Source organism: Sphingomonas radiodurans (assembly GCF_020866845.1).
In the GTDB taxonomy this organism is placed as follows: domain Bacteria; phylum Pseudomonadota; class Alphaproteobacteria; order Sphingomonadales; family Sphingomonadaceae; genus Sphingomonas; species Sphingomonas radiodurans.
Window position 1 is genome coordinate 3,049,435 of record NZ_CP086594.1, and the last position, 55,572, is coordinate 3,105,006.

Sequence of the window (55,572 nt, forward strand, 5' to 3'; positions counted from 1 at the left end):
AGCTTCTGCTGCAGGATCGTCAGCACGTTAGAGGTGATCCAATACACCTGCAGGCCAACTGCGAACGGCGCCATCACGAACATCAGCACCCAGGGCATTAGCGAGAAGATCTGCTTCTGCGTGTCGTCCATCGGCGCCGGGTTTAGCTTGAACTGGAAGTACATGCTGATGCCCAGCAGGATCGGAACGATGCCGATCGCGAGGAACGCCGGCGGGGTAAAGGCGAGCAGGCCGAAAAGGTTCACCGGCGTCAGCGGATCGGGCGCCGACAAATCCTTGATCCACGCGACGAACGGCTGGTGCCGCATCTCGATCGTCAACATCAGCATCTTGTACAGCGCGTAGAAGACGGGGATCTGGAGCAGCGTCGGGGCGCAGCCGGCGAGCGGATTGACCTTCTCGGTCTTATACAGCGCCATGATCTCCTGCTGCATCCGCGGCTTGTCGTCCTTGTAGCGATCCTGGATCGCCTTCATCTTGGGCTGGACGGCACGCATGTTCGCCATTGAGGCGAATTGGCGCTGCGCGATCGGGAACATGAGCAGCCGGATCGTCAGCGTCAGCAGGATGATCGCCACGCCGAAATTGCCGAGCATCCGGAACAGCCAGTCGAGATAATAGAAGATCGGCTTCTCGACGAGCCGGAACCAACCCCAGTCCATCGCATAATCGAGGCGCGGCGCGATCCCGCTGTCGGTGTATCTATCAAGTAACCGCACTTCCTTGGCGCCGGCGAAGAAGCGGCTCGTTTGCGAGGTCACTCGGCCAGGCTGCAGCAATTGTGCGTTGCTGGTGTAATCGCCTTGATACGCCTTGCTGGCGCCCGAACGAAACTGCCCGTCGAACGGCCGTGCCTGATCAGGCACCAGCGCAGTCAGCCAGTATTTGTCGACGAAACCGAGCCAGCCGCCGGTCGTCGAGAACTTCTGGGTACCCTCGTCGACCGTCTCGTAGTTGACGTCGTAATCGGCCTTGTCGTTGTGGACCGACATCGGCCCGACGTGGATCGTCCAGCTGTCCGGATCTTTCGAAATACCAGCGCGATTGACGAGGCCGTATGCAGCGACGGGCACCGCGCCGGCCCCGCCGTTCGCCACCGTCTGCTTGATCGCGAACATATAGCCGTCGTCAACCGACAGCTCGATCGCAAAGCGCTGGCCCTTGGCGTTCGCAGCGGTAAGCGTCACCGGTTTGCCGGGCGTCAGCAGCTGCGACGATGCCGTCCACACGGTATCGGCGGTCGGTGGGGAAAGCCCATCGTCACGCCAGCCGAAGCCGGCGAAATACGCCTCTGGCGCACCCGCTGGCGACAGCAACCGCACCGGCGGCGAGTCCTTGGCGATCGTCTCCTTGTAGTTCTTCAGCACCAGATCGTCGATCCGCGCGCCCTTCAGGTTGATCGAGCCGTGCATTGTCGGCGTCTCGATCTGCACCCGCGGCGTCTCGCGTAGCACCTGAGCCCGGTCGCGGTTCGCTGCCGGAGTGTCGGCGGTGGGATCGGCGGCTTTGTTCGGAACGACCGTCGTCTTGCCGTCTGCGATCTTCGTCACCGGCGGATTGGCGACCGGGAAGAACTGGTTCTGCAGCAGCGGCCAGCCGAACAGGATCAGTGCCGCCAGCACCGCGAACAGCACGAAATTCTGATTGTCTTTGTTCACGTGCGCCCAAACCCCTTACGGCCCAGCTCTTTCATGGGACCGGATCATAGCCGTGACCGCCCCACGGGCCGCAGCGTGCGATCCGCTTCGCTGCGAGCCAACTGCCCCGCGCGGCGCCATAGCGGTGAAGCGCCTCGATTGCATAGGCGGAACAGCTCGGCTGATACCGACACGACGGTGGCAAGATCAGCGACGGCCCCAATTGCCACCCGCGCGCCAGCAGGATCAGCAACCGGGCGATCACCGCGCGACCTTGCCAAGCGCCTTGCCCAGCTCACGCCGCAAGCTGTCGAAATCGCGTTCGATCCCGCCGTTGCGGCCGATCAGCACGTGATCCGCACCCGCCACGCCCTGCGTCGGCAGCAACTCGCGCGCCAGCGCCCGCAACCGCCGCTTCATGCGGTTGCGTACCACCGAGTTGCCGATCTTCTTGGTGACGGTGTAGCCGATCCGGATCGTCGCATCGCCGTCGTCACGCGGGCGCACCAGCAGCACGAAGCCCGGCATCGGCGCCCGGCGCCCGGCATTCGCCGCCAAGAAATCCCGGCGGCGCGTAATCGTCTTGATTAGGCCGACAGCTTCTTGCGGCCGCGCGCACGGCGCAGACGGATCACCGTGCGGCCGCCGACCGTCGCCATCCGTGCGCGGAAGCCGTGACGGCGCGCGCGCACCAGGTTGCTCGGCTGAAAGGTCCGCTTCATCGCTCATTCCCGAATCTGAAATACAAGAGGGCCGCCACGCAGGACGGCCCGAATGGAGCGGCGCATAGGCGAAGGCCGCTTCCAAGTCAACGCGAGCCCAAGACGCGGTCGCGCGCGCGACGCCTCAGCGCGCTACGCCGCCGCATCGCGCGATCGACCAAGCCGCCGATCCGTGGCCAGCGTCGCTTCAGTCGCGCCCAACGCACCTGCGCCCAGCGCGAATTGCGTAGGATCAACACCATACCGCCCGCGAACAGGAAGATCCCGCCCGGCCCCGGTAAAGGCCCCATCACCGCCGCACCCAGCAACAGCAGCCCGCCGAGCGCTAGTTGAAGATACCGCAAAACGGGATGGCGATCTTGCATGGCGGCCATGTGGCTCCGGTGTGTTGCAAACACAAGACGGTGAATGGAAGGTTTGCAGCGGTGGCAAAGCCGGTATGAACGGGAAGGGAACGGGGCTCTGGGGGGTGCATGGCGGCGATCGTCTCGACGGTGGCGTATCTCGGGCTGGAGGCGCGTGGCGTCGAGGTACAGGTGCAGCTCATTCCGGGGCTGCCCGCGTTCAATCTCGTCGGGCTCGGCGACAAGGCGGTTGGCGAGAGCCGCGAACGCGTGCGCGGCGCAATCGCCGCGATGGGCCTCGCGCTGCCGCCGAAGCGGATCGCGGTGAACCTGTCGCCGGCCGATTTGCCCAAGGAAGGATCGCACTTCGATCTGCCCGTCGCGCTTTGCCTGCTCGCCGCGATGGGCCTTGTGGACGCAGAGGCGCTGGCCGATTACGTTATCGTCGGCGAGCTGACGCTCGACGGCCGGATCGCACCGTCGCCCGGCGTGCTGCTCGCCGCGCTGCATGCCGCTGAAATGGGCAAAGGGCTGATCTGCCCAGCGGCCCAAGGCTCCGAAGCCGCATGGAGTGGCTCGATTGAGGTGGTCGCAGCGCCTGACCTCCTGTCGCTCATCAATCATCTGAAGGGCCACGGTCTGCTCGGCGCACCGGCTGCTGGCGAGGTGCTGCCGGCCGGGAAGGGCCCCGATCTCAAGCAGGTGCGCGGCCAAGAGACCGCCAAGCGCGCGCTCGAGATCGCCGCGTCCGGCGGCCACAATCTGCTGATGGTCGGTCCACCCGGGTCGGGCAAGTCGCTGATGGCCTCCTGCCTGCCCGGCATCCTGCCACCGCTCGACGCCAGCGAGGCGCTCGAGGTCTCGATGGTCCAGTCGGTCGCCGGTACGCTCGAAGGCGGGCGGTTGACGCGCACGCGCCCATTCCGCGCCCCGCACCACTCGGCATCGATGGCGGCGCTCACCGGCGGCGGGTTGAAGGTCAAGCCTGGCGAAGTCAGCCTCGCGCATCTCGGCGTGCTGTTCCTCGACGAGCTGCCCGAGTTCCAGCGCGCAGTGCTCGATTCGCTGCGCCAGCCGCTCGAATCCGGCAGCGTCAGCGTCGCGCGGGCCAATGCCCACGTTACCTTTCCCGCCCGCGTTCAGCTCGTTGCCGCAATGAACCCATGTCGCTGCGGCTATCTGGGCGACGCCGGACTGGCGTGCGCCCGCGCGCCCAAATGCGCCGCGGATTACCAAGCGAAGGTGTCCGGGCCGCTGCTCGACCGCATCGATCTTCACGTCGAGGTGCAGCCCGTGAGCGCCGCCGACCTGATGTTGCCGCCGCCCACGGAAGGATCGGACGAAGTTTCCGCACGCGTCGCTGCCGTGCGCGGGGTGCAGGCCGATCGCTATCGCGACCATCCGATCCGCACCAACGCGGAAGCCGAGGGGAACTTCTGGAAGCGTTCGCCACCCCCGACGACTCTGGGCGCGCGTTGCTTGCTCGGGCCGCCGAGGCGATGCGGCTCTCGGCGCGCGGCTACACCCGCATTCTGCGCGTCGCTCGAACGATCGCCGACATGGCGGGGCAAGCCGAAGTCGGCCGCATCCACATCGCCGAAGCCCTAAGCTACCGCCGCCAGCCCCCGCGGAACTGACCTTCCGATCTTTCTAAATCCTCCCCAAGCTCCGCTTGGGAAGGATTGGGTTCACCCCGCCCGCCGCTGCCCCAGATCGACAGCCCCAGCGCCTGTCGCCAGCATTCGCCGCTCTGCCAGCATCCGCCGCGTGTTCGCGCCGCTCATCGGCCGCCCGTAATGATAGCCTTGCCCCCGCGCACAACCGAGCGCGCGCAATCGCGCCTCGATCTCGGCATCCTCGATCCCTTCCGCCGTCACCGGCAGGTTCAGGCTCGCGCCCAGGCTAGCAATCGCGCTGACGATCGCCGCACTGTCGGCATGGTCGGCGATCGCCTGGACGAAGCTGCGGTCGATCTTGATCCGATCGAACGGCAGCGCGCGCAGGTGCGCGAGGCTTGAGTAGCCCGTGCCGAAATCGTCGAGCGCGATGCGGATGCCCTGGTTCTTCAGGCTGCCGACGATCGACTGCGCCAGCGACAGATTGTCGAACAGCGCGCTCTCGGTGATCTCGATTTCCAGCCGATGTGCGGGAAAGCCCGTCTCCAGCAACAGCTTGATGATCTTCTGCGGCAGCCACGCGTCGCGAAACTGCCACGGCGAGATGTTCACCGAGATCGTCAGCGCTGGATCCCAATCGCGCGCCGCCAGGAACGCCTGCCGCATCACCGCCATCGACAAATCGGCGATCAGCCCACTCTGCTCGGCGATTGGGATGAAGCGGTCGGGACCGATCGTGCCGTGAACCGGATGCTCCCACCGCGCGAGCACCTCGAAGCCGTAAAGACGGCCGCTGGCCAGATCGATCTGTTGTTCGAAGTACGGCACGATATGGCCCGCCGGGATTGCGCCCCGCAGCCCGTTCTCCAATTCGTTGCGCGCGTGAAGCGCCCGCGCCATCGCCGGATCGAACCAGGCGGAGCGGTTTCGTCCGGCTTCCTTGGCGGCGTACATTGCAATGTCCGCCGCGCGCATCAGCGCGTCGATCGAACCGCGTTCGACATCGGAGCGCGCGATCCCGACCGAGGCGGAGATGTGGATTTGCTGCCCGTCGATCTCGATCGCCTGAGCGAGCCGGCTGACGAGTTGCTCGGCGATCCGCTGTACCATTGCCGGCTCGCGCGGGTCGAAGACGAAGGCGCACGCAAATTCATCGCCGCCGAGCCGCGCGACCAGCGCCACCGGTGGCAGGATCTCCGCAATTTCCCGCCCGACTCGTGCCAGCAGCGCATCGCCGGCAGCGTGGCCGTACAGGTCGTTGACCGTCTTGAAGCGATCGAGCCCAAGCATTACGAGCGCCACCGCGCGGCCGCGCCGCGTAGCCTCGTGCAGCATTGCCGATCCTTCTTCGACGAGGCTGCGGCGGTTGAGAAACCCAGTCAGCGGATCACAGCTCGAAAGCAACCGCAGCCGCTCGCTCGCTGCTTCATGATTGCCGAGAGCCTGGACCAGCGCATTATGCCGACGCCACCCGATCAGGATCAGCGCGACATTGAGCAGCAGCGCGATCACCAGCATCGGATCGAGCGGGTCGTTCGCGCCGAGCCATCGGCGCAGCAAGATGTCGAGCGCGCTGCCGCCGAGCAGGACGAACAGCGCGATCGCGGCGGCGGTCACGATCCGGGTCGTACTCCCGAGTTCGGCGGCCGGCGCGCCGGCGGCGCGTGGCGTCAGCTCCACCATGGCTTGGTCCTATGTTGCTTAGCCGTTTTGGCAGCAGTTTCATGTAGAAGGTGTTAATTCGCTGCGACTTGCCTGTTTGGGCTGGTTCGGCTATCACGTATCCACGTTCCGTTTGTTGAACGCTGAAGACAAGCGCCCATGTGGTGCCCGCTGGCCGGCGAGGTTTCGCCCGCCGGCGCTTTTGCGTTTGGCGCGGGAATATGGAGTTATGACGCAATGTTCGACAGCCTGAGCGATCGTCTTGGCGGCGTGTTCGACCGCTTGCGCGGTCGTGGCGCGCTGACCGAAGCGGACGTGCGCCAGGCGATGCGCGAAGTGCGGGTCGCATTGCTCGAGGCCGATGTAGCGCTGCCCGTAGCGCGCAAGTTCGTTGATGACGCGACCGAAAAGGCGATCGGCCAGAACGTCCTTCGCTCGATCACGCCAGGGCAGCAGGTCGTCAAGATCGTCCATGACGCGCTGATCGAGATGCTCGGCGGCGACGATCCGCAAGCGGCTGAGCTCGATCTCGGTGTCACGCCGCCGGCGATCATCATGATGGTCGGCCTGCAGGGCTCGGGAAAGACGACCACGACCGCCAAGATCGCCAAGCGGCTGTCGGCCGGTCAGATGGGCCGGGATCGCAAGAAGGTGCTGATGGCGTCGCTCGACGTCAATCGCCCGAACGCGCAGGAACAGCTTGCCACGCTCGGCACGCAGGTCGAGGTCCAAACGTTGCCGATCATCGTCGGCCAGCAACCGGTCGATATCGCGCGGCGCGCAATGCAGGCGGCGAAGCTGCAGGGCTTCGACGTGCTGATGCTCGACACCGCCGGTCGGCTACACGTCGATCAGGCGCTGATGGACGAGATGAAGGCCGTAGCGGACATCGCCCGTCCGCAGGAAATCCTGCTCGTCGTTGACAGCCTGACCGGTCAGGACGCGGTCAACGTCGCGCAGAACTTCTCCGATCAGGTGCCGCTTACCGGCGTCGTGCTGACCCGCTTGGACGGCGACGCGCGCGGTGGCGCGGCGCTGTCGATGCGCGCCGTCACTGGCAAGCCGATCAAGTTCGCCGGTGTCGGCGAAAAGATGGACGCGCTCGAAGCGTTCCACGCCGAGCGGGTCGCCGGCCGCATCCTCGGCATGGGCGATGTAGTCAGCCTCGTCGAAAAGGCAGCGGAGTCGATCCAGCAGGAAGACGCCGAGAAGATGGCAACGAAGCTGGCAAAGGGCCAGTTCGACCTCGACGACCTGCGAAGCCAGCTGGCGCAGATGCGCCGCATGGGCGGGCTAGGCGCGCTGGCCGGCATGATGCCGGGCATGAAGAAGGCGCAACAGGCGATGGCGTCGGGCGCCGTCGACGAGCGCATCCTGCTGCGCATGGACGCGATGATCACGTCGATGACTCAGAAGGAACGCTCCAAGCCCGAGGTGATCAACGCTAAGCGCAAGATCCGCATCGCCAAGGGCAGCGGCACGACCGTGCAGGACGTGAACAAGTTGCTGAAGATGCATCAGGAAATGGCCTCGGCCATGAAAAAGATCCGCAAGATGGGCGGGATCAAGGGAATGCTGGCGATGCTCGGCAAGGGCGGGCCGGGGGGCGGCATGGGCGGCCTCGGCAACGCCTTGGGCGGCCCCGAGCTCGGCGAGATGCTGGGCAAGGCCGGCGGCGGGCTTCCCGGTCTGCCGAACGGCCTGGGCGGAATGGGCGGCGGCAGCCTCCCACCCGGTTTTCCGAAGTTCAAGAAGTAAACCTTTTCAGATACCTAGAAGGAATAGATTACAATGGCACTGAGCATTCGCCTGTCCCGTGGCGGTTCGAAGAAGCGTCCGTACTACCGTATCGTCGTTGCGGACGCGCGCAGCCCGCGTGATGGCAAGTTCATCGAGAAGATCGGCAACTACAATCCGCTGCTCGCCAAGGATGACGAGAAGCGCATCGTGCTCGACGCCGAGCGCGCCAAGCATTGGCTGAGCAATGGCGCGCAGCCGACCGATCGTGTCGCGCGCTTCCTCGATGTCGCCGGCGTTCTCGAGCGTCCGGCGCGCAACAACCCGAAGAAGGCCGAGCCGGGCGAGAAGGCCAAGGAGCGTGCCGAAGAGCGCGCCGAGAAGCTGAAGGCCGAGGAAGAGGCTAAGGCTGAGGCAGCGAACGCCGGTTCGGCGCCCGAGGCAGAGCCGGCCGAAGCGGCTGCCGAGGAAGCGACCGCCGAGTAGGCATCCGCGGAAGGCGCATCCGATCCCGTCATGGCGCGTTGCTTGATCGAAGGAGCACGCCATGACTCAGGATCCCGATCCCCGGACGGCCAACGATGACGAAGAAGCGCCCGCCAGCAACGAAGGCGTCTCCGCCCCCGAGCCCGCCGAGGGCGCCGACGACCTCCCCGACGGGGCCGACGGTTCGCCCGGCGGATGAGCCGCGCGTCGTGCTGGCGGCGGTTGCCGGCGCGCACGGCATCGGCGGCGAAGTGAAGCTGAAGCTGTTCGCCGACGATGTGGCATCCTATGCGTCGTTCAACGACGGCGCGCTGACGGTGAAATCACTGCGTGGCAACATCGCGCGGTTCGCCGAAGTCACCGATCGTACGGCGGCCGAAGCGTTGCGCGGCACTCAACTGACGGTGCCGCGTGATGCACTGCCGCCACTAGCCGATGGCGAATATTATCACGCCGACCTGATCGGTCTAGCTGCGATGTCCTCCGCGGGTGAAGCTCTCGGAACGGTCGTCGCCGTGGAAAATTTTGGTGCTGGCGACGTGATCGAGATCGAGCGCGCGACGGGCAAGCGCTTCATGGTGCCGATGAGCGAGGAAGCAGTGCCGGAGTGGAATGCCGAGCGGCTGATCGTGACGGCGGCGTTCGCGGCGGAGTAATGTGCCTAACCGTCTGACCGATCAGCGCCGCAATGGATGCCGGGTGTTGAGTTCGTTCCGAATAGTCGTTGCTGCAACCCCGGCCTGACCCATCGCATGGCTAATCTGGTCGAGTCCCTTCACCACGTCGCCCGCGGCAAAAAGTCCCGGCAGTGTCGTCCGCTGATGCTCGTCGGTGACGAGACACCCTTCGTCGGTGCCACGCGCGCCCGCCGCGAGCGCCAGTTCGGAGCGGATCGTCGATCCGAGCGCCGGATAGACGCTGTCGAACACCATCCGCCCATGCGCGGTATCAAACGCTAGACCGCCATCTTCGATCGCATAGCCCCCGCACGGTCCATCGACACGTTCCACGCCCGCGTCGTCGAGTGCCTTGGCACAACTCTCGTCGAGCATATGCTCAGCGTCGGGTGCGATCAGCGTTACGTCCTGCGTAAAGCCACGCAGGAACATCGCTTCGCGCATCCCATGGTCCCCCGTCCCAATCACGCCAACGCGCTTGTCGGTCACTTCATAACCGTCGCAGACCGGGCAATAGCGCAACGCGCCCTGCTCAAGTGCGCGATCATGCAACGCGTCGTCCATCTTCGGCCGATGGTTCACCACGCCGGTCGCGAGTAGGACCGTACGCGCCTCGGCGACCGCATCGCCCATCCGCACGATGAACGTATCACCCACCGGTTCGATCGCGGTCACCGTCGCCGTCTGGCGCGACACGCCAAACGACTTAGCTTGGGTGTACATCCGCTCGAGCAAGTCGCGCCCGTTGATCCCGCCCGGATAACCGGCATGGTTGTGCGTACACGGGATAAGCGCCGCGCGGCTCGATCCGTTGTCGATCAAGGCGATATCCAGGTGATACCGCGCGAGGTAAATGGCCGCTGTCAGCCCGGCCGGGCCGCTCCCGATGATGATGCAATCGTGCATGAGGTTTGGAGCGCTCCGTCGGCGAGGTGGTTCCAAGAAAAGAAGAGGGTGCGACAATGGGCTGGCTGATCGGAACCGTTCTGGCAATTAGCGGCGTGACGGCTCTCGCCGCATGGTTCATCGTTAGGCGGAACCCCACCGGCTCGTCGAGCAGCCAGATCATGTTCGCGGTAGCGAGCTTTCCTGTCTTAAGCGGGCTTTTTGCGGCGGTAGTGATCGCGGGGGAAATCGCGAAGCTGACACCGCAGGATCACCGTGGCAGCTTCGGTATGGCGATTTTCGCTGTGGTGGTGTTCTGGTTCTACGGCCTGGTCGCGAGCGTCATCGTCGGCGTGCCGACAGCCGTGGTGGCAGTAGGACGTTTCCGCGGCGGTTGACGCTCTCCGGCCGCGCGGTATCGCTGCCAAGAGCCGAAGGGGAACCCGTCGATGATCCGTGCCGTGACCGCTGCCCTATTGCTCGCCACGCCAACAGCCGTCCTTGCGCAAGCCGCGCCCGCTGCGCAGTCTGCACCCCCGGCAGTCGAAGCGCTCGAGCCGCAACTCACCGGCTATTTCGATTCATGGATGAAGCGCGCGAACGTGCCCGGCCTGGTCTATGGCGTGGTGAAAGACGGCAAGCTCGTGCTGGTCCGCGGGCTCGGCGTGCAGGACATCGTAGCGAAGCGCCCCGTCACTGCGGACAGCCGTTTCCGTATCGCTTCGATGTCGAAGGCGTTCACCGCGCTCGCCATCCTGAAGCTGCGCGACGAGGATCGCCTGTCGCTCGCTGCGCCGGCCGATCGCTACGTCCCCGAGATGCGCGCGTGGAAATATCCGACCACGGACAGCCCGCGCGTCCGCGTCGCCGATCTGCTTCATCACACCGCGGGCTATGTCGAGGACAATCCCTGGGGTGATCGGCAACAGCCGCTGTCGGATGCCGGCTTCACCGCGATGCTCAAGGCCGGCGTTCCGTTCGCGCAGGCGCCGGGGCTGCGGATGGAATATTCCAATTTCGGCTATGCGACGCTCGGCAGGATCGTCGGCAACGTCTCCGGCGTACGTTACCAAGACTATATCACCCGCAACATCATGGCGCCGCTCGGCATGGCGACGACCGGCTATGATGTGCTGAACGGCCCGCAGGATATTCGCGCGCTCGGCTATCGCTGGCAGGACAACGCCTGGGTGCGCGAGCCGGACATGGCCGATGGCGCGTTCGGCGCGATGGGCGGTGTGCAGACGAGCGCGAACGACTATTGGCGCTGGGTCGCCTTCCTCCTCTCCGCCTGGCCCGCGCGTGACGATGCTGAAACTGGCCCGGTGAAGCGTTCTACGGTGCGCGAAATCGTCGAGGGGTCGAACTTCCTCCAGGTTCAGGAACGCCCCGGACCTAGCGGTGCGCTTTGCCGCACGCCTGTCGCTTATGCGATGGGCTGGTCGGTGGTCGAGGATTGCGACCTCGGCCGGATCGTCACGCACAGCGGCGGCTATCCCGGCTATGGTTCGATCGTGATGATGCTGCCCGATGCCGGCGTCGGCGTGTTCGCTTTCGCCAACCGCACTTATGCCGGCCCACGCCAGCCGGTCGCGGAAGCGCTCCTGGCGCTCCGCACCGCGGGCTTGGCGCCGATCCGCGCGGTGCCCGTGTCACCCGATCTCTCCCGCGCCTACGACATCGCGCGTGCTGTCTGGAGCGCCGGCGATCCGGCCCGCGCGCCGCTCGCCAACAATGTCGTGCTCGACCGCGATCTCGCCCGACGCCGCGAGGACATCGCCGATCTCAAGCGGCAGGTCGGCACCTGTCAGACCGGCACCCCGATCAAGCCCATCTCTGCAATGGAAGGCACGTTCACCTGGTCCTGCGCCATCGGAAGCGTGAGCGGCCGCGTCCAGCGCGCGCCCACGCCGGCGCTCAGCCTTCAGGTGCTAAGCTTCGAACTCGCCAAACCGTGACGTTCGCCGCCACCGTCCTGACGCTCTACCCCGAGATGTTCCCCGGCCCGCTCGGCCATGCCATCGCGGGCCGCGCGCTCGCGGACGGGCGTTGGTCGCTCGACGCGGTCAACATCCGTGACTTCGCCACTGATCGCCACCGCACCGTCGATGATACGCCGGCAGGCGGCGGCGCGGGCATGGTGCTGCGCGCCGACATCCTGGCGTCCGCGCTCGATGCGCAAGGGCAGGGCAGGCCCGTGCTCGCGATGACCCCGCGCGGTGTGCCGCTCACCCAGGCCCGGGTCCGCGATCTCGCGACCGGCCCCGGCGCGATCATCCTGTGCGGCCGGTTCGAGGGGTTTGATGAGCGTCTGTTTGACGCGCGTGCGATCGATCAAGTAACGATTGGCGATTATGTCCTGTCGGGCGGCGAAACCGCTGCGCTGGTGCTGCTCGACGCTTGCGTTCGGCTGCTTCCCGGCGTAATGGGCGCCGCTTCAAGTGGGGATGAAGAGAGCTACGAAAGCGGCCTCCTCGAATATCCGCATTATACCCGACCTGCTGAATGGGAAGGGCGCACGATCCCCGAAGTGCTGCGATCGGGGGATCATGCGAAGATCGCCGCTTGGCGCCAGCGCCGGGCGGAGGATGATACACGGCTAAGGCGGCCGGACCTATGGGAGCGCCACGTCGGCGCTCGGGCCGGTCGCCCTCTGGCGCGCGGCGACGAACGGGAATGAAGACATGAATCTGATCCAGCAGCTCGAAGCCGAGCAGATCGCGAAGCTGACCGCGAACAAGAAGCACCCAGAATTCCGCCCCGGCGATACGCTGAAGGTTGGCGTGAAGGTCGTGGAAGGCGAGCGCACCCGCGTCCAGAACTACGAGGGCGTGTGCATCGCCCGCGCGAACCGCGGCATGGGTTCGTCGTTCACCGTGCGCAAGATTTCGTTCGGCGAGGGCGTCGAGCGCGTCTTCCCGCTGTATTCGCCGAACATCGATTCGATCGAGGTGGTCCGCAAGGGCGCCGTCCGTCGTGCGAAGCTGTATTACCTGCGCGGCCGCACCGGCAAGTCGGCACGTATCGCCGAGCGTCGTGATAATCGCCCGAAGCCAACGGCTACCGCTGCCGAGTAAGCGGCGATCGTCGATCAGAAAAGGGCGTCGGCGTACACCGCCGGCGCCCTTTTTCATGTGTGAGTCCGGCCGGTAGCTGAGGTCGCGCTGTGTGCTTGGATCCCAAGCAATCAAGTCAGTGCGTCCCCCCGCACGATTTCTACGATCCGGTCCCCCGTCTCTACGCGCTCCGCCTCGGGCTGGTCGAAGCCGATGCACACGCCGTGGCGGAACAATCGCACGCCGAGCCCGGTCGTCAGGCCACGCAAGGGGCGCCCCACGTCCGTCGGCGTGGCGTCGCGTTCGCGTAGCGCGACCCGCCCACGCACCGCCGCGAGGTCGGTGAGATAATCCGCCACGTTCGGCCCGTCGGTCGATCCCGCCAGCAACAGCCCGGCGAACCGCGCGGGGTTGATCACCACGTCCGCGCCAGCTTGCCGGGCGAGCGCCTCGTTGTCGTCGGAGCGGATCACCGCGCTGATCCGCACCCGCTCAGATAGTCGCCGCGCAGTAAGCACGATCAGGATCGTCGTATCGTCGCGCCCGGCAGACGCCATCAGCGTCGCGGCCTGGTCGATCCGCGCCGCCTGCAGGGTCACGTCGCGGGTCGCATCGCCTTCGAGGATCGTTGCGCCGCACTCCTCGGCATGTGCCAGCGCTTGCTCGTCGCGATCGACCACGACGATGCTCGCGGGATCAACGTTGCGTCGGACGAGCTCGCGCAGTGCCTCGTCGCCGCTGCTGCCATAGCCCGCGATCACGACGTGCCCGCGCAACTGTCGCTGGATCACTGCCATGCGCCACCGCTGCCACGTCCGTTTGAAAAGGAAATCATACGCCGTCCCCAAGAAGATCAGCCACACGAACAATCGGATCGGCGTAACGACGAATGTGTCGAACATCCGCGCCCCGTCGGTCACTGGGATGATATCGCCATAGCCTACCGTCGTGACGGTGATCATGGTGAAATACAGCACGTCGGTGAAACTGATGTGCCCGTCGACATTGTCGCGCAGCCCATCGCGGTCGATCCAGTGTCCGCCAAGCGCGATGCCGATCAGCCCGACCGCCAGAACGATGCGCAGCACGAGGCTGGCCCAGATGGGCAGACCGCTGCGTCGGCGAAGGTGAAGGTCCTGGAGCGAGTGCGAAGGGCGGCGCATCTTCTCCCTCTACGATGATTTGCGCGCAATGATCCAACCAAAGGGTGACTTTGCGCTTCACTGCCCATCCCGCTAACCCCGTTCGATCAATCAGCCGGGAAGAGTGGATGCGGGTATGGATGGCGTCGATCGGAGTGGGGCTTTCGCTGTTGGCGAACAGCGCCGTGGCTGAGCCCAAGGCGGCTGCTGCACCGCTGACGCTCGAGCGCGTTTTCGCCAGCCCCGATCTCGCCGGCGATCAGCCGCAAGCGCTGCGCCTATCGCCCGACGGCACGCTGCTGACCTCGGTCCGCCCGCGCGAGGACGAACGCGCTCGCTTTGACCTGTGGGCGATGGACACGCGCACCGGCATTTCGCAAATGCTGGTCGATTCGCGCAAGGTCGGCAGCGGCGAGGAACTGTCCGAAGCCGAGAAGATGCAGCGCGAGCGCGACCGCTCGAAAACCGGCAAGACCGGCATCCTCGATTATGACTGGGCGCCCGACGGCAAGTCGATCCTCGTCCCGATCGACGGCGAGCTGTTTGTCGCTGCGCTCGACGGCACTGTCCGCAAACTCGCGGGCACGAAAGGCGCACTGAACCCGGTCGTTTCCCCGCGCGGCGGCCATGTCAGCTTAGTGCGCGACCAGAACCTCTGGGTCGGCCCGGCGACGGGCGAGGCGCGCGCGATCACGTCGGACGGCGGTGGTACGGTGCATGTCGGCGAGGCGGAGTTCGTCGCGCAGGAGGAAATGGCGCGCCGCACCGGCTATTGGTGGTCCCCCGACGATAAGCGCATCGCCGTCGAGCGTTTCGACGAAGCACCGGTCCGCATTTTCACCCGCGCCTCGATCGGCGCGAGCGGCACCAGCATCTACCAGCAGCGCTATCCCGCCGCCGGCACGCCCAACGTGCTCGTCGACCTCTTCATCATGGCCCCCGACGGCTCGGGCAAGGTACAGGTTGATCTCGGGCCTAACCGCGACATCTATCTAGCGCGCGTCGACTGGCTGCCGGACGGCTCGGCTTTGCTCGTCCAGCGCCAGTCGCGTGACCAGCGCACGCTCGACATGCTCCTCGTCGATCCGGCGACCGGCAAGGCGACGGTCATGTTCACCGAACAGGCCGGCGCGAAAAGCTGGGTCAACCTCACCGATGCATACCGCGTGCTTGCCGACGGCAGCCTGATCTGGCGCTCCGAGCGCGACGGCTTCGGCCATCTGTACCGCTGGAACGCGGGCAGCTGGACACAGCTTACCAAGGGCGATTGGTCGGTCGAGTCACTGGTCGCGATCGACGAGAAGGCCGGCCGGCTGTTCTTCACCGGCAATCGCGACGGCGTGCTGGAACGCCATCTCTACGCGCTTGACCTCGCCAGGCCCGACGCAATCACGCAGCTGACCGAGCCCGGCTGGTGGCTGGCCGGCGCGTCGGCGGACGGGCAGGGGACGCGCTTCATCATCTCGCGCTCGAACCCTCGCCAGCCGAAGCAGATCTATCTCGCTGACGCTACAGGCAAGCGGATCGCCTGGGTGAACGAGAACGCCGTCGCCAGCGATCATCCCTACGCGCCGTTCCTGCCGGCGCACCGCCCGACGCAGTTCGGTACGATTAAGGCGGCGGACGGCACGCCGCTCCATTGGCAGATGATCACGCCGGTGCTTGAGAAGGGCAAACGCTACCCGGTGTTCTTCATGCACTACGGCGGCCCGCACAGCCAGGAAGTCGCGCGCGACTGGCCCGGCAACATGCCGCTGCGCCAGTTCCTCGTGCAGCAGGGCTGGATCGTCTTCCAGATCGACAATCGCGGTTCGGCCAATCGCGGCAAGGTGTTCGAGGATGCGATCTGGCACGCAATGGGCTCGGTCGAAGTCGACGATCAGCTTGCGGGCGCGGCGTACCTCAAGACGCTACCGTTCGTCGATCCGAACGCGATTGCGACCTACGGCTGGTCGTACGGCGGCTATATGACGTTGAAGATGATCGAGGCGCATCCGGGCGTGTTCGCCGCAGGCATCTCGGGCGCGCCGGTCACCGACTGGGCACTGTACGACACGCATTATACCGAGCGTTACATGGGCGATCCGACGCGCGACGCGGCGGCCTACACGGCGTCAAGCGCATTGCCCGATGCTCCCATGATCAGCGATCCGCTGCTCATCATGCACGGCATGGCGGACGACAATGTCTTCCTCGACAACACCACTGCCTTCGCCGCACGGATGCAGGCGGCGAACAAGCCGTTCGAGATGATGCTGTATCCCGGCAAGGCCCACGGCGCGGTGCGGGATATCCATGCGTGGACAACGATGCTCGACTTCCTCGATCACCACGTGAAGAAGCCCGCGCGCAAGTAAAGCTTGTTGGCGAAACGTGCAGCACCGACGTAAGGCGCGCGCGATCGAATGAAGGACGTGAGTGATGGGTTACCGGGTGGTGGTCGCAGGCGCGACGGGCAATGTCGGGCGCGAGATGGTCAACATCCTCGCCGAACGCGAATTCCCTGCCGACGAGATCGCGCTGCTGGCGTCGTCGCGTTCGGTCGGCGAGCAGGTCGCGTACGGCGATACGGACCGGAAGCTCAAGGTCCAGAACATCGAGCATTTCGATCCGACCGGCTGGGATTTTGCGCTGTTCGCGATCGGCAGCGCCGCGACCAAGGTCTATGCGCCGAAGTTCGCCGCTGCGGGCTGCATCGTGATCGACAATTCGTCGCTCTACCGCATGGACCCCGACGTGCCGCTGATCGTGCCCGAGGTGAACCCCGAGGCGATCGACGGTTATCGTGCGCGCAACATCATCGCGAACCCGAATTGCTCGACCGCGCAGATGGTCGTCGCGCTGAAGCCGCTGCACGACGTCGCACGGATCAAGCGCGTCGTCGTCGCGACGTATCAATCGGTATCGGGCGCCGGCAAGGACGGCATGGACGAGCTGTTCCAGCAGAGCCGCGCGATCTTCGTGGCCGATCCGGTCGAAGTGACGAAGTTCACCAAGCAGATCGCCTTCAACGTCATCCCGCACATCGATGAATTCCTCGATGACGGCTCGACGAAGGAAGAATGGAAGATGGTCGTCGAGACCAAGAAGATCCTCGATCCCAAGATCAAGATCAGCGCGACCTGCGTCCGAGTTCCCGTCTTCGTCGGCCACTCCGAAGCGATCAACATCGAATTCGAGGACGAGATCTCGGCCGAGCAGGCGCAGAACATCCTGCGCGAGGCGCCCGGCGTGATGCTGATCGATAAGCGCGAGGACGGTGGATACATCACCCCGATCGAATGCGTCGGCGAATTCGCCACCTTCATCAGCCGCGTACGCGAAGACCCAACGGTAGAGAACGGGCTGTCGCTCTGGTGTGTGAGCGATAACCTCCGCAAGGGTGCCGCGCTGAACGCGGTGCAGATCGCGGAACTGCTTGGGCGGCGTCATCTGCAAAAGGACGGTTGAGGCGTTGATAGCGAAATGATATCAGTTGCGGATGGGCCAGGTACTCATTCGCAACCTCGATGACGCACTCATCGCAGACTACAAGCGCGCTGCAGCCGGTCACGGTCGGTCGCTAGAAGCGGAACTGCGCGAAGCGTTGGCGGCAAATCGACCGCGCAAGCGACTATCCCCTACTGAGTTGATCGCGCTATCGCAGTCTTTACGCGAACACACACGCAATCAAGTAGGTTCGATCGAGGGTTGGAGACTCATCCGAGAGGATCGCGATCGTTGATCGTAATCGACGCAAGTTTGGCCTTCAAATGGTTCGTCGAGGAGATCGACAGCGATGCCGCCATCGCATTCGCGAGCATAAGCGATCTCGTCGCGCCATCGCTGCTGCGATCGGAGGTAGGCAACGCTTTGTGGAAAAAAGTGGTGAGCAAGGAGATTACCGCCGCCGGTGCGGAGTCGGCGCTTGCTTCCATCGATGCGTTCATCTTCGAATGGGTCGAGCTGGCCGAACTGACACCGTCCGCGTTCGCGATCGCGGTCGAACTCGGACATCCGATATACGACTGCTACTATCTCGCGCTGGCCCAGGCACGCGATTTGAATCTTGCGACGGCGGACGACCGATTTGCGGCACGTTGTACGAAGTCGCGCTTTGCCTCGCTGCTAGTGGAGTGGCGGCAAAATAGGGCGTTGTGAGCTATTCGCTGTGCACCACCTCGACCTTCCCCCTTGGCTTCTGCAACAGTAGTACCAGCGGGATCGCGGCGAACGAGATCCAGCTCATCAGATAGAAATCGTCGATATAGGCGATCATCGCCGCCTGCTTGTTCACCATTCCATCGACCATCGACATCGCTGCGTCGGACAAGGTGCCGAAGCCGCCCAGCGCGCCGAGATCGAAGCCCGGCATCACGTTGCGTGTCACATGCTGCGCCAGGTCCGCGTGGCTGGTCTGGATGTTGCGGGCGAGCAGCACTGTGACCATTGAGATGCCGGCCGATTGCCCGATCGAGCGGAACAGGTTCAGCAGGCTCGCGCCGTCAGTGCGATAGCGGCCGTCGAGCGTCGCGAAGGCGAGGGCATTGAGCGGCATGAACACCAGCCCCATGCCCAGCCCCTGGATGAAGCCGGAGGTCACCACCGGCCAAAAATCCATTTCAAGCGAGTAGCTGGCCATCTGCCGCAGTGAGATGCCGAAGATCGTTAGCCCCGCCATGATCACCAGCCGTGTATCGACCTTACCCATCAGCTGCCCCGCCAGCCACATCGTGAAGAGCACGCCGACGCCGCGCGGCGCCATCATCAGCCCGGTATCGACCACCGGATAACCGAACAGTTGCTGCAGCATCGGCGGCAGCAACGCCATCGGGGCCATGGTCGAGATGCCGACCACGAGCATGAAGAACAGCCCGGTAACGAGATTGCGATTGCGGAACAGCGCGCGATCGAACAGCGGCTTCTTCGCCGTGAGGAAGTGGATTACCGCCATCCAGGCGAAAGCCAGCGCCAGCAGCGCCTCGACGATCACTTCCCAACTCTCGAACCAATCCTCGCTCTGCCCGCGATCCAGCATCAACTGGAACGACGCGACCGCGACGCCGAGATAGACGAAACCCGCAAAATCGAACGATCGCTTTGCCTTGGGCCGGCTCGGCAGCAGGAACCACAAGATTGCAAATGTCGCGATCCCGACCGGCACGTTGACATAGAACACCCAGCGCCAATTGTAGCTTTCGGTCAGCCAGCCGCCGATCACTGGCCCCATGATCGGTCCCACCATCACGCCCATGCCCCAGACGCTCATCGCCTTCGCGGCGCGTTCGGGCGGGTTGATGTCGAGCATCGAGGTCTGCGACAGCGGGTTGATGAAGGCGGCGAACACGCCTTGGAAGACGCGGAAGACCACCATCTCCTCCAGGCTGGTCGCGATGCCGCACAGCATCGACGCAATGATGAAGCCGCCGACCGCAATCAGAAACAGGTTGCGGCTGCCGAACCGATCGGAAAGCCAGCCGGTCGCCGGCAGCGCGATGGCGGTCGCGACGATGTAGCTCGTCAGCACCCAGGTGACCGTATCGGTCGTGGCGCTAAGGCTCGTCTGCATGTGCGGCAGCGCGACATTGGCGATCGTGGTGTCGAGGATCTGCATGATCATCGCACCCATGATGCCGACCGTCAGCAGCGCGCGATTGTTGGTGGCGAGTAACGGCTTGCCCGCCAGTTCCGCGGCAGGTGCCCCTGGGATCGGCCGCGGTGTAGCGGCGCGCGACGCCATCTCAGCGCGCGCCCGTGTCGATCTTCACGTCGGTCGATAGCCCCGCGATCATCGCGCGCGGTGGATTGCCCTCGATGGCGATGCGCACCGGCACGCGCTGCGTCACCTTCACCCAATTTCCGTTGGCATTCTGCGCCGGCAGCACCGAGAATTCGCTGCCCGTGCCTGCGCCGATCGATTGCACGCGCCCGCGCACGATCATGTCGGGATATGCGTCGAACGACAGTTCGGCGGGCTGGCCGACACGCATGTGGTTGAGATCGGTCTCCTTGAAGTTCGCCTCGACCCACGTCTCGTTGCTGACGACGAGGCTAAGTGCCGGAACGCCCGATGGCGTGATATTGCCGATCTGCAATCGGCTCGTCTGGCTGATGATGCCGTCCTTCGGCGCACGCACCGTCGCGCGGGCAAGGTCGAATGCTGCCCGCTCGCGCTTGGCAAGCGCAACCTGGATCGCGGCGGGCTGGCCAGAGCCGCCGCCCGAGCCGAGCTGCTGTCGCGCACGCGCCGCCGCGGCCTGTGCGGTTGCGATCTTGGCGCGCGCGGCGGCGACGTCCTGAACTGCGGCATCAAAGCTGGCGCGCGTGGTGAAGCCGCGCTGCATCAGCGCATTCTGCCGCTCATAAGTTGCCTGCGCGAGCGTCAGGTCGGCCCGCGCGCTCTGAATGTCGGCGGCTGCGCTGCCGGTGTCCGTCGCCATCGTCGCGACCTGAACGCGTGCGGTGGCGAGATCAGCATCCGCCTGCGCCAATGCGATTCGGTAAGGCTCCGGGTCGATCCGGAACAGCACGTCACCGGCCTTCACCCGCTGGTTCTCGCGCACGTTGACTGCCACGATCCGCCCCGACACATCCGGGCTAACTGAAATCACGTCCTGCTGGACATACGCGTTGTCGGTCGAGATGTAGCGGCCCGAGGTAAAATAGAAGTACGCGCCGGCCGCCGCGATCATCAGCGGCAACCCAAGCAACAGCACCAGCCGCGGCCAACGCCGCCGCGACGGCACCTCGGCCGGAGCGGCAGGCGGAATCGTTATGTCACGCTCAGCGACAGGATCACGCGCGGGATCGGCGTCAGCCATGCGCGGCCTCCCCGGATTTTGCAGGAACGGTATCGATCGGATCGAGCAAATTCTCGCGGATCCGGTTCAGCGTCTCGGTGATTTGATCGACCTGTGCAGCGGAAACATCGCGCAGCGCTTGTCCCATCAGCTCCCCCGCCGTCGAGCGCATCTCTTCGAGCACCGGGTGCGCCTTTTCGGTCAGAAACAATTGCCAGGCGCGCCGATCGCGCGGGTCACGCCGACGTTCGACCAGGCCGCTGTCCTCCATCCGGTCGATCATGCGACACAGGGTGATTGGCTCGACATCGAGCATATCCGCCAGGCCACCCTGGTTGATCCCCTCCTGCCGACTGATGTGGAGCAATGCCTTCCACTGCGCTCGCGTCGCGCCATGCTGCCGTGCCCGCTCGTCGAAGCGACGCGCCAGCAACCGCGCCGTGTCGCTCAGCAAAAATCCGAATGTGTCTGCCATGGCAGCGCATATAATAAGCTGGCTTATGAATTGAAGTCCAGCAGGTTGCGCTCTTTGCATTCAAGCATGCGGGTGCGTAACGCGCAAAGCGCACTGGATGGCTGGACGTGGTTGGCCGGACCCGGATACGACCGCAGGGCACACCGCTCCTGGTTAGGCGACGGATCAACTCCTGTGACAAACTACCCGACTGAGACGCACCGTTTTGCCAACTTCGACGGCACGAGCCTCGCTTGGCACGAACTTGGGCAGGGGCGGCCGGTCGTCCTGATCCACGGCTATTTCTCCGACGCGCAGACCAACTGGATTCGCTTTGGCCACGCCGCCGCAATCGCCGCCAAGGGCTTCCGCGTCATCATGCCGGACCTGCGTGCTCATGGGCAGAGCGACAAGCCCCACGACGCCACGGCTTACCCACCCGACGCGCTCACCAACGATGGCCACGCGCTGATCGCGCACCTCGGCCTGACCGATTATGATCTCGGTGGCTATTCGCTCGGCGCGCGCACCGTCGCGCGGATGCTGGCGACTGGCGCGACGCCGACGAAGATCGTCTTCTCCGGCATGGGCCTCGAAGGGCTTGTGGGCGCGGAACGTCGCGCCGATCACTTCCGCCACATCCTCAACAATCTGGGCCAGCACGAGCGCGGTAGCCCCGCATGGATGGCGGAGGCGTTTCTCAAGACGACAGGCGGCGATCCGATCGCGCTGCTCGGCATCATCGACACGTTCGTCTCCACCCCTCGGGAGACGGTGACAGGGTTCACGCAGCCGGCCGTGGTGGTGAACGGTGTCGAGGATTTCGACAACGGTTCGGCCGCCGATCTGGCCGAACTGCTGCCGAACGGACGCCTGGCGGAGGTGCCGGGCGGCCACATGAGCTCAGTGACGAAGCCTGAACTCGGCCAGGCGATCGCAGACTTCCTGGCGGGTTGACCCATCCTGCCCGCGGTTCCAGTGAGTCGCCATAACGATACACCGAGGACGTTCCATGAACCGCCAGATCATCTCGCTCGCCGCACTTGCGGCGGCGCTCGCCGCGCATCCCGCCGCGGCGCAACAGGCACCCGCCGCGACCGCGCCCGTCACCGCGGCTCAGGCCGACGCGTTTGTCGCCGCGGCCGACAAGGAATTCGCCGCCACCAGCGTCGAGCTGGCGCAGATCAGCTGGGTCAACGCGACCTACATCACCGATGATACCGACGCGCTCGCCGCCAAGGCCGGCGGCCGCTTCACCGAGCGGCAGGTGGCGCTTGCGACCGAAGCCGCGAAGTACCGCTCGCTTCCCGGTCTCTCGCCCGACACGCAGCGCAAGCTGATGATCCTGGCGAGCGGCATCACCTTGCCCGCGCCCAGCCGCCCCGGCGCGGCGGAGGAGCTCTCGACGCTCACCACGCAGATGTCCTCGGCCTATGGCAAGGGCCGCGGCACGCTCGACGGCAAGCCGATCAACGGCTCGGACATCGAGGCCGCGATGGGCGATTCGCGTGATCCGGCGAAGCTCAAGGAGATGTGGGTCAGTTGGCACGACAATGTCGGCGCGCCGATGCGCGCCGATTACGCCAAGATGACGAAGCTCGCCAACGAAGGCGCGGTCGGCCTCGGCTACAAGGATACCGGGGCGCTGTGGCGTTCGGGCTACGACATGAAGCCCGATGAGTTCGCCGCGCTCACCGACAAGCTCTGGGGCGAGGTCGAACCGCTCTACAAGGCGCTCCACACCTATGTCCGCGCCAAGCTCAACGAGAAGTACGGCGACGCGGTACAGGCCAAGACCGGCCCGATCCGCGCCGATCTGCTCGGCAACATGTGGGCGCAGGAATGGGGCAACATCTACGACGTCGTCGCGCCCGCCGGCGCCGGCGATCTCGGCTACGACATCGGCGATCTGCTCAAGGCCAAGCAGTACGATCCGGTGAAGATGGTGAAGACGGGTGAGGGCTTCTATTCCTCGCTCGGCTTTGCGCCGCTCCCCGAAACCTTCTGGCAGCGCTCGCAGATCGTGAAGCCGGCGGACCGCGAAGTGATCTGCCACGCCAGCGCGTGGGACGTCGACAATGTCGACGATATCCGCATCAAGATGTGCACCAAGGTGAACGCCGACGATTTCGTCACCATTCATCACGAACTCGGCCACAATTACTACCAACGCGCGTACAATCAGCAGCCGTATCTCTACAAGAACGGCGCGAACGACGGCTTCCACGAAGCGATCGGCGATTTTGTCGCGCTGTCGATCACGCCCGACTATCTGGTGAAGATCAATCTGCTCGATCCGGCCAAGGTGCCGTCGGCCGACAAGGATATTGGGCTGCTTCTGCGCCAGGCAATGGACAAGGTTGCGTTCCTGCCGTTCGGGCTGCTGGTCGACAAATGGCGCTGGCAAGTGTTCTCGGGCGAGGTGCCGGAAGGCCAGATGCAGGCCGGTTGGGACAAGCTTCGCCTGCAATATCAGGGCATCACGCCGCCGGTCGCGCGTAACGAGACCAAGTTCGATCCCGGCGCGAAGTATCACGTCCCCGCCTCGACGCCGTACACGCGCTACTTCCTTGCGCGCCTGCTGCAGTTCCAGTTCTACGAGGCGGCGTGCAAGCAGGCCGGCTGGAAGGGCCCACTCCATCGCTGCTCGTTCTATGGCGACAAGGCGGTCGGCGCGAAGCTCGATGCCATGCTGAAGATGGGCCAGTCTAAGCCTTGGCCCGACGCGCTGCAGGCGTTCACCGGCACGCGCGAGATGTCGGGCAAGGCGATGGTTGCCTATTTTGCGCCGCTCAAGACTTGGCTCGACCAGCAGAACAAGGGCAAGCCCAGCGGCTGGTGACGCCACACGGCGTCTGGTGTGATCGTCATCCCCGCAGCGGTGGGGATGACGGCCATTTCATCATTCCGGGATCGTGTTCTCGTCCGCAATCCCTGCCCTGAACGACTTCGACGCGTCAGTGCCATCCGGCATATGGGCAGCGCCATCTTCAGGCTCGACCGATGCGACCGGCTCGACAGCAGGTGCATCCTTCTTCGGTGTCGATCCACGCAGCGTAAGCAGCGCTGCTGTGGCCGCGGCGCCTACAGCTGCCAGCCCGCCCGCGATCGCCGCCGCGTTGCGCCAGCCGCCGTCTTTCTTCGCGGGTGCCGCCTCGGCTTTCGGCTTCGCGGGGCGGTTGGTGGGCGGCGTGGCGCGCTTGGACGACCGTGGCTTGGGCGGAACCGACGCTTTCGCGACGGCGGGCTTGGCAGGTGCTTCGCTCGCAGCGACCGGCTTGCGGCGCGTCTTGCTCGCGGCCGGCTTCTCAGTAATCGCAGCAGTCACTGGCTTCGGCGACGCAGCCTTGCGCGGTGCGCGGCGAGCCGGTGGCTTTGGCGATGGTGGGGCGGCTTTCGTGTCGTCGTTATCGGCCATGATGGGCTGCCTTCTGTCACTGATCGCGGACTAACGTCCTGAGTGGCGCAATCGTTTCCTGGACGCAACGGTGTCAGCGGAATGGCGGCTCGTTGAACGCACGCAGCTTGCGGCTGTGCAGCTTCTGACCCTCGCGGCGCAGCTCCTCGCAGGTCTCGATGCCGATCCGCATATGCTCGGAAATCGCCCGCTCGTAGAAGCGATTGGCCTGCCCCGGCAGCTTCAGCTCGCCATGCAGCGGCTTGTCCGACACGCACAGCAGCGTCCCGTAGGGCACACGGAAGCGGAAACCCTGGCCGGCGATCGTCGCCGACTCCATGTCGATCGCGACCGCCCGGCTCAGCGAGAAGCGCAGCGCAGAGCGGCTGTAGCGCAGCTCCCAGTTGCGATCGTCGGTGGTCACGATCGTGCCTGTCCGCAGGCGGCGCTTGAGTTCGTCGCCGCTTTGCCCGGTCACCGTCTCCGCCGCGCGCGCGAGCGCCTGCTGCACCTCGGCGATCGCCGGAACCGGGATTTCCGGCGGCAGCATGTCGTCAAGCACATGGTCGTCACGCAGATAGGCATGGGCGAGCACGTAATCGCCGATCCGCTGCGACGGACGAAGCCCGCCGCAGTGCCCGATCATCATCCACGCATCGGGCCGCGTGACCGCGAGGTGGTCGGTGATCGTCTTCGCGTTCGACGGCCCCACGCCGATGTTGACCAGCGTGATCCCCGTGCGATCGGGCGCCATCAGGTGGTAAGCCGGCATCTGCAACCGTCGCCACGCGCTGTCATCGAGAGCCACCGGATCGTCACCGCGCTGGAAGAGTACGCCGCCCGGACCCGACAGTGAAGTGTAGCGGCTGTCCCCGCCCACCTGCGCGGCCGCCCAGCGCACGAACTCGTCAACGTAGCGGTGATAATTGGTGAACAATACGAACCGCTGCACATGCTCGGGCGGGGTGCCGGTATAATGCCTCAGCCGCGCCAGGCTGAAATCGGTGCGCAATCCATCAAACAGCGCCAGCGGCCGCGTCCCGTCGATTGATGCCCACAGCCCGTCAGCAATTTCGTCGCCGATATGCGCGAGTTCGGTGGCCGGGAAGTGCCGCGCCAACTCGGACGCAGAGACTTCGTCGAGGCTCAGCGCATGGCCAGCGTCGAGCACATAAGGGAAGGGGATCTCGGTCGCGCCAGCCACCGCGGCCACAGTTACGTCGTAATCCTCGATCAGCAGCGTCAGCTGCTCGATCAGATAGTCCGCGAATAACGCCGGCTTGGTAACCGAAATGCGGTATTCGCCCTGCGTCACCAAGCGTCCGTAGGAACGCAGCGGCGCTGGTCGATCCTCGCCGCCGTGAAAACTCAGGCGTATCTCGGGGTAAGCGAAGGATCCGTCGCGCCGCGTTTCAAGCGATGGAGCGACCCCAGTCCTTAGATACGTATCAAGCGCGGTCTGAAGGCGCGAAACGGCGCCGGTGTACAACCGGTCAAGCTCGGCGACGATGTCATGTGCAGTCATCGCGGACTGTTAAGTCGCAAGGATGACGCTGGCAAGACGAGCTCCAGATCGACATGCCGGGCATGCCCGGCATGTCGATGGAATTTACTGCGCCGACTTCGGCTTGCTCGATGGCTTGCCGTCGTCTGCGCCGAGCTTGGACGCAGCATAAGCTGCGCCGCCGACAGCGGCGGCAACCCCGGCGACGATCCCAGCGGCCGCAATGGGATGCTCCTTCGCCGCTTCAACGGTCGACGATGCAGCAGCGCTCACTTTCTCGCTCGCGCCCGCCGCAACTTCGCGTGCGCGCTCGGCAATCGAGGCGCTGTCCTTCTGGTCGTTCTGTGTCGCGTTGGCCATGGCAAATCTCCTTACGGAACCGCTACGACCAACGCACACATGAGTTAGAGGTTTCCGAGCAGATGGTCGGCCGAGCTCACCTTGAACTCGCCCGGTGCCTCGACGTTGAGCTGCTCAACCACGCCGTCGTTGACGACCATCGAATAACGCTGGCTGCGCGTGCCAAGCCCGAACTTCGAGCCGTCCATCGTCAGCCCGAGCCCTTCGGCGAAGTCGCCGTTGCCGTCGGCCAGCATCGTGATCGCGCCGGCATTGGTCGATTTGGACCATGCGCCCAGCACGAACGGGTCGTTGACCGAGGTGCAGACCACCTCGTCGATTCCCTTCGCCTTCAGCTCGTCACCCTTCTCGATGAAGCCGGGCAGGTGCTTGGCCGAGCACGTCGGCGTGAAGGCGCCCGGCACCGCGAACAGCGCGACCCGACGGCCCTTGAAATACTCCTCCGAATCGACCGCCTCCGGCCCGTTCTCGGTCGCCTTGACGAGGGTCGTTTTGGGCAGTTTGTCGCCGACGTTGATCGTCATATCGAATATCTCCTCACGCACGCGGACGGTGCGCCGCGCTGCTACGTTGCAAGCACGGGCGGCGTTTTCAAGCGTGGCGATGCGGCGCGCGGCGGACTAGAAGATGAAGCCATGGAAACCGCGACCTTTCTCACCGGCCAGTTCCTCCTCGCCATGCCCGGCATTTCGGACCCGCGTTTTGCCCAGGCCGTGATCGCGGTTTGCGCGCATGACGAGAAGGGCGCGGTCGGCATCGGGATCGGCGCGCGGATCGCCGGATTGGGGCTTCACGACGTGCTCAAGCAGGTCGAGATCGATCCCGGTGACGCGCCCGATGCGCCGATCCACTTTGGCGGCCCGGTCGAAACGCGGCGTGGATTCGTGCTCCATTCGCGCGACTGGGGCGGGCAGGATACGATCGACGTCGCGGGCAAATGGGCCCTTTCGGGCACGCTCGATGCCTTGCGTGCGATCGCCAGCGGCAAAGGGCCGTCGCGCTGGCTGGTCGCGTTGGGTTATGCGGGCTGGAGCGCGGGGCAGTTGGATGGCGAGATGACGCGCCACGGCTGGCTGAACGTCACCGACGACGATGCGATGCTGTTCGAGACTGACGCCGCCGACCGCTGGGCGCGCGGCTTCGCCGCAGCCGGGATTGATCCGCGACTGCTCGGCACCGAAAGCGGCCACGCCTGAGACTCTAGCGTTATCCGCGCGCAGGCTTCGGCTTGCCCTCGAAGATCGCGTCCTTAGCCTTGCCGATCCCGTGCAGCACCAGCCACCCCGTGGCATAGGTGAGCAACATCGGCGTCAGCGCGCGGATCGCGAACCCCGCGACGGCGCCGCCAAGCGCGCCGTCCAGCGTCGAATCGTCGCCGTCCGCACCGTCGATTGCACTGCCGATCGCCGCACCGATTATCGCGCTCAAAGCCATTTTTGTTTCCCCGAATTGCCGGCGTGAAAATCTCCACGCCGGACATAAGTTCCCTTCGGCGTGCCACGGATCAACTCGACTGAAGCATGGCCCGCTCACATATAAAGATATCTTTATATTTGTATTCGGCGCCTCATGCGGCTATGCGCTCGCTTATGCCGGCCGGTGATTGCGCCTTGGTCGGCGTCACAATTCTGGAGACCCGTTGTGGCCACCGTCCTCGATCGCCCCACCGCCAACGACTATGTCGTCGCTGACATCAGCCTCGCCGATTTCGGCCGCGCCGAGATCAACATTGCCGAAACCGAGATGCCGGGCCTGATGGCATTGCGCACCGAATTCGGTCCGTCGCAGCCGCTCAAGGGCGCGCGCATCACCGGCTCGCTCCACATGACGATCCAGACCGCGGTGCTGATCGAGACGCTGACTGCGCTCGGCGCCGATGTTCGCTGGGCGACCTGCAACATCTTCTCGACGCAGGACCACGCCGCCGCAGCCATCGCTGCGACCGGCGTGCCGGTGTTCGCGATCAAGGGCGAGAGCCTCGCGGATTATTGGGATTATGTCGGCGACATTTTCAACTGGGGTGCCGACGCCAACAGCGCGACGGCCGGCCAGACCGCCAACATCATCCTCGACGACGGCGGCGACGCCACGATGTTCGCACTCTGGGGTGCCAAGCTTGAAGCCGGCCACACGCTGGGCGAGCCCGAGAATGACGAGGAAGTCGAGTTCCAGCGCGCGCTCAAGGCATTCATTGCCAAGTATCCGGGCTATCTGACCGAGACGGTCAAGAACCTGAAGGGCGTCTCGGAAGAGACCACCACCGGCGTCCACCGCCTGTACGAGATCGCCAAGAAGGGCGAGCTGCCGTTCCCCGCGATCAACGTCAACGACTCGGTCACCAAGTCGAAGTTTGACAACCTCTACGGCTGCAAGGAATCGCTGGTCGACGCGATCCGTCGCGCAACCGACGTGATGCTCGCCGGCAAGGTCGCTTGCGTCGCCGGCTTCGGCGATGTCGGCAAGGGCTCGGCACAGTCGCTGCGTAACGGCGGCGCGCGTGTGATGGTCACTGAAGTCGATCCGATCTGCGCGCTGCAGGCGGCGATGGAGGGCTTCGAGGTCGTGACGATGGAAGAGGCGGTCACCCGCGCCGACATCTTCGTCACCGCGACGGGCAACGCCGACGTGATCACCGCCGATCATATCGCGGCGATGAAGCCGATGAGCATCGTGTGCAACATCGGCCACTTCGACAGCGAGATCCAGATCGCTGCCCTCTCCAACTACGAGTGGACCGAGGTGAAGCCAGGCACCGATCTGGTGAAGTTCCCGGACGGCAAGCAGATCATCATCCTCGCCAAGGGCCGCTTGGTGAACCTCGGCTGCGCGACCGGCCATCCGTCGTTCGTGATGTCGGCTTCGTTCACCAACCAGACGCTCGCGCAGATCGAGCTTTGGACCAAGTCCGAGAACTATAAGAACGAAGTGTACGTCCTGCCCAAGCACCTCGACGAGAAGGTCGCGGCGCTTCACCTTGAGAAGCTCGGCGTGAAGCTGTCGCAGCTCACCCCGAAGCAGGCCGGCTACATCGGCGTGCCGGTCGAAGGTCCGTTCAAGCCCGACCATTACCGCTACTGATCGGTCAGCGGTTGTAGGTTTGGAAAAGGGGGCGGGCCGCAAGGCTCGCCCCCCCTTTTTTGTCATGCCGGGCTTGTCCCGGCATCCACCGTGCCGCAAATCCAACGGTCGCTGGTTACACCGCACGGTGGATGCCGGCACAAGGCCGGTATGACGGCGCTAGTGCTAGTGCCGAGGCAATTACCCCGCCGCCTGCACCATCACCCGCTGCCCCTCGGCCTCGACGATCGCATCCTTCACCGCCGCAAGATACCCAGCCACATCGCCAGCACCCGACGGCACCGCCTGGCGCAGCGTGATGAAGCCGTGAATGTTGCCCACCGCCTCGCGATACGTCACCGGCACGCCCGCCAGCACAAGCGCTGCGGCATAGGCGCGGCCCTGGTCGCGGATCGGATCGAGGCTGGCGGTGATCACCACCGCCGGCGGCAGCCCGGTCAGCGCGCCGACCATCGGCGAACCGCGGAAATGCGTAAAATCCGCGCGATAATGATCGGCGAACCAGTTCATCGTCTCACGCGTCAGCAGGAAGCCATCGGCGAAATCGTCGAACGAGGGATATTCCTTGTTCATGTCCGCCGCCGGATAGATCGGCGCCTGGACGATCACCGGCACCGCGGCCGCATCGTCGCGCAGCGCCATCGCGGTGGTGATCGTCAGCGTGCCGCCCGCGCTGTCGCCCGACAGCACGAGGCTGGTGGCGGTCCGCCCCAGCTCCGCCGGGCTCGATGCGACCCAGCGCGCCGCCGCCTCGCAATCCTCCGGCGCAGCCGGCCACGGCGCTTCGGGCGCAAGCCGGTAATCGATCGACACCACTGGCAAATCGAGCTGCCGCGCCATTTCGGCGGTGAAGCTCGCATGCGTGTCGATATTGCCGATCACGAACCCGCCGCCGTGGAAGAACACCACAACCGGGCTGGGTTCGCGCGTCTCGCGCGGGTCGAACAGCCGCGCCGGGATGTCGCCGGCCGGGCCGGGGATGACGAGATCCTTGACCGTGCCAAGCGTGCCGACCGGCGGGTCGGCGATGTCCTTCATCGCGATATACATCGCGCGCGCGGCCTCGGCGGTGCCCTCATGCGTCTTGGGGCCGGGCACGGCGTTCAGGTAATCGAGGAACCCGCGCACGTCCGGGCGCACGAACGGGGCGGGCTTGGCGGCGGTCTCGGTGTCGCGGATCAGGGTGTCGGTCATGCGGCTCTCCTCAGCTGTGCTTTTGCAACCTATGGTGGCGCAGATGATCGCTGTCGTCCATCATCCCGATTACGTCGCGGTCTCCGCTGCGAAGTCGACCTACCGCTGGGGCAAGAACGGCGCGATCCGCGATCTGCTGCAGGCGGAGGGGCAGGGGATCGCCTGGCACACTCCTGATGCTGCACCCATCGGCTGGCTCGAGGCAGTCCATGATCCCGAGTATGTGGCCGAAGTGCTCGACGCCCGCGTCCCGCACGCGAAGGAACGCCGCATCGGCTTCCCCGTCACGCCGACCGTCGCGCAGCGCGCGCAGGTTGTCCCCGGGGGCACGTATCTTGCCGCGCAGCTCGCGTTACGCCACGGCTTCGCCGCCAACACCGCTGGCGGCAGCCACCATGCGCTCGCCGACACTGGCGCTGGCTATTGCGTCTTCAACGATCTCGCGGTCGCCGCGGTGCAACTCGCCGACCAGGGCTACCGCATCCTGATCGTTGACGTCGATGTCCACCAGGGTGACGGCACCGCCGCGCTCACCGCCGGCCGCCCGAACATCGCGACTTACTCGATTCATGCCGAGAAGAACTTCCCCGTCCGCAAGGCGCGCTCGACGCTTGACGTGCCGCTCCCGGACGGCATCGACGACGACAATTATTGTGCCGAACTCGAACGCACGCTCCCGCCGTTGCTCGCGAACTTCGCCCCCGATCTCATTCTCTACCAGGGCGGCGTCGATCCCTTTGCTGGAGATCGCCTCGGCCGCCTCGCGCTCACCGATGCCGGCCTTGCGCGGCGAGACCTGCTCGTCGCCCGGCTCGCGCTCGCCGCGCGCATCCCGCTCGCGAGCACCGTCGGCGGTGGCTATGGTGACGACGTGCTGGCGATCGCCCGCCGCCACGTTAACGTCATCCTGCGCCTCGGCCGTGCCTACGAAACCGCATGGTTTGCTGGGGAACGCGAGGTCAACGAGCACGCGGACGGTCAAAACCTGGTGTCCTACGCCGGGGCAAAGCGCGTATCCTCCCCGGAATGAAGACCGCCCTGCCTGAGACAGTAAGACGCGCACCGACTCCCCCTCTCCGCTCGCGGGGAGAGGGCAGGGGAGAGGGGCAGTCAAAGCCTGCTGCACACCCGCGCGACCTCCTCAACTTCCTCAACATTCGCCCAACAAGGCCAGCCTTATGAACGACTTGCCAGCCACCAGCGACTCGCTCCTCGCGCGCTCGCCCCGGCAGCGGAACCGCGCTGCGGCCAGCGGCGTAGTGCCGCGATGACCGCGCTCGTCTGGCTCCGCCAGGATCTCCGCCTCGAAGATCAGCCCGCACTTGTAGCCGCAGCAGCAGCCGGGGCGGTGATCCCGGTTTATGTCCTCGACGACGAGGCGCCCGGCGATTGGCGCATCGGCAGCGCGCAACGCTGGTGGCTGCATCACAGCCTCGCCGCACTCGATAAGTCGCTGCGCAAACACGGCAGCCGGCTCATCCTGCGCCGTGGCCCCGTCGTCGCGGCGCTGCGCACGATCGTTGACGAGACCGGCGCCGACGCAATCCACGCCATCCGCCATTACGAACCCTGGTGGCGCGCTGCGGAGGACGAACTCGGCGACCGCCTGACGTTGCACGACGGCAATCACTTGCGGCCGATGCGCGAGATCACAACCGGCGCCGGCGCGCCCTTCAAGGTGTTCTCGTCATTTTGGAAAGCGCTGTCCGCCACGCTCCCGCCCGAAGAACCGCTTGCCGCGCCGAGGGAGATCCCAGCACCCGAGAAGTGGCCCGCGAGCGACAAGCTCGACGATTGGCACTTGCTGCCGACGAAGCCGAACTGGGCCGGCGGCTTCGACATCTGGACTCCCGGCGAGGCCGGCGTCGCCGCTGCTCTCGAAGCGTTCGCCGACGTCGGCGCCGATTACGAGCATCAGCGCAACATGCCGTCGGTGGAGGGCACCTCGCGTTTCTCCCCGCATCTCCACCACGGCGAAGTGTCGCCGCGCCAGGTCTGGCATGCGCTCAGCGAGCGCGGCGTGCGCGATGCTGCGTTTGACCGTGAACTCGCCTGGCGCGACTTTACCTCCGGTGTCGTTCTGGCGATGCCGCGCTACGCCGACGAAAATGGCCGCCCGCGCTTCGATCGCTTGCCATGGCGCCGCGCGCCGGACGACCTGGAGGCATGGCAGCGTGGCCGCACCGGCTATCCGATCGTCGATGCCGGAATGCGGCAGCTCTGGGCGACCGGCTGGATGCACAACCGCGTTCGGATGATCGCCGCAAGCTTCCTCGTAAAGCATTTGCTGATCGACTGGCGCGAAGGCGAGCGGTGGTTCTGGGATACGCTGGTCGACGCCGATTACGGCAACAACAGTGTCAACTGGCAGTGGATCTCCGGCACCGGGGTCGATTCGAACATGTTCGGCCGCATCATGGCCCCGCTCGTCCAGTCCGAGAAGTTCGCCGCCGCCGACTATATCCGCCAGTGGGTGCCCGAGCTGCGCAAGCTGTCGGACGAAGCGATCCACGATCCCGAGACGGCCGGCTGTCGCCCTGCTTCCTATCCCCCGAAGATCATTGGTCATCGCGAGGCCCGTGAGCGCGCGCTCGCCGCCGGCCGCGAGGTGCGCTGACCCTCTTTCGCCAGACGCGTCGCAAGTGCATGAGCGCGATCGATGCATGGCATGGTCGAACATCCGGCGCCGGGAGGAAGATGGGCACGCCGCGTCGCCCCGCTGTACCATCGCATCCTCGATCGGATCGATGCCGGCCTCGAAGAAGGCGCGATCGAGGCAGCAGTGCCGGACGGCACCCGCCGACTAATCGGCGGTCGTCGCGACGGGCCCTTGGCGATCGTAACAATCGTCCGCTGGCGCGCACTGCGGCGGCTGATCACCGGCGGTTCGATCGGCTGGTACGAAGCATGGGCCGCCGGCGACTGGACCAGCCCCGATCCCGTACCGATCTTCGATCTGTTCATGCGCAACCGCACGATGCTGGGCAGCATCGCCCGCGCCAAGAGCGGCGCCCGGATCGCCGCGCGCGTGCTCCACCTGCTGCGCCGCAATGACCGCAGCAACGCCCGCCGCAACATCGCCGCGCACTATGATCTCGGCAACGACTTCTTCGAAGCCTGGCTCGATCCATCCATGACCTATTCCAGCGCATTGTTTGCCGGCAATGAGTCGCTCGAGCGCGCACAGCGGCGCAAGATCGACGCGATCCTCGATCGGGTCGCGGTGCCACCCGGCGGAATCTTACTCGAGATTGGCTGCGGCTGGGGCTCGCTCGCCGAAGCCGCCGCACGCCGCGGCCTCAAAGTGCGCGCGATCACGCTCGCCACCGAGCAGCAGCGAGTTGTCGCTGAGCGGACGCGCGGGCTGCCGGTCGCGGTGTCGCTCACCGATTATCGCGACGTGACCGGGCAATATGACGCGGTCGCCTCGGTCGAGATGGTCGAGTCGGTGGGCGAGCCGTTCTGGCGCGACTACCTGGCGGCGGTGGCGCGCGCGCTGAAGCCGGGTGGCCGAGCCGCGTTGCAGTTCATCAAGATCGCCGATGATGTCTGGCCGGCCTATTCCACCAACGTCGATTTCATCCAGGCGTTCGTGTTCCCCGGCGGCATGCTGATTCACGAACCGCGCTTCCGCGCGCTCGCCGCCGAAGCCGGGCTGACATGGCAGGATCGCCACGCCTTCGGTCAGGATTATGCCCAGACGCTGCGTCTGTGGCGGGAACAGTTCGAGGCCGCCGCCGCCGCTGGACGTCTGCCGGCGCGATTTGACCGCGGCTTCGTCGAACTGTGGCGCTATTACCTGATGTATTGCGAAGGTGGGTTCCGCGGGGGCGGAATCGATGTCGTCCAGATAACGATGAAGAGGGAGGGGTTATGAAGGGGTTCTTTTTGGGGGCGGCGTCCGCCGCGCTGTTGCTGGCCGGTTGCGCCGACATGCGGGCGAGTGGTGGTGCTCCGGCCGCGAACAGCCAGTCCAAGATGGCGGGCGTAGCCCTTACCGACGCCAACCGCGACAAGCTGCAACAGGTCGGCGCTGATGTGCTCTTCTGGTCGCAGGAACAGCGCGATCGCAACTTCCCCAACATGGAAGCGCTGTTCCCCGGTCGTGTCGTAAGTGCCAGCCGCAAGCCGAGCCCATTGCCCGCCGGGCTACCGCTGCCGGTACCAGCCGCTGAGATCGATGCCTTCATCGCCGCCAACAACGTCGCTGGGCTGATCGTGGTCCAGGACGGATCGGTCCGGCTGGAGCGGTATGCCCGCGGCCTGACGCGTGAGGGGCGGTGGACGAGCTTTTCGGTCGCCAAGTCGTTTACCTCAACGCTCGTCGGGGCGGCGATCCGCGATGGCTTCATCAAGTCCGTCGACGAGCCCGTCACCAAGTACATCCCGGATCTCGCCGGCAGTGGCTATGACGGGGTCACTATCGCGCAGCTGTTGACGATGACGTCGGGCGTGAAGTGGAACGAGGATTACACCGATCCGCAATCCGACGTAGCGCGCATGTTCTCGATCCCGGTCCCGCCGGGCATGGACCCGACAGTCGCCTACATGCGCACTTTGCCCCGTGAAACCGCGCCGGGCGCAAAATGGGTCTACAAGACCGGCGAGACGAATCTCATTGGCGTACTCGTCGGCAATGCTGTGAAGAAGCCGCTCGCGACATATCTCAGCGAAACGGTGTGGCGGCGCTTCGGTATGGAGCGCGACGCCTTCTGGATGGTCGATGGCAGCGGCAGGGAAGTCGCTGGCTGCTGCCTGTCGGTGTCGCTACGTGACTACGCGCGGATGGGGCAGCTGGCGCTTCAGGGCGGCGCAGGGATCGTGCAGCCGGGCTGGTTCGCCGACGCGACCAAGCCGCATGCGCCAACCGAGCGCCCGGACTTCGGCTATGGTTATCAGTGGTGGACCTATCCCGAGAGCCGATTCGGCGGGCAGGGGATTTTCGGTCAAAGCATCACCGTCGATCCTGCATCGCGTACGGTGATCGCGATGGTCAGTGCATGGCCCAAAGCCACCGATTCCGCGCTGTCACGCGCGCGGCTCGCGTTTCTGGAGAAGCTGTTTGTGGCGGCGAAGGGACGGTGAATCTTAGACGGGGCGTCAGCGCTCGACGCGCTCAAAATGCCCCGTCTCGAAGCCGGAGATGGCCAGCGCGGTGATCCGGTCTGCTATAACCTCGGGCGGCTTCACCGAGGCAGGATCCTCGCCGGGATAGGCGCGAGCGCGCATCTTGGTGCGCGTCGCACCCGGATCTAGGATCATTGTGCGAATGGAGCTGATCTCACCCACTTCGTCGCCATAAGCCCCCAGCAACGTCTCGAAAGCCGCCTTGGAAGCCCCGTAAGCCCCCCAATAAGCCCTAGGATGCCGCCCGACCGAGGAGGTGACGCCTATGACCTTACCCGCCGCCGACCGCCGCAGCATTGGGTCGAAGGCCTGGATCAGCGCCGCTTGCGCAGACACGTTGAGCGTCAAGACGGCCGCAAGTTCCTTCGCATCGATCGCCGGAACCGCCGCCAGAGTGCCGAGCGTTCCAGCATTAAGCACTAAGATATCAAGCGCTTGCCACCGCCCGCCGATTGCGGCGCCCAAACGTGCAATGGCGTCATTCTCGGTCAGGTCGAGCGGAGCGATCGTCGCGGAGCCGCCGGCATCAAAGATCGTCTGCTCGACCTCTTCCAGCGCCTTGGCGGTGCGCGCAGTGACGATGACGTGCGCACCCTGCGATCCCAAAGCGATCGCGGTCGCGGCGCCGATCCCGCGGCTCGCGCCCGTGACGAGGGCGAGCTGATTTTCCAAAGGCTTAGTCACGATCGTCATCCTGGACATGTTGCGGCAGAAGTGGCCGCGGTTACGCTACCCGCTCTTCCAGCATGGCGAATTGATCGACCTCCGCGGAATCATCGTGATCGGTCAGCGTGGTAGGATAGTCGCCCGTAAAGCACGCGTCGCAATGACCCGGACGGATATCGGCACGCTTCGCTTGTCCAAGCGCCTTGTAGAGCCCGTCGATGCTGACGAACGACAGGCTGTCGGCATGGATGAAGTCGGTCATCGCGCCCAGATTGTGCGTCGCGGCCAGTAGCTTAGCGCGCTCGGGCGTGTCGACGCCGTAGAAGCAGCTGTGTTTGGTGGGGGGGCTGGCGATTCGCATATGAACCTCCGCCGCGCCGGCCTCGCGCATCATTTGCACGATCTTGAGGCTGGTCGTGCCGCGGACGATCGAATCGTCGACCAGGATGACGCGCTTGCCCTTGATCAGCGCGCGATTGGCGTTGTGCTTCAGCTTCACGCCGAGGTGGCGGACCTTGTCGCCGGGTTGGATAAAGGTGCGGCCGACATAGTGCGAGCGGATGATGCCTAGCTCGAACGGGATCCCGCTTTCCTGGGCATAACCGATCGCTGCGGGCACGCCCGAATCGGGCACCGGGATGACTAGATCGGCATCGACCGGCGATTCGAGTGCCAGTTGCTGGCCGATCGCCTTGCGCACCGAATAGACCGACTGATCGTCGACGATCGAATCGGGTCGAGAAAAATAGACCCATTCAAAGATACATGGCCGCGGCGCGATGGGTGTGAACGGGCGGATCGAGCGGATCTCGGTACCTTGTACGATCACCAGTTCGCCCGGTTCGACCGAGCGCTCGAACTCGGCGCCGACGACGTCGAGCGCGACGGTTTCACTGGCGAAGATCACTGCATCGCCGAGCCTGCCCATCACGAGCGGGCGGATGCCGAGCGGATCGCGGCAGGCGATCATGCCCTCCGGCGTCATCACTATCAGCGCATAGGCGCCTTCTACTTGCTTCAGCGCATCGATGAAGCGATCAAGCAACGTGCGGTAGTTCGACGTGGCGACGAGGTGGATGATCGTCTCGGTATCGCTAGTCGACTGAAAGATCGAGCCGCGGCGGATCAGCTCGCGGCGGACCTTCATGGCATTGGAAATATTGCCATTATGCGCGATCGCGAAGCCGCCGCTCGCCAGTTCGGCATACAGTGGCTGGACATTGCGCAGCGCGGTCTCGCCGGTCGTGGAATAGCGGACGTGGCCGCAGGCGACTTCGCCGGGCAGGCCGCCAATGACCGCCTCGCTATCAAAGTTGCCGGCGACGTGGCCCATCGCCTTGCGCGTGTGGAAATCATGGCCGTCAAAGCTAGTGATTCCAGCGGCTTCCTGACCGCGGTGCTGCAGCGCGTGGAGGCCGAGCGCGACGAGCGCAGCAGCCCCCTCGGAGCCGGAAACTCCGAAGATGCCGCACTCCTCGTGCAGATGATCGTCGTCGAACGGATTGGTTGTCAGCATAGCGTCGGGGCCCGCATCGTGCGCCGTCGATATAGCGGCTGTCGCTGAATTGTCATGGGGTGGTTTTGGAAAGTGGCGGCTTTGCGGGGGAAAACCGGGGATTAAATTGAACATGCGACTCTGAAAAACTACCGTGCGCGTGCGGTTCTCGGGGCGCCAAGGGGATTGTTCGCCGTACACTGCAACACGCGGCCCGACGCGAGCGTGGACGCCGCGGTCTGGTGATTGTCGGGATAGAAATAATGGTCGGCGATCATGCTGCCGGCGATGCCACCGACCAGACCGACCGCGATGATGATCCAGCCGGGGGGTGTCGCGACCAAAAGGCCAGCGCCGACCATCACCAGCCCCGCCGCGACTTCCGCGCCGATGATGCCGCCGGCGATTCCCACGGCGTGGCGTTGCGCGACCGCGCCGCGCTGATTCGCCGGCGCGCGCCAGATGTCGTGCGCGGTCACGCCGAGCCCAGCGACGGCAAGCACCCCCCCGCCGCCACGCAGGATGCGCGCACCGCGCGCGACCGATGCGTTGAAGCCGGGGTTCGAGCGAGTCGCGGAACCGATGATGTAGTTGTTGGCGGCGACGCCGGTGCGGCCGGCGCGGGCGTTGCGGGTCAACAGATTATCGTAGGTGCGGCCGCCCCAGCCGTAGACCCGCCAATCGCGCAGCTCGAGCCCGAGCCCAGTGACTGGCGTGGGGATACGCCAGATCCTCGCTGTCCGCGTGCGCTCTGCTGAACCCCAGCGCGCGAGCGTCTCCAATTGCGCGGGCGTCGCTCCGGTGCCGAGCGCCTGGCGACGCTGTAGGATCTGCCGCTCGACGCCTTCGAGGTTGCGCTTGTAGCCATTGCGTAGCGGTTCGAGGACGCTGCCATAGGCCACGCCGCCGACGGTGCCGTTGCCGATGCTGTTGAGCAGCGCATAAGCCTCCTCTCGAGTCGAGGCAGGCACGCGCATTCGGACCGGGCGGGTGCCGGGGGACAGCAGCACGTCGATCTCGACGGTCCGGATGCTTTGCGTCAGTGGCGGTGCGCTGGCCATGTCAGTCGATCCGGGGAAAATCGTCGATGTGCGCGACTGTCTCGCGAACTGCCGTGCGCGTCAATTCGGCATAGGCCGCCGGGGTGACGATCGCGACGCCATCGCGCGTGCCGCGAAAGGCGGTGGGCCGCGACATTAGCCAGAGGATCGCCTTGTCGCCGATGGGTGCGGCGAGCCGCTGATCGCGCAGAAGTACATCGAGCATCGGGCAATCGGCGCGTGCGGCGACGACCTGATCGGGGCCAGTGATCGCCCACCAGCCTTCGTCGGCAGGGCCGTACGCTTCGCCGATCCGGACGAAGTCGATCGCGCGGGCGGCGGCGAGGTCTATATCGATCGCGGCTGCGGCGGGCCGGGCAAGGCGCAGGACGCCAGCGGCGGGCGTGCTTGCCTCCGCCAGCTTCTGCGTGCCGAACAAGCCCATCGCGCGCCCCTTCCGCGGCCATTCATGCCACAGTGCGCCGCCGATTGCTTGCGCCGATCTTGCGGTTGTAGGGCTCTCGCATAAGCCCGTGTCACCCCGGCTCAAGGCCGGGGTGACGAGGTTTGTGGGATGCCGCGTGAATTATGCGATTGAGCGGGGGCTGTTGGGAGTGAGTATGACCGATCCGCGCGAAAGTGGCCTCGTCCTCGATCCCAGATATGATGCCGCGGGGCTGGTGACTGCTGTCGTCACAGATGGCGGCTCCGGCGAGGTGCTGATGGTGGCGCATATGAATGCCGAGGCGCTGGCGGCGACACGCGCGACGGGGAAGGCGACCTTCTGGTCGCGCAGCCGCGGCGCGCTTTGGGTGAAGGGCGAGACTTCGGGCAATGTGCTTCACGTCCGCGAGCTGCGGATCGACTGCGATCAGGACGCGGTGTGGGTGATCGCGACGCCGGATGGGCCAGCCTGCCACACCGGCGCGCGATCGTGTTTCTACCGCCGTATCGTCGCGGACGGGTTGGAGGCGGTGGATTGATCCTTCGCCTCGCCGCTTCACTGCTGCTGGTGCTTGGCGCTTGCGATCAAACGCCAAGCGGCGCGCCCGCGCCGGTTGCGACGGGCGCAGGCGCATCGCTGGAGCGTGCCGCGGTGGAAGCGGGGATCGTGGCGGATCCCAAGGCGATCGATCCCGTCGGTGCCTATGCCTCGGACACCGATCGCCTGTGCCTGACCGCGAATGAAGACGCCTATCGGATCGGCGCCAGCATCGATTATGGCGAAGGGCAGGGCTGCCTTGCGCGCGGTACAGCCAAAGGTCGCGAGACGCTGCGGATCGACTTCGGCGCGGACTGTCAGTTCGATGCTTCGTTCGAAGGCGAGCGGGTCACCTTTCCGGCGATTGTGCCGACAGCATGCGAGCGGCGCTGCACCGGCCGCGCGTCATTTTCGGCGCTCACCGCGCAACGGCTGAGCGGTGCGGCGGCCGAAGCGCGCGCGATGCGCGGCCCTGACGGCGAGCCGCTCTGCGGTTGACGTTCACGTAAGCGGAACCTATTTATTAGGCGATGTCGGTTGCCGCAGCCTTTGACTCGATCCCGCCGCGCGAGGATCGTTCGCACTTCACCATCACCGATCTTGCGTCCGAATTCGGCGTCACGCCGCGCGCGCTGCGCTTCTACGAGGACGAGGGGCTGATCGCACCGGGACGGCGCGGGACGAGCCGGATTTATTCGCATCGCGATCGTGCGCGGCTCGCCTGGATCCTGCGCGGCAAGCGCGTCGGCTTCAGCCTGGGCGAGATCCGCGAGATGGTCGATCTGTACGACATTGGTGACGGCCGCCACACGCAACGCGCGGTGACGGTGGCGCGCTGCCGCGCGCGGATCGACGCGCTCGAAGCGCAGAAGCGCGACATCGATGCTGCGATCGCCGAACTCGACCAATTTCTCAGCTTACTCGATCAATCCAAGGATTAATCATGCCACAATATACCCCGCCGATCCGCGACACGCGCTTCGTGCTCGAACATGTCGTCGGCCTCAGCGGCCACGCCAACGTGCCCGGCTTCGCTGCCGCAACCCCCGACACGGTGGACGCGGTGCTGGAAGAAGGCGGCCGCTTCGTTGCCGAGGTGCTGTTCCCGATCAACCAGTCGGGCGACCAGGAAGGCTGCACACGGCACGAGGACGGATCGGTGACGACGCCCAAGGGCTTCAAGGAAGCCTATAAGCAGTTCGTCGAATCCGGCTGGGGCACGCTGTCGGCGCCCGAGCAGTACGGCGGTCAGGGAATGCCGCACGTCGTGTCGACGGCGTTCCAGGAATATATGATCTCCGCCAATATGGCGTTCGCGATGTATCCGGGCCTCGCGCATGGCGCGATCGCGGCGCTGATCGCGAAGGGATCGCCCGAGCAGCAGGCGCTGTATCTGCCCAAGATGGTGTCGGGCGAGTGGGGCGGTACGATGAACCTGACCGAGCCGCAGTGCGGCACCGATCTGGGGCTGATCCGCACCCGCGCCGAGCCGCAGGCGGATGGATCGTACAAGCTCACCGGCACCAAGATCTTCATCTCGGCCGGCGAGCACGACCTGACCGACAATATCATCCACCTGGTGCTGGCCAAGACGCCGGGTGCGCCGGAAAGCTCGAAGGGGATCAGCCTGTTCGTGGTGCCCAAGGTGCTGGTGAACGCCGATGGCTCGCTGGGTGAGCGCAATGCCGTCACCTGCGGCTCGATCGAGCACAAGATGGGTATCCATGGCAATTCGACGTGCCTGCTCAACTATGACGGCGCGACCGGCTGGCTCGTCGGCGAGGAGATGAAGGGCCTCGCGGCGATGTTCATCATGATGAACGCCGCGCGGCTCGGTGTGGGCTTGCAGGGCCTAGGTGTTGCCGAGACAGCGTACCAGAATGCTGTCCAGTACGCCGAGGATCGCCGCCAGGGTCGTGCGCTGACCGGCACGGCCGAGCCGGACGAGAAGGCGGATACGCTGTTCGTCCACCCGGACGTGCGGCGGATGCTGATGAACGCCAAGGCGTGGACCGAGGGGCTGCGCGCACTGTGCCTGTGGGGCGCGTTGCAGGTCGATCTGGAGCATAATGCGCCCGACGATGCGGCGCGGCAGGAAGCGGCGGACCTGATCGGTCTGCTGACCCCGGTGATCAAGGGCGTCGGCACCGACAAGGGCTATCAGATCGCGACCGACGCGCAGCAGGTGTATGGCGGCCACGGCTACATCCAGGAATGGGGGATGGAGCAGTACGTGCGCGATGCGCGGATCGCGATGATCTACGAAGGCACCAACGGCATCCAGGCGATGGATCTCGTGGGGCGCAAGCTCGCGATGAATGGCGGGCGTGCGGTGCAGCTGTTCTTCATGGTGGTGGCGGAGGAATGTGCCGCGGCGAAGGGCGGTGCGGCGGGCGAAATCGCGACGCGGCTCGAGAAGGCGCTGGGCGAGCTTCAGGCGTCGACGATGTGGTTCATGAGCAACATCGCCAATCCGAACAACATCGGCGCTGGCGCAGTGCCGTACATGCATTTGATGGGCGTGGTTGCGGTGGGGCTGATGTGGCTGCGGATGGCGGTTGCAGCGGCGGCGTTGAAGGACGCCGGTGAGGGCGACGTGGCGTTCCTCGACGCGAAGCTGATGACGGCGCGGTTCTTTGCCGAGCGCGTGTTGCCGGAGGCGGGTTCGTATCGCCGGCAGATCGAGGGTGGCGCCGAGGCGGTGATGGCGCTGCCGGTGGAGATGTTCCGGGCGGCGTGAGGCGATCGCGTCAGCCGGGGTTCCGCTACTACCTGCATCGATGGTGGAAGAAGCGGGATCCCGGATCAAGTCCGGGATGACGGGGTAGGCGACGGAAGCCTCACTCTACGCCGGTCATGTTCCCGACCGGCGCCTCGGCCGCCTTGCGGCGGACGCCGTCGAGTTCCGCCGGCGCTTCCGCGGCGACGGGCGCGGGGGTCGCGCGGATCGCGAAGCGTTTCATGCAGGGCGTGCGCTGCTTGAATTCGGTGCAGTTCCACAAGGTCCGCTCGAGGCCGCTCTGGCGATCGCGGATGTAGCTGAATGACATGGCGTTCATCTGATCGGGGTTGAGCGGCATGGTGAAGGCCATACCGTCGGGCTCGGTCCAGCCCATGAACTTGCAGCGCTCGCGATTGGCGCAGGCGGCGAGCGCCATGCCGGCATAGGTATCGGCCTGCGCGGGGTTGAGCATCGTCAGGAAGGTGTTCTGGTCGCTGGCGAGCGGCAGCGGGGTGCGGCCGAAGAAGGGGGTCGCCTCGACGATCGCGGCATCGGCGTCGGCGAGCGCGGCGCCCATGCGGTGCGCGGGGGAGAGCATCGCGAGCTTCCCGATCGGCAATTCGCCGGGCTGCGGGATGCGGTTGAACGCGGGGGCGGTGCCCCACCAGCCGGTCCAGCGGAAGAACAAATGGGTGTTCACCTCTGCGATCTTGTCGAGGCTGGAACTCCAGTATGGCACCACCCAGTCGGTGTGGTAGTGCGTTGCCCAGCCGACCTTCTTTTCGACCTCGCCGCGCAGCGCGCGCGTGGCGACGTCGCGCGCGCGGCTCCAGGCGGCGGGGGAGGGAATGCGGGCGAGCGCGCCGTCGCAGGTGAAGGTGAACTGGCAGCCAGTGCTGCGCTCCGAGCCCTGGAAGACGACGCCGCATACCGTCTTGGGGAAGGCGGGGTGGCGCAGGCGATTGAGGACGACCTGCGCGACCGGGCGCTGGCCGACCGCATCGTCGCCGGCCTCGTAATAGACCGCGGCGGCCAGGCAGTCGGTCGCGCGGGCGAAATCCTCCGCGCCGCCGACGAAGCGGAATGGGCGTGCGGGCGGGACGGGGCCAGTGATGAACGGCACCTTGGCGTTGATCGAGCGCGCGTCGGCAGGCGCGATCGCGGCATATTCGACCGGCTCGACCGGAGGGAGTTCCTTGGCCGTCACGACACGCTTCGCGGGCAGCGTGGAGGCGATGCCGGTGGGCTGGCGCACCTGCGGCACGAGATGCGTGACGACGAGCGGTAGCGCAATCGCGACGAGCGCGATGACGGCGAGGATGAGGTGGAGTGGGCGGAGATTTGTCACGGCGGCGGCGCTTAGCGTACTTCGCGGGTCCGGCGAAGGGCGGGTCCAGTGACGGGCGTGCCGTTACTGGACCTGCGCCTTACGCCGGGAGCGGATCAGGCTTCCGGCAGGAAATCCGGGACCGAGAGATAGCGCTCGCCGGTATCGTAGTTAAAGCCGAGCACGCGGACGTTGTCGGGCAGGTCGGGCAGCTTCTGCAGGATCGCGGCGAGCGAGGCGCCCGAGGAGATGCCGACGAGCATGCCTTCCTCCGATGCGGCGCGGCGTGCCATGTCCTTGGCAACCGCGGCGTCGACCTCGATCACCCCGTCGATCGCCTGCGTGTGGAGGTTTGCCGGGATGAAGCCGGCGCCGATGCCCTGGATCGGGTGCGGGCCGGGCTGGCCGCCGCCGATGACGGGCGAGGCGGCGGGCTCGACCGCATAGACCTTGAGGTTCGGCCATTCCTTCTTCAGCGTTTCGGCGACGCCAGTGATGTGGCCGCCGGTGCCGACGCCAGTGATGATCACGTCGATCGGCGTGTCGCGGAAGTCGTTCAGGATTTCCTGCGACGTGGTGCGGACGTGGACGTCGATGTTGGCGGCATTCTCGAACTGCTGCGGCATCCACGAATTGGGCGTCGAGTCGACCAACGCCAGCGCGCGCTCGATCGCGCCCTTCATGCCCTTTTCGCGCGGCGTGAGGTCGAAAGTCGCGCCGTACGCCAGCATCAGCCGGCGGCGTTCGAGCGACATGCTTTCGGGCATGACGAGGACGAGCTTGTAGCCTTTCACCGCCGCCACCATCGCGAGGCCGATGCCGGTGTTGCCGCTGGTCGGCTCAATGATCGTGCCGCCGGGCTTGAGATCGCCCGACGCTTCCGCTGCCTCGATCATTGCGAGCGCGATGCGGTCCTTGATCGACCCGCCGGGGTTCGCCCGCTCGGACTTGATCCAAACTTCGGATCCGGGGAACAGCCGCTGCATGCGGATGTGCGGCGTGTTGCCGATGGTGTCGAGGATCGTGTTCGCCTTCATGGTCAGGCTCCTGCGTGCTGGGTTTCGGGGGGGACGACCGAGAGGGGATGCTCGGGTGGATCAAAGGTCTTGGCACGCTTCAGTTCCGGGAACAGCCGTGCCCATAGCATTGTCACCGCGATCGCGCCGACGGCGCCGACCACCACGGCGGCGACTGGTCCGACCAGCGAGGCCAGCAGGCCGCTTTCCGCTTCGCCAAGCTCGTTCGAGGCCGAGATGGTGAGCTGGCTGACCGCGCTGACGCGGCCGCGCATCTCGTCCGGCGTGTGGAGCTGGATCAGCGAGCCGCGGACGTACATCGAGACCATGTCGGCGCTGCCCGCGATGACCAGTGCGACGAGGCTGAGCGGGAAGCTCTTCGACAGGCCGAAGACGAGGATTGCAGCCCCGAAGACGATGACTGAGATTAGCATCTTGCGCCCAACATCGGTCCGCATCGGGCGGAATGACAGCAGCACGCCGGTCACCGACGCGCCGATCCCCATGCCCGCGGCGAGGAAGCCGAGGCCGGTGGGGCCGACGTGGAGGATGTCGCGCGCGTAGATCGGCAGCAGTGCGGTGGAGCCGGCGAGCAGCACCGCGAACAGATCGAGCGTGATCGCCGCCTGCACCAGCCGGTTGCGCTTCACATACGAAAAGCCCTCGATGATCCGTGCGAGCGGCCTCTTGTCCTTCTGCGCGGCGGGCTGGGGCACGCGGCCGATCGTTAGCAGCAGCACCAGCGCGACCGCGAACATCACGCTCATCCCGGCATAGGCGGCGATCGGATCGATCGCGAACAGCAGCCCGCCGACGCTCGGCCCGGCGATGAAGCCGACCTGCATCGCGATCGAGCCGAGCGCAATCGCGGTTGGCAGGCTTTCGCGCGGCACCAGATTGGGGGCGAGCGCCGAATAGGCCGGCCCGGCAAAGGCGCGCGCGATCCCGACGAACACCGCCGCGCCGAACAGCGCCGGTAGCCCGAGCCACCCCTCCCACGTCGCGAAGCCAAGCAGCGCGGTGGTGACTGCCAGCAGCGTAGTGGTTCCGCGGACGATCCATCGCCGGTCCACCGAATCCGCGATCAGCCCGACCAGCGGGGTCAGCAGGAACAGCGGTATGAATTGCGCAAGCCCGATCATGCCAAGCATGAACGCGGCGTCGCGGATGTCCATCGTCTCGCGTGCGATGCTGTACACTTGCCACCCGAGGACGATGGCGAGCGCGGATTGCGCGATCGTGCTGGCGAGCCGCGCCAGCCAGTAGCTGCGGTAATTGGCGATCCGGAGCGGATGAGTGGCGGATGACATGCAGCGCGGGACTTAGGTCGGCGCGGGGCAGCGCACAAGAATTCCGAGTTGCACGGCGGGGATTGGGGGCTTGGGGGTATGCAGAAGCGACAGCGGGCGTCGCTCCCAGTACGTTGCACGCCGCGCGCTTCCGGGCCTATAGGCGCTGCTCCCTTCCCCAGGAACCCCGAGGTCCAACCCCGTGGCAAGAACGCCCCGCGCGAAGAGCGCCGAACCAGCCGTCCCCAATCGTGAACGCCCGGCGGAGCCGCAGCCCTATGCGGCATCGAAGGACGAGCTGCTGCAATTCTACAAGGACATGCTGCTGATCCGGCGGTTCGAGGAGAAAGCCGGACAGCTTTATGGCCTGGGGCTGATTGGCGGCTTCTGCCATCTGTACATCGGGCAGGAAGCCGTCGCGGTGGGGCTGCAATCCGCGCTGTCGGACAAGGACAGCGTGATCACCGGCTATCGCGATCACGGCCATATGCTGTTGTGCGGCATTCCGCCCAAGGACGTGATGGCCGAGCTCACCGGGCGCCAGGCCGGCATCTCGAAGGGCAAGGGCGGCTCGATGCACATGTTCAGCGTCGAGCATAAATTCTACGGTGGGCATGGCATCGTCGGCGCGCAGGTGTCGCTAGGCACCGGCCTCGGCTTCTCGCACAAGTACAAGGGCGATGGCGGGGTGTGCCTCGCCTATTTCGGCGACGGCGCGGCGAACCAGGGCCAGGTGTACGAAAGCTTTAACATGGCCGAACTGTGGAAGCTGCCGGTGATCTTCGTCATCGAAAACAACCAGTACGCGATGGGCACGAGCGTCAATCGCGCCTCGGCCGAGGACCAATTGTATCGCCGCGGCGAGAGCTTCCGCATTCCCGGCATCCAGATCGACGGGATGGACGTGCTGGCGGCGCGCGGCGCGGCCGAGACGGCGCTGGAGTGGGTGCGCGCCGGTAAAGGCCCGATCATCCTCGAGATGAAGACTTATCGCTATCGCGGCCATTCAATGTCCGACCCGGCGAAATATCGCAGCCGCGAGGAAGTCCAGGCGGTGCGGGACAAGTCCGACCCGATCGAGCACGTCAAGAAGCTGCTCGAGGCCGAAGGCGTGAAGGAGGATGAGCTCAAGAAGATCGAGGTCGAGATCCGCAGGCAAGTAAGCGAGGCGGCGGACTTTGCCGAGAGCACGCCGGAGCCCGAGCCGCAGGAGCTGTATACTGACGTGCTGGTGGGGAAGTATTGAGATGGCGATCGACATCAAGATGCCGGCACTTTCGCCCACGATGGAAGAGGGCACGCTCGCCAAGTGGCTCGTCAAGGAAGGCGATGCGGTGAAGTCCGGCGACATCATGGCCGAGATCGAGACCGACAAGGCGACGATGGAATTCGAGGCGGTCGACGAGGGCGTCGTCGGCAAGATCCTGGTCGCCGAGGGGACCGATAACGTGAAGGTCGGGACGGTGATCATGCAGCTCGACGCCGAAGGCGATGCGGCGCCGGAGTCGAACGATGCGGCTCCCGCGCCCGACACCAAGGCCGACGAGACGAAGGACGACAAGGTCGAGGATTCGGCGCACCCGGCGCAGGAGAAGGTGGACACCGGTGCGCGACAAATGTTCAACGCGGCCAAGCGTGGTGCGGCGGTGAGCGATCCCGCCGTTCCGCAAGGCACCGAGATGGTGAAGCAGACGCTGCGCGAGGCGCTGCGCGATGCAATGGCGGAGGAGATGCGGACCGACGACCGCGTGTTCGTAATGGGCGAGGAAGTCGCGCAATATCAGGGTGCGTACAAGGTGACGCAGGGGCTGCTCGACGAGTTCGGCGAGCGCCGCGTGATCGATACGCCAATCACTGAATATGGCTTTGCCGGCGTCGGCACCGGCGCGGCGATGGGCGGCCTTCGCCCGATAGTCGAGTTCATGACGTTCAACTTCGCGATGCAGGCGATCGACCATATCGTGAATTCCGCCGCCAAGACGAACTACATGTCGGGCGGGCAGATGCGCTGCCCGATCGTGTTCCGCGGGCCGAACGGCGCCGCCAGCCGCGTCGGCGCGCAGCATTCGCAGAATTATGCGCCGTGGTATGCGAGCGTCCCCGGGCTGATCGTGATCGCGCCGTATGACGCCGCCGACGCCAAGGGGCTGCTGAAGGCGGCGATTCGCAGCGAGGATCCGGTCGTGTTCCTTGAGAATGAGCTGCTGTACGGCCGCTCGTTCGAAGTGCCCAAGCTGGACGACTGGGTATTGCCGATCGGCAAGGCGCGCGTGATGCGCGAGGGCAAGGACGTGACGATCGTGAGCTACTCGATCGGCGTCGGCCTCGCGCTTGAAGCGGCCGAGACGCTGGCGGGCGAGGGGATCGACGCCGAAGTGATCGACCTGCGCACGCTGCGCCCGCTGGACAAGGATGCGGTGCTCAAGAGCCTCGCCAAGACGAACCGCGTCGTGGTGGCCGAGGAAGGCTGGCCGACGTGCGGCATCGCGAGCGAGATCATCGCGATCTGCATGACCGAAGGCTTCGACGATCTCGACGCGCCGGTGCTGCGCGTGTGCAACGAGGACGTGCCGCTGCCCTATGCGGCGAATCTGGAGAAGATGGCGCTGATTTCGTCGGACCGGATCGTCGAGGCGGTGAAGAAGGTGACGTATCGGGGGTGAACGGGCGACTGCAACTGACGAAATCCGTTCGTCCTAAGCTTGTCGAAGCGCTGCCCATCCTTCGCGGTGGACCGTATCATACAGCGACGGGCTGGGCTTTGTCAGAGTCACTCCGAACGGATCGGGCTACGTTTCGGTATAACGGCTGCAGGTGTACCGCGTCGCGGCTGGCGACGGATTGTAGATCTGCGTGAACACGCGTTTGTCGCGCACGATGAACGATGCGATGTAATGAATGCGTGCGGATCCGCCCGGCAACCACGCGCTGCTGACGACCGGCTTGTATTGATAGTTAACCTCGACAAACATCACACCGGAGTTCGGCGGTGCGGTCACCTTGCTGCCCGTCGGCCCCATACCGGCCGCACCCGGAATTTCGTAGCCCGCGGTCGCGCTGGTTGCATCGGTGCCGGCGCTGTCCGTGGTCGTACCATAATGCGAGTTGAAGTCCGCGCGCTCCGCGGCAGGGGCATCGGGCTTCCCCTTGGTGCCAAGACAGCGCTGCCAGTGGATCATCTGTTTACCGCTTTTCTCCTCCAGGCTCGACACGATGATCCGTCCTCGCGCGGTGAGATCCCACGGATCGCCTTGTAGCTGAGCGGCGGTGAGCACGTCGTTCATGTCGATCTCGCGCAATTGCGAGGTGTTGTTCGACTGGATTTCGCCGACGCGGGAAGCGTTGTCGGCGAGATTCAATGCCACCTGGCTGACGCGCAGGTTCGCCAGCGCGAGGTTGGCGGTCTCGACGCCATACAGGCCGATCCCGAGCACCAGCGGCAGCGCAAAGGCGAACTCCAGCAGCGCCAGGCCACTGGTATCGCTGCGCAGCCGCTGCGCGAGCGCGGGAATGCGGCGGATCATGTGCACACCTGTTTAATCGTGGCGATCGTCTGGGTCTTGTACGGCTGGTTCTTGAGCAAGGTCGTGGCGGAAATCTGCGCCTTCGCCGACCAGCCGAACATGCGCGCAACGGGGAAGATGCGGGGATAGGTGACGGACATTGTATATTTGGTCACATCGTTGGCGCCGCCCTGGCTTGCCCGGCCCGGATCGGCGTCCCATTGCTTGTTGCCATTGACGTCGTCGTAGCATTCGCCGGCGTCGCGCGTGCCGTTGCCGTTGCCGTCGGTGAAGTTCTCCGGTTTCACGAGGGCAAACGAGCTGTAGCTGCGGCGCTGCGACGTGAACTCCGCGTTCTTCGCGATGTTCTTAACCATCGTCTCGACCTTGTCGTCGAGCGCGTCGCCGTTCGTCACGTTCAGTTCGAGCGCGGAATCGCGCCCGGCCTTTTGCATCGCGCCATCTAGGATCGATTGCAGATAGGCCTGATAGAGCAGGTCACCGAGGCCCATCAGCAGCGTCATCATCACCGGGGCCACGATCGCGAACTCGATGATCGTCGCACCCCGCTGATCACGGGCGAGGCGGCAAGACACCTGCCTCACTTCGACACTCGAAGCATCGCGACTTGCTTGGCGATCCTCTTGAAGGTGTCGGACAGCCCGGTGCCGCTGGTCGTATCTAGGGCCTGGCCGATGTTCGACGCGCAACTGGTCAGCTCAGTGGTGGTATCCATGCCGATCGCGACCGTCCACACGTCAATACCGATTGTCCTCGCCTTGTTGCACGCCTCAAGGAAGCGGGCGTTGTGATAATCGGTCAGGCTGGAGAACGTGCCGCCAGATATCCGCCGATCGAACTGCTCGAGTCCGTACAGGCCGTAGATCGTCTGGCTCGGCGCCATGGCACCGTCGGTGAGGAACACGATCACGCGGTTTGGTTGCGCTCGACCCGCCCACGGTGCGGTATCCGCGGCGAAAATGCCGTTGGGAGACAGCATCCGCACACCCCAGATCATGCCGGTATCATGATAGGTGCCGCCGACCGCCTTGAAATCTGTCGCGTCGACATAGGCGTTGACCTGTGCGGCAGTCATTTCCGAAAGGCGTTTCACCGGCTTGCCGCAGGTGATGAAGCCGTTCCTGAAGTTACTCTCCGTCGCCCAGGGAGGAGCCGCGTTAGCATCATCGCCGTTGGTGATGCCCTCTCCCGTGCCCCCGAACGAGCAGGTGCCCCACCAATTGCAGGTGCGGTTGCGGCCGTAGATGACGCTCGCCCACATCGGCTTCCAGCGAGTGGAGATATCGCTGGTCGGGATCAGGTCGGGGTCAAGATCCTTTGAGGCGGCAGTGAAGCTCGTCACACCAGCCTCGGTATCCCGCTCTTCGATGCAGCCGTCCCATTTCGTGGTCTCGCCGGTCACCTTGGTGGGATCGGTGACGGCCGCGCCGGTGATGAAGGACGACACGTCCTGTTCGTATCGGCCGTAGATCCACTGCGGGCTCAGAGTGTTGACGCGATATTGGCAGCGGTCGGTCCCCGACGTCGTCCAGCGATATTCAGTCTGCGATGCAGTGCCGTTCGACTGGTAGGTTTTTGCGGTCGTGGGGTCGCGGGTGGTCGTTAGCGCATTGCACTGGGTTTGCGTCCGCGTCGGCGAAAGGTCGGTCCACGCGCCGGTAGCAGACGTATAATCGTCCCTGACCTTGCGAGTCTGGTAGAACCACTTGTCGCCACTGCTACCGCCCACGAGATACGACGGCGATACCGAGTAGATCGCTTTTCCGGCGTTCACCGTGGATGTGTAGGTAACGAACCCATATCGAATGTGCGTGCTCGAATCCGCGTTCGCGGCCATTGTCGAGTAGAAGTCCTTCACCGCCTGCCGCAGCGCGCCGATGCGTGACCCACCCGCGCCGCTTGATTCGGTAACGGCATAGCCAGTCGAGCCCAGATAGCCGCTCACCGCATTCGTATCGCTTGTCGGACGCGTGTAGGCGGTCGACTTCCCGTTTACGTAGGAGGTGCAATCGGCATTGCTCATCTCCGGCGGACACGCCATCGATCCGGTCGTATCGAGCACGAACATCACGTCCGTATCCGCCACGTCGTAGCGCGCCTCGCACGTGACGTTCAGCGTCACGTCCGGCGTCTTGAACATCTTCATCACCGTCATCGGCACGACGACGGAGGCGGCGCCGGCGACTTGATTGTCGGCTGTCTTGGTCGGCGTGAAGCTGACCGTGTTGGTGCGCATCCAGCCGTTGGTGAAGTTGTTGTTGAAGAAAGTGGTGGCGCGAGAAACCGCTGTGGTATCAAGCGCCGATGAATTGGTATCGGTCATGAACTTGCGGCCGGCCAGCACGCCGGCGTCGCACGCCTGCTGCAGTCTCACCTTTACGACATACAGCCGCGCCATATCGACGGCTGAGCCGGCCAGGGCGGAAACCGGGATGAGGGCGATCGCCATCACCGCCAGCGTGTTGCCGCGCACGTCGCGCCGCAGCCGCCCTAGAAACGTCGTGATGATCGTAGTACCCGCCCGCATGGTTGCTCGATTTGAAGTGGTGATCCCTGCGTGGCGCTATGCCGCGTGAGCCGCTAAGCCGGCCTCAAACGACATGGTTAACGACGCGGAAACCTTCGGGATCGACCCGGCGGGCGGGCATCCGGAGCGGGTGCTGGCGCTGGGGTACGCGCCTGTCGCCGCGCGCGACGGGGTGGCCGCGGTGTTTGCGCTGGATGCGACGCTGGCGAAGCTGGCGCTCGGCACGCGCGATGCGATGGTGGCGCAGCTGCGGCTGACGTGGTGGTACGAGGCGTTGATGGGGATCGGTACGGGTGCGGCGCCGGCGCAGCCGATCCTGCGCGCGCTTGTCGCGGCGGGCGCGGACGGGCCGGCGCTGGCGGGGATGGAAGAGGGCTGGGAGCTGTTGCTCGCTGCCCCCGACGATGCGGCGCTGGGGGCGTTTGCCGAGGCGCGCGGGCTGGCGTTTCGCGAGGCGGCGCGGCTGGCTGGGGCCGCGGATGATGTGGCGGCGGCGGGGGCCGGGTGGGCGCTGGCGGATCTGGCGCCTGCCACGGCCGATGCCGGGCTGGCGGCGCGGGCGCGAGCGATGGCTGCACCCTTGCTGGAGCGCGCGGCTCGGCAGCGGTGGAGCGGTGCGGGGCGGTTTCTCGGGGCGCTGGTGCATGTTGCGCGGGCGGATCTGGCGGGAGTGCGGCCGATCGGGGCGCCGTCGCGGGTGGCGCGGCTGGCTTGGCATCGGATGACGGGGCGGTAGGATGCGGTGGGCGGTGGGAGACTTTCGGCGATGTGGCGGTATCTGGCGGGGGGTGTGGCGGCGCTACTGATGGTGGCGGCGGGGTGGATGGTGTTTTCGGGGCGGGCGCGGAGCGATCCGGTGCTGCCACCTGCGCCACAGGCAGTTGCCGCTGGCGAGGTGGCGGTGGACGATGCGCCGGTGCCGGAGGCTAGCGAGAAGACGCGCGAGGAGAAGCGCTTCGATCGGTACGACAAGGATCGCAACGGGAAAATCGCGCGGGAGGAATATCTCGCGTCTCGGCGCAAGGCGTTTGCGAAGCTCGATGCGAATGGCGACGGGCGGCTGTCGTTCGAGGAATGGGGGGCGAAGACGCTGGCAAAATTCGCCGGGGCGGACGGCGACAAATCGGGCGCGATGGATCGCACCGAATTCGCCACCACCGCGGTCAAACGCTCGGCCAGGCCCAAGTGCGTCTGTCCGGTGGTGGCGGACGGGGACAATTAGGCCGCCAGCCACTCCGCCAGCGCGGTGCGGGCGCGATCGGTGTACATCTTCTTGCGATCGGCCTTCTTGGTGCGGCCCTCGATCGGCGGGAAGAGCCCGAAGTTGACGTTCATCGGCTGATACGTCTCCGCCACCGCGGCGCCGGTGATGTGGTGGAGCAGCGCGCCGAGCGCGGTTTCGGCCGGGGGCGGAGGCATCGCCGTGCCGCTCAGTTCGGCGGCGGCGAAGCGACCGGCCAGCATCCCGATCGCGGCGCTTTCGACATAGCCCTCGCAGCCGGTGATCTGGCCGGCGAAGCGCACGTTCGGGCGCGATTTCAGCCGCAGTTCGGGATCGAGCAGCTCAGGCGAGCGCAGGAAGGTGTTCCGGTGGAGGCCGCCGAGGCGGGCGAATTCGGCGTTTTCCAGTCCGGGGATGGTGCGGAACAGGCGTACCTGCTCGGCGTGCTTGAGCTTGGTCTGGAAGCCGACGATGTTCCACAGCGTGCCCGCGGCATTGTCTTGCCGCAGCTGGACGCAGGCATAGGGCCAGCGGCCTTGCGGATGTTCGTCGGTCGCGGTGCCGGGCTGGTCGAGCCCGACGCCTTTCATCGGGCCGTAGCGCAAGGTCTCACGGCCGCGCTCGGCCATCACCTCGATCGGCATGCAGCCTTCGAAATAGGGCACGTTCTCCCATTCGCGCGGCACGCTCTTCTCGCCGGCGAGCAGGCCTTCGACGAAGGCGTCGTATTGCTCGCGGGTGAGCGGGCAGTTGATGTAATCGGTGCCGTCGCCCTTGTTGTAGCGCGACTGGAACCACGCGGTGCCCATGTCGATGCTGTCGCGATGGACGATAGGGGCGATCGCATCGAAGAAGGCGAGCGCGTCCTTGCCCGTCTCCGCGGCGATCGCTTCGGACAGCGCTGGCGCCGTCAGTGGCCCGGTGGCGATGATCGCCGGACCTTCCGGCAGCGTATCGACGCGCTCGCGAACGATCGTGATGTTCGGGTGCGCCGCCAGCGCCGCGGTGACGGCGGCGGAGAAACCGTCGCGATCGACCGCCAGCGCCGAGCCGGCGGGGACCTTGTGGATATCGCCCTGCGCCAGGATCAGCGAGCCGAGCGTGCGCATCTCCTGGTGGATCAGCCCGACCGCATTGCTCTCCGCATCGTCGGAGCGGAAGCTGTTCGAGCAGACGAGCTCGGCGAGGTGATCGGTGTGGTGCGCGGGGGTATTCTCCCCGCTGCCGCGCATTTCGGAAAGGCGAACGGTGTGGCCGGCCTCGGCGAGCTGCCAGGCCGCCTCGCTCCCGGCGAGCCCGCCGCCGATGACGTGGATGTCGTGGGTCATCGCAAGCCCGTAGCGGGGAGGGGGCGGAAAGGGAATTGCTGGCGGTTGGGGCGGGGGTGCGGCGATGCTGCGGTGCCGCGAATGTTGACAATGTTGAGGCTGTGGCGGGGTTTTCTCCAACGGGCCTCAACATTCGTGGTGGGGATGGGGGATGGCATGGGTGCGACTTTTACAGGTCGGGCGGGGTGTAGGACAGTTCGGCGATGCACCGACCTTTAAGGCCGGATGTGCAAAGCGTCGGCGGTGACATCGGGACTCATCCGCACGGCGCTTCTCTTCATCGGTGTACCGGTGACGCTCGCCTTGATGTTCGGCGCGAGCCTCTGGCCGCTGTTGGTCGCCTATGGAGCGTGGTTCGGACTGATGTTCTGGAGTGCGCGGCGCGGGGGGCGCAAGACAGGCGGCAAGCGGCTCGACCTGTCGGCCGTTGCGTTCATGCTGTTCCTCATCTTCGGGTTGCCGGTGGCGCTGGCATCGGTTGTGGCGACGAGCTGGGTGGCGATCCTGATCGCCTACGCGATTTGGTTCGGCCTGCTGGGGTTGTGGGTCGTCCAGGGGCTGCGGTCGCGCAGGGTGA

General features: G+C 65.5%; 56 protein-coding genes and 2 pseudogenes (2 of these 58 cut by a window edge). 30 read left to right on the plus strand and 28 right to left on the minus strand.

Annotated elements, in window-relative coordinates; translation table 11 throughout:
* From yidC to LLW23_RS14310, 5 genes are all read right to left on the minus strand, one after another.
* Positions 1-1,658, minus strand: partial view of a membrane protein insertase YidC gene (gene yidC / locus LLW23_RS14290; RefSeq protein ID WP_228946164.1) — the 5' portion only. The gene continues 46 nt to the left of window position 1, outside the view; 1,658 of the gene's 1,704 nt are visible here — the first part of the coding sequence; it begins with the start codon at positions 1,656-1,658; its stop codon lies off the left edge, out of view.
* A 31-nt stretch (positions 1,659-1,689) separates the two neighbouring features.
* The gene (gene yidD / locus LLW23_RS14295) at positions 1,690-1,902 is read right to left on the minus strand and encodes a membrane protein insertion efficiency factor YidD (RefSeq protein WP_228946165.1); all 213 of its coding nucleotides are present in this window, start codon (positions 1,900-1,902) and stop codon (positions 1,690-1,692) included.
* Positions 1,899-2,195, minus strand: a complete 297-nt coding sequence (gene rnpA, locus LLW23_RS14300) for a ribonuclease P protein component (RefSeq protein ID WP_228946166.1) — start codon at positions 2,193-2,195, stop codon at positions 1,899-1,901. The genes yidD and rnpA overlap by 4 nt, the downstream gene beginning before the upstream one ends.
* A 29-nt stretch (positions 2,196-2,224) precedes the next feature.
* The gene (gene rpmH, locus LLW23_RS14305) at positions 2,225-2,359 is read right to left on the minus strand and encodes a 50S ribosomal protein L34 (protein ID WP_228946167.1); all 135 of its coding nucleotides are present in this window, start codon (positions 2,357-2,359) and stop codon (positions 2,225-2,227) included.
* Between the two features lie 86 nt (positions 2,360-2,445).
* Positions 2,446-2,733, minus strand: a complete 288-nt coding sequence (locus LLW23_RS14310) for a hypothetical protein (RefSeq protein WP_228946168.1) — start codon at positions 2,731-2,733, stop codon at positions 2,446-2,448.
* Between the two features lie 99 nt (positions 2,734-2,832).
* Here LLW23_RS14310 and LLW23_RS14315 point away from each other — a divergent pair.
* A pseudogene (locus LLW23_RS14315) lies at positions 2,833-4,340 on the plus strand (YifB family Mg chelatase-like AAA ATPase).
* Between the two features lie 51 nt (positions 4,341-4,391).
* On the opposite strand, the gene LLW23_RS14320 reads toward LLW23_RS14315, so the two are convergent.
* On the minus strand, positions 4,392-6,002 hold the full coding sequence (locus LLW23_RS14320) for a putative bifunctional diguanylate cyclase/phosphodiesterase (protein ID WP_228946169.1): 1,611 nt from the start codon (positions 6,000-6,002) through the stop codon (positions 4,392-4,394).
* Between the two features lie 216 nt (positions 6,003-6,218).
* Between LLW23_RS14320 and ffh the strand changes: the two genes are divergently transcribed.
* From ffh to rimM, 4 genes are all read left to right on the plus strand, one after another.
* Positions 6,219-7,739, plus strand: a complete 1,521-nt coding sequence (gene ffh / locus LLW23_RS14325) for a signal recognition particle protein (RefSeq protein WP_228946170.1) — start codon at positions 6,219-6,221, stop codon at positions 7,737-7,739.
* 33 nt (positions 7,740-7,772) lie between these two features.
* Entirely contained in the window at positions 7,773-8,204 is a 432-nt protein-coding gene (gene rpsP, locus LLW23_RS14330; protein ID WP_228946171.1) for a 30S ribosomal protein S16, read from the plus strand.
* A 61-nt stretch (positions 8,205-8,265) separates the two neighbouring features.
* Positions 8,266-8,403: a hypothetical protein gene (locus LLW23_RS14335; RefSeq protein ID WP_228946172.1), complete on the plus strand. Its 138-nt coding sequence runs from the start codon at positions 8,266-8,268 to the stop codon at positions 8,401-8,403.
* Positions 8,404-8,413: 10 nt separating this feature from the next.
* Complete coding sequence (gene rimM, locus LLW23_RS14340; RefSeq protein ID WP_228946173.1) at positions 8,414-8,860, plus strand: ribosome maturation factor RimM; 447 nt, start codon at positions 8,414-8,416, stop codon at positions 8,858-8,860.
* A 21-nt stretch (positions 8,861-8,881) separates the two neighbouring features.
* Here rimM and LLW23_RS14345 read toward each other — a convergent pair whose 3' ends face one another.
* The gene (locus LLW23_RS14345; RefSeq protein WP_228946174.1) at positions 8,882-9,787 is read right to left on the minus strand and encodes an NAD(P)/FAD-dependent oxidoreductase; all 906 of its coding nucleotides are present in this window, start codon (positions 9,785-9,787) and stop codon (positions 8,882-8,884) included.
* Between the two features lie 56 nt (positions 9,788-9,843).
* On the opposite strand from LLW23_RS14345, the gene LLW23_RS14350 reads away from it, so the two are divergent.
* The 4 genes and pseudogenes from LLW23_RS14350 to rplS all read left to right on the plus strand — a co-directional run bounded on the left by LLW23_RS14350 (position 9,844) and on the right by rplS (position 12,843).
* The gene (locus LLW23_RS14350) at positions 9,844-10,164 is read left to right on the plus strand and encodes a hypothetical protein (RefSeq protein WP_228946175.1); all 321 of its coding nucleotides are present in this window, start codon (positions 9,844-9,846) and stop codon (positions 10,162-10,164) included.
* A gap of 51 nt (positions 10,165-10,215) precedes the next feature.
* Positions 10,216-11,724: a serine hydrolase domain-containing protein gene (locus tag LLW23_RS14355; RefSeq protein WP_228946176.1), complete on the plus strand. Its 1,509-nt coding sequence runs from the start codon at positions 10,216-10,218 to the stop codon at positions 11,722-11,724.
* Positions 11,721-12,454 (plus strand): annotated as a pseudogene (trmD, locus tag LLW23_RS14360) (tRNA (guanosine(37)-N1)-methyltransferase TrmD). Before LLW23_RS14355 ends, trmD begins: the two are co-directional and overlap by 4 nt.
* Positions 12,451-12,843, plus strand: coding sequence for a 50S ribosomal protein L19 (gene rplS / locus LLW23_RS14365; RefSeq protein ID WP_228946178.1), 393 nt, complete (start codon positions 12,451-12,453; stop codon positions 12,841-12,843). Before trmD ends, rplS begins: the two are co-directional and overlap by 4 nt.
* Before the next feature lie 110 nt (positions 12,844-12,953).
* Here the strand turns inward: rplS and LLW23_RS14370 are convergent, their stop codons facing one another.
* Positions 12,954-13,985, minus strand: a complete 1,032-nt coding sequence (locus LLW23_RS14370) for a potassium channel family protein (RefSeq protein ID WP_228946179.1) — start codon at positions 13,983-13,985, stop codon at positions 12,954-12,956.
* A 107-nt stretch (positions 13,986-14,092) separates the two neighbouring features.
* Here LLW23_RS14370 and LLW23_RS14375 point away from each other — a divergent pair, with 107 nt between their 5' ends.
* From LLW23_RS14375 to LLW23_RS14385, 4 genes are all read left to right on the plus strand, one after another.
* Positions 14,093-16,321 carry a S9 family peptidase gene (locus LLW23_RS14375; RefSeq protein ID WP_228946180.1) on the plus strand — a complete coding sequence of 743 codons (2,229 nt, stop codon included), beginning with the start codon at positions 14,093-14,095 and terminating at the stop codon, positions 16,319-16,321.
* Between the two features lie 64 nt (positions 16,322-16,385).
* The gene (locus tag LLW23_RS14380; protein WP_228946181.1) at positions 16,386-17,414 is read left to right on the plus strand and encodes an aspartate-semialdehyde dehydrogenase; all 1,029 of its coding nucleotides are present in this window, start codon (positions 16,386-16,388) and stop codon (positions 17,412-17,414) included.
* A 31-nt stretch (positions 17,415-17,445) separates the two neighbouring features.
* Entirely contained in the window at positions 17,446-17,688 is a 243-nt protein-coding gene (locus LLW23_RS17705) for a FitA-like ribbon-helix-helix domain-containing protein (RefSeq protein WP_408641972.1), read from the plus strand.
* Complete coding sequence (locus LLW23_RS14385; protein WP_228946182.1) at positions 17,685-18,104, plus strand: type II toxin-antitoxin system VapC family toxin; 420 nt, start codon at positions 17,685-17,687, stop codon at positions 18,102-18,104. The genes LLW23_RS17705 and LLW23_RS14385 overlap by 4 nt, the downstream gene beginning before the upstream one ends.
* A gap of 1 nt (position 18,105) precedes the next feature.
* Here the strand turns inward: LLW23_RS14385 and LLW23_RS14390 are convergent, their stop codons facing one another.
* From LLW23_RS14390 to LLW23_RS14400, 3 genes are read right to left on the minus strand one after another with little or no spacing between them, the layout of a single operon-like run.
* Complete coding sequence (locus tag LLW23_RS14390) at positions 18,106-19,683, minus strand: DHA2 family efflux MFS transporter permease subunit (RefSeq protein WP_228946183.1); 1,578 nt, start codon at positions 19,681-19,683, stop codon at positions 18,106-18,108.
* Position 19,684: 1 nt separating this feature from the next.
* A complete protein-coding gene (locus tag LLW23_RS14395; protein WP_228946184.1) occupies positions 19,685-20,764 on the minus strand; it encodes an HlyD family secretion protein in 1,080 nt (359 codons plus the stop codon).
* Positions 20,757-21,218 (minus strand): MarR family winged helix-turn-helix transcriptional regulator, encoded by a 462-nt coding sequence (locus LLW23_RS14400; RefSeq protein ID WP_228946185.1) that lies wholly within the window; start codon positions 21,216-21,218, stop codon positions 20,757-20,759. The genes LLW23_RS14395 and LLW23_RS14400 overlap by 8 nt, the downstream gene beginning before the upstream one ends.
* Before the next feature lie 174 nt (positions 21,219-21,392).
* Between LLW23_RS14400 and LLW23_RS14405 the strand changes: the two genes are divergently transcribed.
* Together LLW23_RS14405 and LLW23_RS14410 are read left to right on the plus strand one after the other, a co-directional pair.
* Complete coding sequence (locus LLW23_RS14405; protein WP_228946186.1) at positions 21,393-22,154, plus strand: alpha/beta fold hydrolase; 762 nt, start codon at positions 21,393-21,395, stop codon at positions 22,152-22,154.
* A gap of 55 nt (positions 22,155-22,209) precedes the next feature.
* Positions 22,210-24,039, plus strand: a complete 1,830-nt coding sequence (locus tag LLW23_RS14410; RefSeq protein ID WP_228946187.1) for a M2 family metallopeptidase — start codon at positions 22,210-22,212, stop codon at positions 24,037-24,039.
* A gap of 60 nt (positions 24,040-24,099) precedes the next feature.
* Here the strand turns inward: LLW23_RS14410 and LLW23_RS14415 are convergent, their stop codons facing one another.
* The 4 genes from LLW23_RS14415 to LLW23_RS14430 all read right to left on the minus strand — a co-directional run bounded on the left by LLW23_RS14415 (position 24,100) and on the right by LLW23_RS14430 (position 26,982).
* Positions 24,100-24,615, minus strand: a complete 516-nt coding sequence (locus LLW23_RS14415; protein ID WP_228946188.1) for a hypothetical protein — start codon at positions 24,613-24,615, stop codon at positions 24,100-24,102.
* 73 nt (positions 24,616-24,688) lie between these two features.
* Positions 24,689-26,119: an AMP nucleosidase gene (locus tag LLW23_RS14420; RefSeq protein WP_228946189.1), complete on the minus strand. Its 1,431-nt coding sequence runs from the start codon at positions 26,117-26,119 to the stop codon at positions 24,689-24,691.
* Positions 26,120-26,203: 84 nt separating this feature from the next.
* Positions 26,204-26,458 carry a hypothetical protein gene (locus LLW23_RS14425; protein WP_228946190.1) on the minus strand — a complete coding sequence of 85 codons (255 nt, stop codon included), beginning with the start codon at positions 26,456-26,458 and terminating at the stop codon, positions 26,204-26,206.
* 44 nt (positions 26,459-26,502) lie between these two features.
* On the minus strand, positions 26,503-26,982 hold the full coding sequence (locus tag LLW23_RS14430; protein WP_228946191.1) for a peroxiredoxin: 480 nt from the start codon (positions 26,980-26,982) through the stop codon (positions 26,503-26,505).
* 111 nt (positions 26,983-27,093) lie between these two features.
* On the opposite strand from LLW23_RS14430, the gene LLW23_RS14435 reads away from it, so the two are divergent.
* The gene (locus LLW23_RS14435) at positions 27,094-27,654 is read left to right on the plus strand and encodes a YqgE/AlgH family protein (RefSeq protein WP_228946192.1); all 561 of its coding nucleotides are present in this window, start codon (positions 27,094-27,096) and stop codon (positions 27,652-27,654) included.
* 10 nt (positions 27,655-27,664) lie between these two features.
* Here the strand turns inward: LLW23_RS14435 and LLW23_RS14440 are convergent, their stop codons facing one another.
* The gene (locus tag LLW23_RS14440; protein ID WP_228946193.1) at positions 27,665-27,892 is read right to left on the minus strand and encodes a hypothetical protein; all 228 of its coding nucleotides are present in this window, start codon (positions 27,890-27,892) and stop codon (positions 27,665-27,667) included.
* A gap of 207 nt (positions 27,893-28,099) precedes the next feature.
* On the opposite strand from LLW23_RS14440, the gene ahcY reads away from it, so the two are divergent.
* The gene (gene ahcY / locus LLW23_RS14445; protein ID WP_228946194.1) at positions 28,100-29,536 is read left to right on the plus strand and encodes an adenosylhomocysteinase; all 1,437 of its coding nucleotides are present in this window, start codon (positions 28,100-28,102) and stop codon (positions 29,534-29,536) included.
* A 180-nt stretch (positions 29,537-29,716) separates the two neighbouring features.
* On the opposite strand, the gene LLW23_RS14450 is transcribed toward ahcY, so the two are convergent.
* Positions 29,717-30,730, minus strand: coding sequence for an alpha/beta hydrolase (locus LLW23_RS14450; protein ID WP_228946195.1), 1,014 nt, complete (start codon positions 30,728-30,730; stop codon positions 29,717-29,719).
* 43 nt (positions 30,731-30,773) lie between these two features.
* On the opposite strand from LLW23_RS14450, the gene LLW23_RS14455 reads away from it, so the two are divergent.
* From LLW23_RS14455 to LLW23_RS14470, 4 genes are all read left to right on the plus strand, one after another.
* Positions 30,774-31,760: a histone deacetylase family protein gene (locus LLW23_RS14455; RefSeq protein WP_228946196.1), complete on the plus strand. Its 987-nt coding sequence runs from the start codon at positions 30,774-30,776 to the stop codon at positions 31,758-31,760.
* A gap of 237 nt (positions 31,761-31,997) precedes the next feature.
* A complete protein-coding gene (locus tag LLW23_RS14460) occupies positions 31,998-33,347 on the plus strand; it encodes a cryptochrome/photolyase family protein (RefSeq protein WP_228946197.1) in 1,350 nt (449 codons plus the stop codon).
* 51 nt (positions 33,348-33,398) lie between these two features.
* Complete coding sequence (locus LLW23_RS14465; RefSeq protein WP_228946198.1) at positions 33,399-34,607, plus strand: SAM-dependent methyltransferase; 1,209 nt, start codon at positions 33,399-33,401, stop codon at positions 34,605-34,607.
* Positions 34,604-35,815, plus strand: a complete 1,212-nt coding sequence (locus LLW23_RS14470) for a serine hydrolase domain-containing protein (RefSeq protein ID WP_228946199.1) — start codon at positions 34,604-34,606, stop codon at positions 35,813-35,815. Before LLW23_RS14465 ends, LLW23_RS14470 begins: the two co-directional genes overlap by 4 nt.
* Positions 35,816-35,830: 15 nt before the next feature.
* Here LLW23_RS14470 and LLW23_RS14475 read toward each other — a convergent pair whose 3' ends face one another.
* From LLW23_RS14475 to LLW23_RS14490, 4 genes are all read right to left on the minus strand, one after another.
* Positions 35,831-36,550, minus strand: a complete 720-nt coding sequence (locus LLW23_RS14475) for an SDR family NAD(P)-dependent oxidoreductase (RefSeq protein WP_228946200.1) — start codon at positions 36,548-36,550, stop codon at positions 35,831-35,833.
* Positions 36,551-36,581: 31 nt separating this feature from the next.
* Positions 36,582-38,039 carry an amidophosphoribosyltransferase gene (gene purF, locus LLW23_RS14480; protein ID WP_228946201.1) on the minus strand — a complete coding sequence of 486 codons (1,458 nt, stop codon included), beginning with the start codon at positions 38,037-38,039 and terminating at the stop codon, positions 36,582-36,584.
* A gap of 128 nt (positions 38,040-38,167) precedes the next feature.
* Entirely contained in the window at positions 38,168-39,079 is a 912-nt protein-coding gene (locus LLW23_RS14485) for a hypothetical protein (RefSeq protein ID WP_228946202.1), read from the minus strand.
* Position 39,080: 1 nt separating this feature from the next.
* On the minus strand, positions 39,081-39,503 hold the full coding sequence (locus tag LLW23_RS14490; protein ID WP_228946203.1) for a hypothetical protein: 423 nt from the start codon (positions 39,501-39,503) through the stop codon (positions 39,081-39,083).
* Positions 39,504-39,678: 175 nt separating this feature from the next.
* On the opposite strand from LLW23_RS14490, the gene hisI reads away from it, so the two are divergent.
* Genes hisI through LLW23_RS14510 form a run of 4 tightly spaced genes read left to right on the plus strand, consistent with a single transcriptional unit; the run spans position 39,679 to position 42,780 of the window.
* Positions 39,679-40,041, plus strand: coding sequence for a phosphoribosyl-AMP cyclohydrolase (gene hisI, locus LLW23_RS14495; RefSeq protein WP_228946204.1), 363 nt, complete (start codon positions 39,679-39,681; stop codon positions 40,039-40,041).
* The gene (locus tag LLW23_RS14500) at positions 40,038-40,538 is read left to right on the plus strand and encodes a hypothetical protein (RefSeq protein ID WP_228946205.1); all 501 of its coding nucleotides are present in this window, start codon (positions 40,038-40,040) and stop codon (positions 40,536-40,538) included. Before hisI ends, LLW23_RS14500 begins: the two co-directional genes overlap by 4 nt.
* 32 nt (positions 40,539-40,570) lie before the next feature.
* Positions 40,571-40,981: a MerR family transcriptional regulator gene (locus LLW23_RS14505; RefSeq protein WP_228946206.1), complete on the plus strand. Its 411-nt coding sequence runs from the start codon at positions 40,571-40,573 to the stop codon at positions 40,979-40,981.
* Positions 40,982-40,983: 2 nt separating this feature from the next.
* Complete coding sequence (locus LLW23_RS14510) at positions 40,984-42,780, plus strand: acyl-CoA dehydrogenase C-terminal domain-containing protein (RefSeq protein WP_228946207.1); 1,797 nt, start codon at positions 40,984-40,986, stop codon at positions 42,778-42,780.
* 100 nt (positions 42,781-42,880) lie between these two features.
* On the opposite strand, the gene LLW23_RS14515 is transcribed toward LLW23_RS14510, so the two are convergent.
* From LLW23_RS14515 to LLW23_RS14525, 3 genes are all read right to left on the minus strand, one after another.
* The gene (locus tag LLW23_RS14515; RefSeq protein ID WP_228946208.1) at positions 42,881-44,110 is read right to left on the minus strand and encodes a cell wall hydrolase; all 1,230 of its coding nucleotides are present in this window, start codon (positions 44,108-44,110) and stop codon (positions 42,881-42,883) included.
* A gap of 95 nt (positions 44,111-44,205) precedes the next feature.
* Complete coding sequence (gene cysK, locus LLW23_RS14520; RefSeq protein ID WP_228946209.1) at positions 44,206-45,126, minus strand: cysteine synthase A; 921 nt, start codon at positions 45,124-45,126, stop codon at positions 44,206-44,208.
* A gap of 2 nt (positions 45,127-45,128) precedes the next feature.
* A complete protein-coding gene (locus LLW23_RS14525; protein WP_228946210.1) occupies positions 45,129-46,415 on the minus strand; it encodes an MFS transporter in 1,287 nt (428 codons plus the stop codon).
* Positions 46,416-46,596: 181 nt separating this feature from the next.
* Between LLW23_RS14525 and pdhA the strand changes: the two genes are divergently transcribed.
* Together pdhA and LLW23_RS14535 are read left to right on the plus strand one after the other, a co-directional pair.
* The gene (pdhA, locus tag LLW23_RS14530; protein ID WP_228946211.1) at positions 46,597-47,640 is read left to right on the plus strand and encodes a pyruvate dehydrogenase (acetyl-transferring) E1 component subunit alpha; all 1,044 of its coding nucleotides are present in this window, start codon (positions 46,597-46,599) and stop codon (positions 47,638-47,640) included.
* 1 nt (position 47,641) lies between these two features.
* A complete protein-coding gene (locus tag LLW23_RS14535) occupies positions 47,642-49,057 on the plus strand; it encodes a pyruvate dehydrogenase complex E1 component subunit beta (RefSeq protein WP_228946212.1) in 1,416 nt (471 codons plus the stop codon).
* Positions 49,058-49,183: 126 nt separating this feature from the next.
* On the opposite strand, the gene LLW23_RS14540 is transcribed toward LLW23_RS14535, so the two are convergent.
* Genes LLW23_RS14540 through LLW23_RS14550 form a run of 3 tightly spaced genes read right to left on the minus strand, consistent with a single transcriptional unit; the run spans position 49,184 to position 52,445 of the window.
* Positions 49,184-49,918, minus strand: coding sequence for a TadE/TadG family type IV pilus assembly protein (locus LLW23_RS14540; protein WP_228946213.1), 735 nt, complete (start codon positions 49,916-49,918; stop codon positions 49,184-49,186).
* Positions 49,915-50,502 (minus strand): TadE/TadG family type IV pilus assembly protein, encoded by a 588-nt coding sequence (locus tag LLW23_RS14545; RefSeq protein WP_228946214.1) that lies wholly within the window; start codon positions 50,500-50,502, stop codon positions 49,915-49,917. The genes LLW23_RS14540 and LLW23_RS14545 overlap by 4 nt, the downstream gene beginning before the upstream one ends.
* Positions 50,499-52,445 carry a TadE/TadG family type IV pilus assembly protein gene (locus tag LLW23_RS14550; protein WP_228946215.1) on the minus strand — a complete coding sequence of 649 codons (1,947 nt, stop codon included), beginning with the start codon at positions 52,443-52,445 and terminating at the stop codon, positions 50,499-50,501. Before LLW23_RS14550 ends, LLW23_RS14545 begins: the two co-directional genes overlap by 4 nt.
* 73 nt (positions 52,446-52,518) lie before the next feature.
* Here LLW23_RS14550 and LLW23_RS14555 point away from each other — a divergent pair, with 73 nt between their 5' ends.
* Positions 52,519-53,181 carry a hypothetical protein gene (locus tag LLW23_RS14555; protein WP_228946216.1) on the plus strand — a complete coding sequence of 221 codons (663 nt, stop codon included), beginning with the start codon at positions 52,519-52,521 and terminating at the stop codon, positions 53,179-53,181.
* Positions 53,182-53,211: 30 nt separating this feature from the next.
* Positions 53,212-53,667 (plus strand): EF-hand domain-containing protein, encoded by a 456-nt coding sequence (locus LLW23_RS14560; RefSeq protein ID WP_228946217.1) that lies wholly within the window; start codon positions 53,212-53,214, stop codon positions 53,665-53,667.
* Here LLW23_RS14560 and trmFO read toward each other — a convergent pair.
* Complete coding sequence (gene trmFO / locus LLW23_RS14565; protein ID WP_228946218.1) at positions 53,664-54,995, minus strand: methylenetetrahydrofolate--tRNA-(uracil(54)-C(5))-methyltransferase (FADH(2)-oxidizing) TrmFO; 1,332 nt, start codon at positions 54,993-54,995, stop codon at positions 53,664-53,666. The two genes, LLW23_RS14560 and trmFO, sit on opposite strands and share 4 nt — an antisense overlap.
* Before the next feature lie 243 nt (positions 54,996-55,238).
* On the opposite strand from trmFO, the gene LLW23_RS14570 reads away from it, so the two are divergent.
* Positions 55,239-55,572, plus strand: partial view of a hypothetical protein gene (locus LLW23_RS14570; protein WP_228946219.1) — the 5' portion only. Its footprint extends 104 nt past the window's final position; only the first 334 of its 438 coding nucleotides appear in the window; it begins with the start codon at positions 55,239-55,241; the stop codon falls past the right edge of the window.

Coding starts and splice junctions, on each gene's coding strand:
- LLW23_RS14345 (WP_228946174.1), bottom strand. CDS start 9,787: ATGCACGATTGCATCATCATCGGGAGCGGCCCGGCCGGGCTGACAGCG.
- LLW23_RS14560 (WP_228946217.1), top strand. CDS start 53,212: ATGTGGCGGTATCTGGCGGGGGGTGTGGCGGCGCTACTGATGGTGGCG.
- LLW23_RS14425 (WP_228946190.1), bottom strand. CDS start 26,458: ATGGCCAACGCGACACAGAACGACCAGAAGGACAGCGCCTCGATTGCC.
- LLW23_RS17705 (WP_408641972.1), top strand. CDS start 17,446: ATGGGCCAGGTACTCATTCGCAACCTCGATGACGCACTCATCGCAGAC.
- LLW23_RS14350 (WP_228946175.1), top strand. CDS start 9,844: ATGGGCTGGCTGATCGGAACCGTTCTGGCAATTAGCGGCGTGACGGCT.
- LLW23_RS14525 (WP_228946210.1), bottom strand. CDS start 46,415: ATGTCATCCGCCACTCATCCGCTCCGGATCGCCAATTACCGCAGCTAC.
- LLW23_RS14550 (WP_228946215.1), bottom strand. CDS start 52,445: ATGCGGGCGGGTACTACGATCATCACGACGTTTCTAGGGCGGCTGCGG.
- LLW23_RS14370 (WP_228946179.1), bottom strand. CDS start 13,985: ATGCGCCGCCCTTCGCACTCGCTCCAGGACCTTCACCTTCGCCGACGC.
- rpsP (WP_228946171.1), top strand. CDS start 7,773: ATGGCACTGAGCATTCGCCTGTCCCGTGGCGGTTCGAAGAAGCGTCCG.
- LLW23_RS14505 (WP_228946206.1), top strand. CDS start 40,571: ATGTCGGTTGCCGCAGCCTTTGACTCGATCCCGCCGCGCGAGGATCGT.
- LLW23_RS14390 (WP_228946183.1), bottom strand. CDS start 19,683: ATGGCGTCGCGCGCCGCTACACCGCGGCCGATCCCAGGGGCACCTGCC.
- ffh (WP_228946170.1), top strand. CDS start 6,219: ATGTTCGACAGCCTGAGCGATCGTCTTGGCGGCGTGTTCGACCGCTTG.
- LLW23_RS14375 (WP_228946180.1), top strand. CDS start 14,093: ATGCGGGTATGGATGGCGTCGATCGGAGTGGGGCTTTCGCTGTTGGCG.
- LLW23_RS14355 (WP_228946176.1), top strand. CDS start 10,216: ATGATCCGTGCCGTGACCGCTGCCCTATTGCTCGCCACGCCAACAGCC.
- LLW23_RS14485 (WP_228946202.1), bottom strand. CDS start 39,079: ATGGCCAGCGCACCGCCACTGACGCAAAGCATCCGGACCGTCGAGATC.
- LLW23_RS14510 (WP_228946207.1), top strand. CDS start 40,984: ATGCCACAATATACCCCGCCGATCCGCGACACGCGCTTCGTGCTCGAA.
- hisI (WP_228946204.1), top strand. CDS start 39,679: ATGACCGATCCGCGCGAAAGTGGCCTCGTCCTCGATCCCAGATATGAT.
- LLW23_RS14430 (WP_228946191.1), bottom strand. CDS start 26,982: ATGACGATCAACGTCGGCGACAAACTGCCCAAAACGACCCTCGTCAAG.
- LLW23_RS14310 (WP_228946168.1), bottom strand. CDS start 2,733: ATGGCCGCCATGCAAGATCGCCATCCCGTTTTGCGGTATCTTCAACTA.
- cysK (WP_228946209.1), bottom strand. CDS start 45,126: ATGAAGGCGAACACGATCCTCGACACCATCGGCAACACGCCGCACATC.
- LLW23_RS14435 (WP_228946192.1), top strand. CDS start 27,094: ATGGAAACCGCGACCTTTCTCACCGGCCAGTTCCTCCTCGCCATGCCC.
- LLW23_RS14400 (WP_228946185.1), bottom strand. CDS start 21,218: ATGGCAGACACATTCGGATTTTTGCTGAGCGACACGGCGCGGTTGCTG.
- LLW23_RS14455 (WP_228946196.1), top strand. CDS start 30,774: ATGATCGCTGTCGTCCATCATCCCGATTACGTCGCGGTCTCCGCTGCG.
- LLW23_RS14415 (WP_228946188.1), bottom strand. CDS start 24,615: ATGGCCGATAACGACGACACGAAAGCCGCCCCACCATCGCCAAAGCCA.
- LLW23_RS14320 (WP_228946169.1), bottom strand. CDS start 6,002: ATGGTGGAGCTGACGCCACGCGCCGCCGGCGCGCCGGCCGCCGAACTC.
- LLW23_RS14395 (WP_228946184.1), bottom strand. CDS start 20,764: ATGGCTGACGCCGATCCCGCGCGTGATCCTGTCGCTGAGCGTGACATA.
- LLW23_RS14490 (WP_228946203.1), bottom strand. CDS start 39,503: ATGGGCTTGTTCGGCACGCAGAAGCTGGCGGAGGCAAGCACGCCCGCC.
- trmFO (WP_228946218.1), bottom strand. CDS start 54,995: ATGACCCACGACATCCACGTCATCGGCGGCGGGCTCGCCGGGAGCGAG.
- LLW23_RS14470 (WP_228946199.1), top strand. CDS start 34,604: ATGAAGGGGTTCTTTTTGGGGGCGGCGTCCGCCGCGCTGTTGCTGGCC.
- rpmH (WP_228946167.1), bottom strand. CDS start 2,359: ATGAAGCGGACCTTTCAGCCGAGCAACCTGGTGCGCGCGCGCCGTCAC.
- LLW23_RS14540 (WP_228946213.1), bottom strand. CDS start 49,918: ATGATCCGCCGCATTCCCGCGCTCGCGCAGCGGCTGCGCAGCGATACC.
- purF (WP_228946201.1), bottom strand. CDS start 38,039: ATGCTGACAACCAATCCGTTCGACGACGATCATCTGCACGAGGAGTGC.
- LLW23_RS14410 (WP_228946187.1), top strand. CDS start 22,210: ATGAACCGCCAGATCATCTCGCTCGCCGCACTTGCGGCGGCGCTCGCC.
- rplS (WP_228946178.1), top strand. CDS start 12,451: ATGAATCTGATCCAGCAGCTCGAAGCCGAGCAGATCGCGAAGCTGACC.
- LLW23_RS14380 (WP_228946181.1), top strand. CDS start 16,386: ATGGGTTACCGGGTGGTGGTCGCAGGCGCGACGGGCAATGTCGGGCGC.
- LLW23_RS14440 (WP_228946193.1), bottom strand. CDS start 27,892: ATGGCTTTGAGCGCGATAATCGGTGCGGCGATCGGCAGTGCAATCGAC.
- LLW23_RS14460 (WP_228946197.1), top strand. CDS start 31,998: ATGACCGCGCTCGTCTGGCTCCGCCAGGATCTCCGCCTCGAAGATCAG.
- LLW23_RS14450 (WP_228946195.1), bottom strand. CDS start 30,730: ATGACCGACACCCTGATCCGCGACACCGAGACCGCCGCCAAGCCCGCC.
- LLW23_RS14335 (WP_228946172.1), top strand. CDS start 8,266: ATGACTCAGGATCCCGATCCCCGGACGGCCAACGATGACGAAGAAGCG.
- LLW23_RS14475 (WP_228946200.1), bottom strand. CDS start 36,550: ATGACGATCGTGACTAAGCCTTTGGAAAATCAGCTCGCCCTCGTCACG.
- LLW23_RS14555 (WP_228946216.1), top strand. CDS start 52,519: ATGGTTAACGACGCGGAAACCTTCGGGATCGACCCGGCGGGCGGGCAT.
- LLW23_RS14420 (WP_228946189.1), bottom strand. CDS start 26,119: ATGACTGCACATGACATCGTCGCCGAGCTTGACCGGTTGTACACCGGC.
- LLW23_RS14535 (WP_228946212.1), top strand. CDS start 47,642: ATGGCGATCGACATCAAGATGCCGGCACTTTCGCCCACGATGGAAGAG.
- LLW23_RS14465 (WP_228946198.1), top strand. CDS start 33,399: ATGGTCGAACATCCGGCGCCGGGAGGAAGATGGGCACGCCGCGTCGCC.